The sequence below is a fragment of the Cellulophaga sp. RHA_52 genome (assembly GCF_007827205.1).
In the GTDB taxonomy this organism is placed as follows: Bacteria; Bacteroidota; Bacteroidia; order Flavobacteriales; family Flavobacteriaceae; genus Cellulophaga; species Cellulophaga lytica.
Window position 1 is genome coordinate 922,742 of sequence record NZ_VIRZ01000001.1, and the last position, 57,671, is coordinate 980,412.

General features: G+C 32.0%; 51 protein-coding genes (2 of these 51 running past the window's edge). 34 read left to right on the top strand and 17 right to left on the bottom strand.

Annotated elements, in window-relative coordinates:
- A protein-coding gene (locus tag JM80_RS04030; protein WP_089118722.1) for a sulfite exporter TauE/SafE family protein crosses the window boundary here: on the bottom strand, positions 1–20 show its 5' portion. The gene continues 736 nt to the left of window position 1, outside the view; 20 of the gene's 756 nt are visible here — the first part of the coding sequence; its start codon is at positions 18–20; the stop codon falls past the left edge of the window.
- A gap of 74 nt (positions 21–94) precedes the next feature.
- On the opposite strand from JM80_RS04030, the gene JM80_RS04035 reads away from it, so the two are divergent.
- Positions 95–1,906, top strand: coding sequence for a sodium:solute symporter family protein (locus JM80_RS04035; protein WP_144709292.1), 1,812 nt, complete (start codon positions 95–97; stop codon positions 1,904–1,906).
- Positions 1,907–2,992 (top strand): acyltransferase family protein, encoded by a 1,086-nt coding sequence (locus JM80_RS04040; RefSeq protein WP_144709293.1) that lies wholly within the window; start codon positions 1,907–1,909, stop codon positions 2,990–2,992. It begins immediately after the preceding gene.
- Between the two features lies 1 nt (position 2,993).
- Here the strand turns inward: JM80_RS04040 and JM80_RS04045 are convergent, their stop codons facing one another.
- Positions 2,994–3,578, bottom strand: coding sequence for a riboflavin synthase (locus JM80_RS04045; RefSeq protein WP_034645796.1), 585 nt, complete (start codon positions 3,576–3,578; stop codon positions 2,994–2,996).
- Between the two features lie 55 nt (positions 3,579–3,633).
- On the opposite strand from JM80_RS04045, the gene pdxA reads away from it, so the two are divergent.
- From pdxA to JM80_RS04105, 12 genes are all read left to right on the top strand, one after another.
- Positions 3,634–4,686, top strand: coding sequence for a 4-hydroxythreonine-4-phosphate dehydrogenase PdxA (gene pdxA / locus JM80_RS04050; RefSeq protein WP_013620846.1), 1,053 nt, complete (start codon positions 3,634–3,636; stop codon positions 4,684–4,686).
- A 167-nt stretch (positions 4,687–4,853) separates the two neighbouring features.
- A complete protein-coding gene (locus tag JM80_RS04055; RefSeq protein WP_034645794.1) occupies positions 4,854–5,387 on the top strand; it encodes a DUF177 domain-containing protein in 534 nt (177 codons plus the stop codon).
- Positions 5,388–5,396: 9 nt separating this feature from the next.
- Complete coding sequence (gene rpmF, locus JM80_RS04060; RefSeq protein ID WP_013620844.1) at positions 5,397–5,594, top strand: 50S ribosomal protein L32; 198 nt, start codon at positions 5,397–5,399, stop codon at positions 5,592–5,594.
- Between the two features lie 172 nt (positions 5,595–5,766).
- Complete coding sequence (locus JM80_RS04065) at positions 5,767–6,762, top strand: beta-ketoacyl-ACP synthase III (RefSeq protein WP_034645792.1); 996 nt, start codon at positions 5,767–5,769, stop codon at positions 6,760–6,762.
- A 40-nt stretch (positions 6,763–6,802) separates the two neighbouring features.
- Complete coding sequence (accB, locus tag JM80_RS04070) at positions 6,803–7,288, top strand: acetyl-CoA carboxylase biotin carboxyl carrier protein (protein ID WP_013620842.1); 486 nt, start codon at positions 6,803–6,805, stop codon at positions 7,286–7,288.
- A gap of 66 nt (positions 7,289–7,354) precedes the next feature.
- A complete protein-coding gene (gene accC, locus JM80_RS04075) occupies positions 7,355–8,710 on the top strand; it encodes an acetyl-CoA carboxylase biotin carboxylase subunit (RefSeq protein ID WP_013620841.1) in 1,356 nt (451 codons plus the stop codon).
- Between the two features lie 142 nt (positions 8,711–8,852).
- A complete protein-coding gene (locus tag JM80_RS04080) occupies positions 8,853–9,611 on the top strand; it encodes a DUF2314 domain-containing protein (protein WP_144709294.1) in 759 nt (252 codons plus the stop codon).
- A 105-nt stretch (positions 9,612–9,716) separates the two neighbouring features.
- Entirely contained in the window at positions 9,717–10,406 is a 690-nt protein-coding gene (locus JM80_RS04085; protein WP_034645788.1) for a hypothetical protein, read from the top strand.
- Between the two features lie 4 nt (positions 10,407–10,410).
- Positions 10,411–12,351, top strand: a complete 1,941-nt coding sequence (locus JM80_RS04090) for a PRKR-interacting protein 1 (RefSeq protein WP_144709295.1) — start codon at positions 10,411–10,413, stop codon at positions 12,349–12,351.
- Between the two features lie 12 nt (positions 12,352–12,363).
- Entirely contained in the window at positions 12,364–13,761 is a 1,398-nt protein-coding gene (locus tag JM80_RS04095) for a hypothetical protein (protein ID WP_144709296.1), read from the top strand.
- 45 nt (positions 13,762–13,806) lie between these two features.
- Positions 13,807–14,925 carry an FAD-binding oxidoreductase gene (locus JM80_RS04100; protein WP_144709297.1) on the top strand — a complete coding sequence of 373 codons (1,119 nt, stop codon included), beginning with the start codon at positions 13,807–13,809 and terminating at the stop codon, positions 14,923–14,925.
- Positions 14,919–15,368, top strand: a complete 450-nt coding sequence (locus tag JM80_RS04105; RefSeq protein ID WP_144709298.1) for a GreA/GreB family elongation factor — start codon at positions 14,919–14,921, stop codon at positions 15,366–15,368. The genes JM80_RS04100 and JM80_RS04105 overlap by 7 nt, the downstream gene beginning before the upstream one ends.
- Before the next feature lie 67 nt (positions 15,369–15,435).
- Here JM80_RS04105 and JM80_RS04110 read toward each other — a convergent pair whose 3' ends face one another.
- The 9 genes from JM80_RS04110 to JM80_RS04145 all read right to left on the bottom strand — a co-directional run bounded on the left by JM80_RS04110 (position 15,436) and on the right by JM80_RS04145 (position 22,049).
- Entirely contained in the window at positions 15,436–15,822 is a 387-nt protein-coding gene (locus JM80_RS04110) for a plastocyanin/azurin family copper-binding protein (protein ID WP_144709299.1), read from the bottom strand.
- A gap of 35 nt (positions 15,823–15,857) precedes the next feature.
- Positions 15,858–16,391, bottom strand: a complete 534-nt coding sequence (locus JM80_RS04115; protein WP_013620833.1) for a carboxymuconolactone decarboxylase family protein — start codon at positions 16,389–16,391, stop codon at positions 15,858–15,860.
- A 54-nt stretch (positions 16,392–16,445) separates the two neighbouring features.
- Positions 16,446–16,607, bottom strand: coding sequence for a hypothetical protein (locus JM80_RS16410; protein WP_186439752.1), 162 nt, complete (start codon positions 16,605–16,607; stop codon positions 16,446–16,448).
- A gap of 97 nt (positions 16,608–16,704) precedes the next feature.
- Positions 16,705–17,547 (bottom strand): AraC family transcriptional regulator, encoded by an 843-nt coding sequence (locus JM80_RS04120; RefSeq protein WP_144709300.1) that lies wholly within the window; start codon positions 17,545–17,547, stop codon positions 16,705–16,707.
- Between the two features lie 132 nt (positions 17,548–17,679).
- Positions 17,680–19,128 (bottom strand): pyruvate kinase, encoded by a 1,449-nt coding sequence (gene pyk / locus JM80_RS04125; protein WP_013620831.1) that lies wholly within the window; start codon positions 19,126–19,128, stop codon positions 17,680–17,682.
- A gap of 2 nt (positions 19,129–19,130) precedes the next feature.
- Entirely contained in the window at positions 19,131–19,595 is a 465-nt protein-coding gene (locus JM80_RS04130; RefSeq protein WP_144709301.1) for an IPExxxVDY family protein, read from the bottom strand.
- A 110-nt stretch (positions 19,596–19,705) separates the two neighbouring features.
- A complete protein-coding gene (gene rnc, locus JM80_RS04135; protein WP_013620829.1) occupies positions 19,706–20,446 on the bottom strand; it encodes a ribonuclease III in 741 nt (246 codons plus the stop codon).
- A gap of 4 nt (positions 20,447–20,450) precedes the next feature.
- Positions 20,451–21,701 carry a beta-ketoacyl-ACP synthase II gene (fabF, locus tag JM80_RS04140; protein WP_013620828.1) on the bottom strand — a complete coding sequence of 417 codons (1,251 nt, stop codon included), beginning with the start codon at positions 21,699–21,701 and terminating at the stop codon, positions 20,451–20,453.
- A 114-nt stretch (positions 21,702–21,815) separates the two neighbouring features.
- The gene (locus tag JM80_RS04145; protein ID WP_008269813.1) at positions 21,816–22,049 is read right to left on the bottom strand and encodes an acyl carrier protein; all 234 of its coding nucleotides are present in this window, start codon (positions 22,047–22,049) and stop codon (positions 21,816–21,818) included.
- A gap of 162 nt (positions 22,050–22,211) precedes the next feature.
- Here JM80_RS04145 and JM80_RS04150 point away from each other — a divergent pair, with 162 nt between their 5' ends.
- The 5 genes from JM80_RS04150 to JM80_RS04170 all read left to right on the top strand — a co-directional run bounded on the left by JM80_RS04150 (position 22,212) and on the right by JM80_RS04170 (position 28,022).
- The gene (locus JM80_RS04150; RefSeq protein ID WP_144709302.1) at positions 22,212–22,778 is read left to right on the top strand and encodes a phosphoribosylglycinamide formyltransferase; all 567 of its coding nucleotides are present in this window, start codon (positions 22,212–22,214) and stop codon (positions 22,776–22,778) included.
- Entirely contained in the window at positions 22,778–23,410 is a 633-nt protein-coding gene (locus JM80_RS04155; protein WP_144709303.1) for a viroplasmin family protein, read from the top strand. The genes JM80_RS04150 and JM80_RS04155 overlap by 1 nt, the downstream gene beginning before the upstream one ends.
- A gap of 86 nt (positions 23,411–23,496) precedes the next feature.
- Positions 23,497–24,423, top strand: a complete 927-nt coding sequence (locus tag JM80_RS04160; RefSeq protein ID WP_144709304.1) for a PfkB family carbohydrate kinase — start codon at positions 23,497–23,499, stop codon at positions 24,421–24,423.
- A 48-nt stretch (positions 24,424–24,471) separates the two neighbouring features.
- A complete protein-coding gene (locus JM80_RS04165; RefSeq protein WP_013620824.1) occupies positions 24,472–26,370 on the top strand; it encodes an amidophosphoribosyltransferase in 1,899 nt (632 codons plus the stop codon).
- A 755-nt stretch (positions 26,371–27,125) separates the two neighbouring features.
- The gene (locus JM80_RS04170) at positions 27,126–28,022 is read left to right on the top strand and encodes a metalloprotease (protein WP_089118542.1); all 897 of its coding nucleotides are present in this window, start codon (positions 27,126–27,128) and stop codon (positions 28,020–28,022) included.
- Positions 28,023–28,429: 407 nt separating this feature from the next.
- Here JM80_RS04170 and JM80_RS04175 read toward each other — a convergent pair whose 3' ends face one another.
- Complete coding sequence (locus JM80_RS04175; protein WP_034645819.1) at positions 28,430–29,038, bottom strand: superoxide dismutase; 609 nt, start codon at positions 29,036–29,038, stop codon at positions 28,430–28,432.
- 122 nt (positions 29,039–29,160) lie between these two features.
- On the opposite strand from JM80_RS04175, the gene JM80_RS04180 reads away from it, so the two are divergent.
- From JM80_RS04180 to JM80_RS04230, 11 genes are all read left to right on the top strand, one after another.
- Positions 29,161–32,280: an exodeoxyribonuclease V subunit beta gene (locus tag JM80_RS04180; RefSeq protein ID WP_144709305.1), complete on the top strand. Its 3,120-nt coding sequence runs from the start codon at positions 29,161–29,163 to the stop codon at positions 32,278–32,280.
- A gap of 4 nt (positions 32,281–32,284) precedes the next feature.
- On the top strand, positions 32,285–33,478 hold the full coding sequence (kbl, locus tag JM80_RS04185; protein ID WP_034645759.1) for a glycine C-acetyltransferase: 1,194 nt from the start codon (positions 32,285–32,287) through the stop codon (positions 33,476–33,478).
- A gap of 114 nt (positions 33,479–33,592) precedes the next feature.
- Positions 33,593–34,951 (top strand): OmpA family protein, encoded by a 1,359-nt coding sequence (locus tag JM80_RS04190; RefSeq protein WP_144709306.1) that lies wholly within the window; start codon positions 33,593–33,595, stop codon positions 34,949–34,951.
- A gap of 68 nt (positions 34,952–35,019) precedes the next feature.
- Positions 35,020–37,752, top strand: a complete 2,733-nt coding sequence (locus tag JM80_RS04195) for a PD-(D/E)XK nuclease family protein (RefSeq protein WP_144709307.1) — start codon at positions 35,020–35,022, stop codon at positions 37,750–37,752.
- Positions 37,753–37,934: 182 nt separating this feature from the next.
- Positions 37,935–38,336, top strand: coding sequence for a response regulator (locus tag JM80_RS04200; RefSeq protein WP_013620817.1), 402 nt, complete (start codon positions 37,935–37,937; stop codon positions 38,334–38,336).
- A 78-nt stretch (positions 38,337–38,414) separates the two neighbouring features.
- Positions 38,415–38,957: a heme NO-binding domain-containing protein gene (locus JM80_RS04205; protein WP_013620816.1), complete on the top strand. Its 543-nt coding sequence runs from the start codon at positions 38,415–38,417 to the stop codon at positions 38,955–38,957.
- The gene (locus JM80_RS04210; protein WP_013620815.1) at positions 38,950–40,932 is read left to right on the top strand and encodes a PAS domain-containing sensor histidine kinase; all 1,983 of its coding nucleotides are present in this window, start codon (positions 38,950–38,952) and stop codon (positions 40,930–40,932) included. Before JM80_RS04205 ends, JM80_RS04210 begins: the two co-directional genes overlap by 8 nt.
- An 8-nt stretch (positions 40,933–40,940) precedes the next feature.
- The gene (locus JM80_RS04215) at positions 40,941–42,074 is read left to right on the top strand and encodes an FIST signal transduction protein (RefSeq protein WP_144709308.1); all 1,134 of its coding nucleotides are present in this window, start codon (positions 40,941–40,943) and stop codon (positions 42,072–42,074) included.
- Entirely contained in the window at positions 42,074–43,135 is a 1,062-nt protein-coding gene (locus tag JM80_RS04220; protein ID WP_144709309.1) for an ATP-binding protein, read from the top strand. The genes JM80_RS04215 and JM80_RS04220 overlap by 1 nt, the downstream gene beginning before the upstream one ends.
- Before the next feature lies 1 nt (position 43,136).
- The gene (locus JM80_RS04225) at positions 43,137–43,454 is read left to right on the top strand and encodes a histidine kinase (protein ID WP_089118546.1); all 318 of its coding nucleotides are present in this window, start codon (positions 43,137–43,139) and stop codon (positions 43,452–43,454) included.
- A 3-nt stretch (positions 43,455–43,457) separates the two neighbouring features.
- Complete coding sequence (locus JM80_RS04230; RefSeq protein ID WP_013620811.1) at positions 43,458–44,180, top strand: LytTR family DNA-binding domain-containing protein; 723 nt, start codon at positions 43,458–43,460, stop codon at positions 44,178–44,180.
- A gap of 44 nt (positions 44,181–44,224) precedes the next feature.
- Here JM80_RS04230 and JM80_RS04235 read toward each other — a convergent pair whose 3' ends face one another.
- Positions 44,225–46,297, bottom strand: a complete 2,073-nt coding sequence (locus JM80_RS04235) for a lipopolysaccharide assembly protein LapB (protein WP_144709310.1) — start codon at positions 46,295–46,297, stop codon at positions 44,225–44,227.
- Positions 46,298–46,523: 226 nt separating this feature from the next.
- On the opposite strand from JM80_RS04235, the gene JM80_RS04240 reads away from it, so the two are divergent.
- The 3 genes from JM80_RS04240 to JM80_RS04250 all read left to right on the top strand — a co-directional run bounded on the left by JM80_RS04240 (position 46,524) and on the right by JM80_RS04250 (position 49,625).
- Positions 46,524–46,826, top strand: coding sequence for an STAS domain-containing protein (locus JM80_RS04240; protein WP_013620809.1), 303 nt, complete (start codon positions 46,524–46,526; stop codon positions 46,824–46,826).
- Positions 46,813–48,048 carry an oligosaccharide flippase family protein gene (locus tag JM80_RS04245; protein ID WP_144709311.1) on the top strand — a complete coding sequence of 412 codons (1,236 nt, stop codon included), beginning with the start codon at positions 46,813–46,815 and terminating at the stop codon, positions 48,046–48,048. Before JM80_RS04240 ends, JM80_RS04245 begins: the two co-directional genes overlap by 14 nt.
- 305 nt (positions 48,049–48,353) lie before the next feature.
- Entirely contained in the window at positions 48,354–49,625 is a 1,272-nt protein-coding gene (locus JM80_RS04250; protein ID WP_034645746.1) for a glycosyltransferase, read from the top strand.
- 55 nt (positions 49,626–49,680) lie between these two features.
- On the opposite strand, the gene JM80_RS04255 is transcribed toward JM80_RS04250, so the two are convergent.
- Genes JM80_RS04255 through JM80_RS04265 form a run of 3 tightly spaced genes read right to left on the bottom strand, consistent with a single transcriptional unit; the run spans position 49,681 to position 55,520 of the window.
- A complete protein-coding gene (locus JM80_RS04255) occupies positions 49,681–51,204 on the bottom strand; it encodes a glycoside hydrolase family 2 TIM barrel-domain containing protein (protein WP_144709312.1) in 1,524 nt (507 codons plus the stop codon).
- Positions 51,201–52,430, bottom strand: coding sequence for an Ig-like domain-containing protein (locus JM80_RS04260; protein ID WP_144709313.1), 1,230 nt, complete (start codon positions 52,428–52,430; stop codon positions 51,201–51,203). The genes JM80_RS04255 and JM80_RS04260 overlap by 4 nt, the downstream gene beginning before the upstream one ends.
- Before the next feature lie 3 nt (positions 52,431–52,433).
- Positions 52,434–55,520 (bottom strand): hypothetical protein, encoded by a 3,087-nt coding sequence (locus JM80_RS04265; RefSeq protein WP_144709314.1) that lies wholly within the window; start codon positions 55,518–55,520, stop codon positions 52,434–52,436.
- A 215-nt stretch (positions 55,521–55,735) separates the two neighbouring features.
- Between JM80_RS04265 and JM80_RS04270 the strand changes: the two genes are divergently transcribed.
- Positions 55,736–56,887, top strand: coding sequence for a response regulator (locus JM80_RS04270; RefSeq protein WP_144709315.1), 1,152 nt, complete (start codon positions 55,736–55,738; stop codon positions 56,885–56,887).
- Between the two features lie 77 nt (positions 56,888–56,964).
- On the opposite strand, the gene JM80_RS04275 is transcribed toward JM80_RS04270, so the two are convergent.
- On the bottom strand, positions 56,965–57,671 hold the final stretch of the coding sequence (locus JM80_RS04275) for a sodium:solute symporter (protein WP_013620802.1). 931 nt of this gene lie beyond the right edge of the window; 707 of the gene's 1,638 nt are visible here — the last part of the coding sequence; its start codon lies beyond the right edge, outside the window; it ends in the stop codon at positions 56,965–56,967.

Sequence of the window (57,671 nt, forward strand, 5' to 3'; positions counted from 1 at the left end):
GCTGTTATTAATAGACCCATAATTGGCGTTTAGCTAAAAAAGACAAAAGTATTGTAAAAAATAATATCTTTACTAATTAACCAACTACTAAAAAATGGAATTAAGTGCACTAGATTATACGCTAATCATTGTTTTTTTTACAATTGTTTTAGGTATTGGAGTTGTGGTTTCTAAAAAATCAGGAAAAAGCTCATCAGAATATTTTTTATCTGGAAGAACAATGCCTTGGTGGTTGCTAGGTCTTTCTATGGTTGCAACAACATTTTCTACAGATACCCCAAACTTGGTTACAGATATTGTTAGAACAGATGGTGTTTCTGGTAACTGGGTATGGTGGGCATTTTTAATTACTGGTATGCTAACCGTTTTTGTTTATGCAAAATTATGGCGTAAGTCTAATGTTAGTACAGATTTAGAGTTTTATGAATTACGTTATGGTGGAAAACCAGCCAGTTTTTTAAGAAAATTTAGGTCTATATATTTAGGTGTTATTTTTAATGTAATTACAATGTCTGCTGTAACATTAGCAGCAATAAAAATTGGAGGTATAATGTTAGGTTTAGAGCCTTGGCAAACCGTTGTAAGTGCAGGTTTAATAACCGTTACTTTTAGTGCTTTAGGTGGTTTTAAAGGTGTGGTTTATACAGACTTTTTATTATTTTTTGTAGCAATGGGTGGTGCAATAGGCGCTGCTTACTATTTGGTTAATTTACCAGAAGTAGGCGGAGTAACAAGCTTACTAACACATGAAGATGTGAAAGGGAAATTATCTATTTTGCCAGATTTTAGCAATACAAATGCTGTAATTACCTTATTAGTTATTCCTTTAGCTGTACAATGGTGGAGTTCTTGGTATCCAGGAGCAGAACCTGGTGGCGGTGGTTACATTGCACAACGTATGTTGGCTGCAAAAGATGAAAACCATGCTATTGGTGCAACTTTCTTTTTTAATATTATGCATTACGCATTACGCCCTTGGCCTTGGATTTTAGTTGCTTTAGCATCTATAGTTGTTTACCCAGATGTTGCTAGTATAGCAGAAGCTTTTCCTAATATAGCAGCAGATAAATTAGGACATGATTTGGCTTACCCTGCTATGCTAACAAAATTACCAAGCGGATTATTAGGCTTGGTGTTAGCGTCATTAATAGCTGCTTATATGAGTACAATTTCTACTCAGCTTAACTGGGGATCATCTTATATAGTATATGATTTTTACAAGCAACAAGTAAATCCTAATGCATCAGAAAAACAATTGGTAGCTGTTGGTAGACTTTCTACTGTTGTGTTAATGGTATTAAGTGCTTGTTTGGCCTTGTTAATGCAAAATGCTATGGAGGTTTTTGATATGTTATTGTTGTTTGGAGCCGGTACCGGACTAATTTTTATTTTACGTTGGTTTTGGTGGCGAATTAATGCCTGGACAGAGATTGCAGCAATGTTTGCATCAGGAGTCTTATCTATCTTACTAAAAGTTACTCCGCTAGGAAACTATCTTTTTGCAGTAGATACAGGAGTTTTTCCAGATTGGTTTCAGATTCCGTTTGTAATGTTGGTAACAACTATAATTTGGGTAGCGGCTACATTTATGACTAAGCCAGAGTCTAATGAGGTATTAAACAGTTTTTACAAAAAAATACAACCTGGAGGACCGGGTTGGAAAAAAGTGGTAGATAATGCTAAAGCAGATAAAATAGATATTGTAAACCCTAATGAAAAATGGAGTGTTCCTTCTGGCATAGGAGCTATGGTATTAGGCTGTGTACTTATATACACATGTATGTTTGCAACCGGATATTGGATTTATGGTGAAACAATAAAAGCATTAATATTTACGGGAATTGCCTTGGTGGCTGGTTTATTGTTAATAAAAGCTTGGAATAAAATGAAAAGTAGCATTCTGTAAATGAAAAATAGGGTTGTATCTGTAGACATTTTTAGGGGAATTACCATTGTTTTAATGATTTTGGTAAATAACCCAGGAACTTGGTCTAGCGTTTATGCTCCTTTTTTACATGCACATTGGCACGGTTATACACCAACAGATTTAGTGTTTCCTTTCTTTTTGTTTATTGTAGGTATTTCTATAGTTTATGCATATCATACCAAAGAAGTAACAGGAAAAACATATCGTAAAATTGTTATAAGGTCTTTAAAGTTAATTGGTCTTGGATTGTTTTTAGGCGCATTTACGCTTTCATTTCCTTTTTTTAAAGATTTTAATGATATACGTTTTCCTGGAGTATTGCAACGTATTGGTTTAGTATTCTTTTTTACAGCAATTTTGTTTATAAAATTAAATTGGAAAGCGCTAGTGGCCGTTTGCGCTGCTATTTTAATAATGTATTGGTTATGGATGGGTTTTGTACCTATTAATGGTACTGCTCCTACCTTTGATAGAGCGCCAAACAATTGGGCTAATTTTATAGATTTAAAAGTTTTGGGATCTCATATGTGGAAAACAGATTATGACCCAGAAGGTGTTTTAAGTACTTTGCCTGCAATAGCTACCTCTTTATTAGGGGTATTTGTTGGTTTGCTCTTAAAATCTGCCTACAAAAAGAAAACACAAATACTTTTACTTTTAGGTGTAAGCTTATTAACTGCAGGTCATATTTGGGATTTCTTTTTTCCTATAAATAAGGCTTTGTGGAGCAGTAGTTTTGTTTTAGTAACAGCCGGGTGGGCAACTATTATTTTGGCTGTTATTTATTATTTTTCTGATGTAAAAAACAAAAAGTTTGGAGGTGTTTTTAAATACGCAGGAGCCAACGCCATTACCGTTTTTTTCTTATCTAGTTTTATAGCTAAGCTATTTGCACTTATAAAAGTAGGAAATACATCTGTTCATGGTTGGTTATTTAAAAACCTCTATGTACATCAGTTTATATCTTTAAAAACTTCGTCAATAGTATACGCATTAACCGTAGTTACATTTTACGTAGTATTAGCTTATGTGCTTTATAGAAAAAAGATTTTTATAAAAGTGTAATTTATTTGGCAATTAGTTTAGCAACATATTTTCCAATTACATCAAACTCTAGGTTTACAACTGTGCCTACTTTATAGGTGTTAAAAACAGTGTTTTCAAAAGTATAAGGTATAATAGCTACGCTAAATGTGTTTTTTCCGGAGTTAAAAACAGTTAAGCTAGTACCATCTATTGTAATAGAACCTTTTTCTATAGTTACATTATTATAATCTGCATTGTATTCAAAACTAAAAACAGCACTACCATCTTTTTCTTCAATAGCAGTACAAACTCCAGTTTGGTCTACGTGCCCTTGTACAATATGGCCATCTAACCTTGTACCTAAAATCATAGCACGTTCTAAATTTACGTAAGAGTTTACTTTTAAAGCACCAATACTTGTTTTTTGTAACGTTTCATCAATAGCAGTAACAGTGTAGGTGTCATCTTTTATAGCAATAACGGTAAGGCAAACACCATTGTGAGCAACACTCTGATCTATTTTAAGCTCTGGTGTTAAAGTAGATTTTATAGTAATGTGTAGGTTACTATCTTCTTTGCGTAATGCGGTTACTTTCCCTAAAGTTTCTATAATGCCAGTAAACATATCGTTTTAATTAAGTAGTTTTGCGGTGTAAATTTAGACATTATACAGTTGAATTATGCAAGAAGATAAAAAAATTAAGGTAGGAATTTCTATAGGCGATTTAAACGGAATTGGCTGTGAAGTTGTTTTAAAGACTTTTGAAGACAACCGAATGTTAGATTTTTGTACCCCTGTTATTTTTGCATCAAACAAAACCATTTCTTTTCAAAAAAAAGAGCTAAATATAAATATTAATTACAATGGTGTGCCTGATGCAGATAAAGCTGTAGATAACAAAATTAATGTAGTTAATGTTTGGAAAGAAATACCAAAGACACAGTTTGGAACACCTACTGAAGAAAGTGGTAAATACGCTCTAAAATCTTTGCAAGCGGCAACAAAAGCTTTAAAAGAAGATAAAATAGATGTATTAGTTACAGCGCCAATAAATAAAAATAATATACAGTCTGATGAATTTAACTTTCCTGGACATACAGATTATTTAGCAAAAGAATTAGGTGGTAATAGTTTAATGTTTATGGTAACAAGTACTTTAAAAGTAGGCTTGTTAACAGACCATATTGCAGTTAAAGATGTAGCAAAAGCAATTACACCTAAACTTGTAAAAGAAAAAATAGCAACTATAGAGCACTCTTTAAAAGCAGATTTTGCCATACAAAAGCCAAAAATTGCATTGTTAGGCATAAATCCGCATAGTGGAGATAATGGTGTTATTGGTAAAGAGGACGATACAGTACTAAAGCCAACAATAACCGAATTAAAAAATCAGGGTAAAATGGTTTTTGGACCCTATTCTGCAGATAGCTTTTTTGGGTCTGATGCTTATAGTAATTTTGATGCAATACTTGCAGCTTATCATGACCAAGGTTTAATACCTTTTAAAACGCTGTCATTTGGTAAAGGTGTAAACTACACTGCCGGATTGCAAAAAGTACGTACATCACCAGATCATGGCACTGCTTATGAAATTGCAGGCAAAGGTAAAGCAGACCACAGTTCATTTAAAGAAGCTGTTTTTACAGCGCTAAAAATCTTTAAAAACAGGCAAGAATATGCAGAGCTAACCCAAAATCCGTTAAAAAAACAACGTTTAAAGAGAAAAGAGTAAGATTTTTTTTCTAGATTTAAACAAAATTAAGCCCTAAAACAGGGCAAAACAATACCTAAACTATTAAGTAATAATATATTTACAATTTTTTAGTTGGGTTTTATTAAAATAATAATATCTTTGCACCCGCCTTTAACGAGGCTGGTACTTTAAAATATAGTGTTGTTATGATGAAGCTAAAGGAGTATTCCATTCCTTTTTCTGGATTAAAGCAGGGAAAGCACAGTTTTGAGTATAATATAGACAATAAGTTCTTTGAATCTTTTGAGTACAATGAGTTTAATGATGCCAATATACATATAGAGGTACAATTAAACAAAATGAGTACAATGTTAGAGCTAGAGATGAAAGCAGAAGGAACAGTAAATGTTTTTTGTGACGTATCTAGTGAAGCTTATGACCAACCTATAAACTCTACATTAGAGTTAGTAGTTAAGTTTGGCGAAGAGTATAATGATGAGAATGAAGAAATACTGATAATTCCTCACGGAGAACATCAGGTTAATATTTCGCAATATTTATACGAAATGCTGGTATTGGCCGTTCCATCTAAAAGAATACATCCAGGAGTTTTGGATGGTACTTTAAGATCTAAAGCCGTAGATAAGCTACAAGAGCTACAACCAAAAGAAGAGAAGGAAAATAAAGAAGATATTGATCCCAGATGGGACGCATTAAAAAAGTTAATAACGGATAAATAAAGTTTCATAATGGCACATCCAAAGAGAAAAATTTCAAAAACCAGAAGAGACAAGAGAAGAACGCACTATAAAGCGGTAGCTCCAACAATTGCAAAAGATGCAACAACAGGAGAAATGCACTTGTATCACAGAGCTCACTGGCACGAAGGTAAATTATACTACCGTGGACAAATTTTAATTGACAAAGCAGAAGAAGCAGTAGCTTAATTCTACTTTTGTACAGTATTTAAAACTCTCACCGTAAAAGTGAGGGTTTTTTTATTTTTCATCAATTTTTGTCAAAAAAAAGCCAGTTTTGGTAAAAAGTCGTAAAAATTGACTAATTTTCCATGATTTTTAGACTTTTTTAAAATTTTTGATTAAAAAATCAAACTTATATATGGGTAAGATATCAGCGGCAATAACTGCAGTGGGTAAGTATGTTCCTGACTATGTTTTAACTAACAAGGAGTTAGAAACAATGGTAGATACAAATGATGAGTGGATTACCACCAGAACAGGTATCAAAGAAAGGCGAATTTTAAAAGAAGAAGGTAAAGGAACTTCTTTTATGGCAATTAAAGCAGCTGAAGATTTACTGCAAAAAAGAGGTATTAAACCAACAGAAATTGATTTAATTATAGTTGGTACTGCAACACCAGATTTACAAGTAGCGGCAACTGCTGCATATGTAGCTTCAGAAATTGGTGCAACCAATGCTTTTGCTTTTGATTTAGAAGCAGCGTGTTCTAGTTTTTTATACGGTATGTCTACGGCTACTAGTTATGTAGAGTCTGGCAGGTATAAAAAAGTGTTATTAATAGGTGCAGATAAAATGTCATCTATATTGGATTATACAGACAGAACAACGTGTATAATTTTTGGAGATGGTGCAGGTGCAGCACTTTTTGAGCCTAATGAAGAAGGTTTAGGTTTTCAAGATGAATACTTAAGGTCTGATGGTATTGGGCGTAACTTCTTAAAAATTGATGCGGGCGGATCTATATTGCCAGCATCTGAAGAAACAGTTAAAAATAAACAACATTACGTTTTTCAAGACGGTAAAACCGTATTTAAATATGCAGTTTCTAATATGGCAGAAGTATCTGCCAAAATTATGGAACGTAACAATTTAGAAGAGAAAGATGTAGATTGGCTAGTTCCACACCAAGCTAATAAACGTATTATAGATGCTACAGCTAACAGAATGGGCTTAGACGCATCTAAAGTAATGATGAATATTCAAAAATACGGAAACACAACTTCTGCTACATTACCACTTTTATTAGCAGATTACGAAAATCAACTTAAAAAAGGAGACAACTTAGTATTTGCTGCATTTGGCGGTGGTTTTACTTGGGGTTCTATTTTCTTAAAATGGGCCTATAACTCTTAAATCAAAATAAAAACTTACAACTAAACAAAATCTAATTTTTATGGATATTAAAGAAATTCAGAGTTTAATTAAGTTCGTTGCAAAATCTGGCGCTAGCGAAGTTAAATTAGAAATGGAAGACATTAAAATTACCATTAGAACAGGAGCTTTAAACTCTGGTGGGGAGACTACTATTTTACAGCAAATACCTATGGGGCAAGCACCAATGGCACCAGCCGCTGCTGCACCTGCACCTGCTGCTGCAACAGATGCTGCACCAGCAAAAGAAGCTAGTAAAGAAGATAAATACATAACAATAAAGTCGCCAATTATTGGTACTTTTTACAGAAAACCATCTCCAGACAAACCAGTATTTGTAGAGGTAGGTGATACTATTGGGCAAGGAGATGTTCTTTGTGTTATAGAAGCAATGAAACTTTTTAACGATATAGAATCTGAAGTTTCAGGTAAAATAGTTAAAGTATTGGTAGATGATTCTTCTCCAGTAGAATTTGATCAACCTTTATTTTTAGTAGATCCATCATAAGAAATTTTAGACACTAAATACTTTTAGTTTTTTAGAATTTAGAATTAAAATTTAAAATTTCATAAGATGTTTAAAAAAATACTTATTGCAAATAGGGGAGAGATAGCGCTTCGTATTATTAGGACCTGTAAAGAAATGGGAATTAAAACGGTAGCGGTATACTCTAAGGCAGACGAAGAGAGTTTGCATGTTAGGTTTGCAGATGAGGCCGTATGTATTGGCCCTGCTCCTAGTAACGAGTCTTATTTAAAAATACCAAATATTATAGCGGCTGCAGAAATTACTAATGCAGATGCTATACACCCAGGTTATGGGTTTTTATCAGAAAACTCTAAGTTTTCTAAAATATGTGCAGAGCATGACATTAAGTTCATAGGTGCATCTGGCGAGCATATAGACCGTATGGGTGATAAAGCTAGTGCTAGGGAAACTATGAAAAAAGCTGGTGTACCTACAATACCTGGCTCAGACGGTTTACTTAAAGATGTTGCTGAAGCTAAAAAAGTTGCTAAAAAAATGGGATATCCTGTTATGATAAAAGCAACTGCTGGTGGTGGTGGTAAAGGTATGCGTGCTGTTTGGTCTGAAGATAAAATGGAAGCTCTTTATGAAAGTGCCGTACAAGAAGCTACAGCTGCTTTTGGAAACGGTGCTATGTATATGGAAAAACTTATTGAAGAACCTAGACATATAGAAATACAAGTTGTAGGTGACCAATACGGTAAAGCGTGTCATTTATCAGAAAGAGATTGTTCTATACAAAGACGTCACCAAAAATTAACAGAAGAAACTCCTTCGCCATTTATGACAGATAAATTGCGTGACGATATGGGAGCGGCAGCTGTTAAGGCAGCAGAATACATTAAGTATGAAGGTGCTGGTACTATAGAGTTTCTTGTAGATAAACACCGTAACTTTTACTTTATGGAGATGAATACCAGAATACAGGTAGAGCATCCTATAACAGAGCAAGTAGTAGATTACGATTTAATACGTGAGCAAATTTTAGTGGCTGGTGGTGTGCCAATTTCTGGTAAAAATTACTACCCTAAATTGCACTCTATAGAATGTAGAATTAATGCAGAAGATCCTAGAAATGACTTTAGACCTTCTCCAGGAAAAATTACTACATTGCATACACCAGGCGGACACGGTGTACGTTTAGATACTAACGTATATAGTGGTTACACAATTCCTCCTTATTATGATTCTATGGTAGCTAAGCTAATTACAACGGCGCAAACCAGAGAAGAGGCTATTAATAAAATGAAACGTGCTTTAGATGAATTTGTAATTGAAGGCGTAAAAACTACAATTCCTTTTCATAGGCAATTAATGGATCATCCAGATTATTTGGCAGGTAATTATACCACAGCCTTTATGGAAGATTTTGTTATGGAACCTAGCAAAGACGATGAATAAATTAAAAAGCTCCGATATTTTATCGGAGCTTTTTTTTTGGTGGTAACTAGCTCATCCCTTTTCACGGTTTACAGGGTATTTGCTATTGTGTAATGCCTATATCTTTGCTGCATATAACTTTACACAAAAATTTAAACTACTTATGAGTAATTCAGATAATAATATATTTTTTGTAAAACAAGATGATGAAATGTCATTAGCCTTTAAAAAAGCACAGGAAACATTTAAGTATTTTTGGAGAGAAATGTACTGGGAGTACAGAAGAGTTATACCTGGGCTAGACTTGGCTATTGTAAAGTTTCCTTTTGAACAAACTTTTAAAGGAGAAAGTGAACCAACTATAGAGCATATGTGGGTGCGCAATATAAGTTTTGACGGAGAAAATATAACTGGCGTTTTAGCTAACAACCCAATGCAATTAACAAATGTGGCAGAAGGTGATACTGTTAGCTGCAGTAGGTCTAAAATAAGCGATTGGATGTTTGCAACATCAGGTAAAACATACGGTGGTTTTACAATACATACCTTAAGGTCTGGTATGAGCGATGAAAAAAGAAAACAACATGATAACGCTTGGGGTTTAGATTTTGGCGATTTTAATAAAATTATGTTGGTTAATGGTCAAGTAGAAAACCCAGAAAATCTTGTAGAGCATCCAATGTGTGTAAATACTGCAGATAAATTTTTAGAATTCTTTAAAGAAAATCCAGATGAAATTTTAATTAAAGATGAAGCTGGGTATACAGTTTTACATAGGCAAGCTATAGCTGGTAATAAAACCACTATAGATATTTTATTGAGTCTTGGAGCAGATAAAAATGTTACAGATAGTAACGGTTTAACAGCTTTAGACTATGCTCAAAAATTAAACTGGTCTCATATTATTTCTGTTTTGGCGTAACATATAATGCTATTGGTAGTCTAACTAATTAATTTAGGTTAACGGCAATTTTAGTGTTAAAACGCAGTTTACTATTATAATTTATATCAATTTATATCAATTTATATGTTAAAAAGACTATTTACCTACACTCTTTTATTTGCATCATTATTGCTTTGTACAAGTTGTTTTGAAATTTTAGAAGAAATAAGCTTTAATAAAGACGGTAGCGGGCGTATAACGGTAACTGCAAACCTAAGTAAAAGTAAATCTAAGTTGGCTTCTGTAATGCTCTTAGACAGTGTTAATGGACATAAGGTGCCTTCTAGGGATGATATAGAATTGGCAATTAAAAATGCAGTAGATCACTTAAAAAAAACAGAAGGCATATCTAACATAGAAAAAAGTGTAGATTATGATAATTATATATTTTCTATAGCATGCGATTTTAAATCTGTAGCAAATGTTAATTCAATTTTTAAAGAAATGATTAACAACCAAAATAGAAGAGAAAAAACCAGTTTTAGCACAACTAATTTTTCATACAATAAAGTTAATCATCAGTTTAAGAGACACTTTAAGTATGATGCTAGTATAAAAAGAAAATTCAATTCGCTTAAGTCAGAAGACAAGAAAGTTTTTAATGATGCCAGTTACACAACAATTTATAGGTTTAATTCATCTGTAAAAAGTGTTTCTAATTCAGGTGCTAAAATAGCTCCAAACAAAAAGGCCGTATTTATGCGTGTGCCTGCATTGTCTTTAATAACAGGCCAACAAACCTTAGAAAATACCATACAATTAATCAACAATTAAAAGAATGAAAAAATTACTATTAAGCCTAACCATTTGTTGTGCTGCATATACAGCGCAAGCACAAGATTTAATACAAAACATACCTGCCAATTCTAGTGCGGTTGTTACTATAAAAGGAAGTAATGTTACAGACTTATTTTCTATTAAAGAGTTTGAAAACTCTAAAATAGGACAGGAAATGGTTAAAGAGTTAGCCAGAGAATCAGACGGTGACCTAACAAGTCTTAATGATTTAGGTATAGATTTTAATGCAAGTGCATATTATTTTTTGCAAGCAGAAAAAGGTGTTTTTTCTAACTACTTTGCTATACCATTACGTTCTAAAAATGGGTTTGATAACCTAATTAAAAAGAATAACAGTAGTACCGAAAAGATAAAAACTGACGGTGATATAACTTATATGCAAGATAATTATGACGGCATTACTGTAGCCTGGAATGATAGAATGCTTGTTGTGGTTATTTCTGAAGATACAAACGAAGATGATGATTATAATTACTACAGTTATGATGATGTTACAGAAATAGAAGAAGCAGTAGAAGTTGCTGTTGATGTCGCAGGAGATGCTGTTGAAGCAGTAGAAGTTGAGGAAGTTGAAGAGGCTGAAGAAGTTATTGAAATTGTAGAAGTAGAAATTGAAGATGTTGAAGAGGCGGTAATTGAATCTACCGAAGATGCAACATACTCTAATGATGATTACTATAAAAAAAGAGAAGAGCGTTACAAAAGAGAACGCCAAGAAAGAGAAGCAAAAAGAATAGCTAAAACTCAAAAAGCAAAAGTGCGTAATTTACAAAAGGCAAAAGCTTTTATAAATGGTGACCATTCATCTAACAATATTTTGCGTAACAAAAGTTATGTTGCTAGTTTAGGAAAGCAAAACTTTGAGGCACACGCTTGGGCAGGAGATTTTATGAATCTTTACCAAGAGTTAGTAGAAACTCAAGGTTTTAGTAATGCTTTTGGTATGTATAATGTAGAGGAATTGTACAGAAACTCTTCTGTATCTTCTACCTTAGATTTTACCAATACTAGTGCTGTTTTAAATATAGATTATACTATGAGTAATGCTATGGCTAAACACGCTAAAGCAATGTATAATGGTAAAATGAATAAAGATTTTTTTAAGTATTTTAATCAAGATAAAATGCTAGGTTATATGTCTGTTAACGCAAGTACAGAGGGTTTGCTTACAGAGTATCCAAAACTTATGAAGTCTATGTTTGCTAACTCTACAAATAACGAAATGGCAACTGTAATACCACTTGGAACAGACTTATTATCTGTATTTTTAGATGAAGAGGCTGTTGGTGAATTGGTTAGAGGAGATATGTTATTTGTAGTTAATGATATTGCTAAAAAACAAGTAACCTATACTACGTATGATTATGATGAAAACTATAATAGAATTCCAATAGAGAAAACAAAAGAAGAAACGGTACCAGATTTTATTTTTATGGCCACTTCTAACGGAGAAAGTATTTTTAACAAGCTTATGAATATTGCTGTTAAAGAAAACGAAATGACGGTAGATAACGGTATTTATAAGTTTAACACACCAAGAAGTGTACCTGTAAATGTATACGCAATGCACGCTAAAGGAGTGTTGTTTTTTGCAACGTCTAAAGACCAGTTGTTAGCCATTAGAAATGGTAGTTTTAAAGGTAGTGTAAGTGGTGATCACAAAAAAAATATTAGCAAAAATACTTCTGCGGCATATGTTAACGGTAAAAATATAATTTCTCAAATACCAGTTAATGAGTTGCCAAGAGAGTTTAAAAGAAAAATTAACTTTTTAACTAGTAATACAGAAGATCTTTTAATTACTACAGGTAAATTAAAGGGGAATAAGTCTAGCACTAAAGTTATTTTAAATACTCCAGAAGAAGGACATAAAAATGGCTTAGCATACTTTATTAATTTTATAGATGCATTTATAGACTAAGTTTTAAGCAATATGCGTTTAAAAAAAATAGTAAAAATAGTAGTCCCAATAATTATACTTTTAGGTATAGTTTATTGGGGCTATAAGTTTATAAACAACACATCATCCTTATTGGGAGTTGTGCACAAAAATGCAGATGCTGTTGTTAAAATAGATTTGCACGGTATACAAGAAACTATAGTTTTAGATGCGCTATCTTCACCTAAGTTTTATTATAATAATATATCATTTTCAAGTAGTAAAAAAGAGAAAGATTCTACCTTAGATAAGGGCATTAACTTAAAGCCATATACAGTAGTTTTATATACACTTAAAAATGTAGAAAACACAGTTTTTTCTACATTTCCAATAGATAATTTTACAGGTTTTAATGCATATGTAAAAGAGTACATAAAAAATAAAAAAGGTAAAATACAGAATGCAGAAGGTTATAAATACGCAGTATTAGAAAAATCTAAAGTTTGTATAGCTTGGAGCTCTAAAAACCTTGCAATTGCGGCTACACCAAGTAAAATAGATATTACAAAGGTTTCTGCCGTTTTTACAGATGTTTTGGTAGATGAAAAGTTGATTACAGATAAAAACAATAACTTAATTGAGCAATTAAAAAATGCCAAAGACCATATTGTATACCTAAAAGGAACAAGTGTAATTGGTTTAAATTTTGAAGATGGAAAACTAGCTGTATCCGGACAATTAGAAGTTGATAAATCTTCAGTTTTTTCAAAAGAAATTACAGTAAATAGTGTGCCAAATGCTTCTTTACAACTGTATTTAGATTATAGTTTTACTGATGAAAATCACAAGAAAGACTTTATATCAACCTTTAAAAATAGCTCTTTTTTACAAAAAAGTAATTTACAGATAGATAGTATTGCAAAGTACAGTAATGGTTTTTTTAGCTTGGTAGTAAGTGGTAAAACCAAACAGCAAGACACTATTATTACATATGATTATGATAATAATTTTAATAAAGTAGAAAAGAAAACGATACAAGAAAAAGAGGTGCCAAAAATGTATGTAAATTTAGGTGTAAATAAAAATGGTTTACCAGCTTATTTACAAGAACAAGGCGCTATAGAACAAGGTGTATTTACTGCGTTACCTATTTATAATTTTTATGTGTCATCAGCAACAAAAACAAGCTTGTTTACTACTGCTAAAAATATCCCTAAAACAGCGGTTTTTAAAAGCGCTAACTTTTTAGATATTACAGCAGATTTCTCTAAATTAAAGAACGATATAAGCTTTCCTAAGTCTGACTTACTATTTGGACTTTTAAACAGGTTAGACATAAAAGCAAACCAGGTTAAACCGGGAGTTGTTGGTCTAAAGGGTACATTATCTGCAAAAAGAGACGATGTAAATATTATAACTCAACTCTTTTTTGGCTTAGAAAACGCTAAATAACATTTTTGCACGCAGTTACTTAGTTTTAGTTCTTATTTTAGTAAGATGAATTTTAGTTATTGGGAGCATAAAACGTGGTTATCTGCAATAGATTTTACTATTGTTGGTAGTGGTATTGTGGGGTTAAATTGTGCTTTGTATTTAAAAGAGCGTTTTCCTAATTCTAAAATTTTAATTTTAGAAAAGGGAATGTTGCCGCAGGGAGCTAGTACTAAAAATGCTGGTTTTGCTTGTTTTGGTAGTATTTCAGAAATAGTATCAGATTTAAACTCGCATACAGAAGAAGAGGTTGTGGAGCTTGTACAAAAAAGATTAGATGGTATAAATTTATTGCGATCTAATTTAGGTGACACTGCTATTGGGTATAAAAATTATGGCGGACATGAATTGTTTTTAACTGCTAATAAAGATTTATATGAGCATTGTTTAGATAAAATTAATGATGTAAACAGTTTGTTAAAGCCAGTTTTTAAAGCAGATGCGTTTGTGGCTACACAGAATAAATTCAACTTTAAAAAAATAAAAGAAAACTATATAACTCATATTTTTGAAGGGCAAATTAATACTGGTGCAATGATGCAGTCTTTGTTGGCTAAAGCTCATCAAAAAGGTATTTTAATTTTAAATAATACAAATGTAAAAGCCTTTACAACAACGGCAAATAGTGTAGCAGTAGAAACTAGTAATTTTACTTTACAGACTAAAAAGCTAATAGTTACAACCAATGGTTTTGCAGCAGAATTACTACAAGAAAAGGTTAAGCCAGCAAGAGCACAAGTTTTAGTAACAGCGCCTATACCTAATTTGCATATTAAAGGGACTTTTCATTTAGACGAAGGGTATTATTATTTTAGAAATATTGATGATAGAGTTTTATTTGGTGGAGGACGAAATTTAGACTTTAAAGCAGAAGAAACTACAGTATTTGGACAAACCAAAATAGTGCAACAAAAGCTTGAAGATATATTAAGAGAAACAATTTTACCCAACACACCTTTTAAAATAGATAAAAAATGGAGTGGTATAATGGGTGTTGGGAGCCAAAAAAAGCCAATAATAAAGGAAGTTAAACCTAACGTGTATTGTGGTGTGCGTTTAGGCGGAATGGGAATTGCTATTGGTAGTTTGGTGGGTAAAGAATTAGCAGATTTAGTAAAATGGTAAAGAAAGAAGATCTTTTAGAGTTTTGCAGAAATTTTATAAATAATAGGGTTTCTAGAATACAAAGCAATATTACTGGTATTCAAGATTCGCTTGCATCAGAAACTAAAAGCAGTGCTGGAGATAAGCATGAAACAGGAAGGGCAATGCTACAGCTAGAAAGAGAAAAACTTGGAGCACAACTACTAGAAGCAGAAAAAATGCAACAGTTATTGTCTAAAGTGAATATTGCAAAAAGTACTACTTTGGTTGGTTTAGGAAGTGTAGTATACACAGAAAAAAGTAATTACTTTATAGCTATATCAGCAGGGGAATTTGTGCAAAATAAAAATAAGTTTTATTGCATATCTGCAAATACGCCAATTGGTAAGTTACTGTTAGGTAAAAGTGAAGGTGATAGTTTTGTTTTTAACGGAGCTACAATAAAAATAACACAGGTTATTTAAAGCAAAAATCCTTGAGTAGCTTACAATAGCTAATCAAGGATTTTATCACACAAAAAAAGATTAAACTTTATTTTACTGTAATTGTGTTGTCTGTTGCTGTTGGGTTTAATGGGCAAAAATATACATATTCACCTTTTTCTAAAACAGTAGCGTTAGACTTTTCCGTTTTACCGTTTGCAACTGCTTTTGTAACGTATGCAGTTTTAATGTGGTTTTCTGGTTTACTAACATCTTGTCCTTTTTTTACAAGAACAAAACCTACATCATGACCAACGTTATTGTTTGCAATCTCAAAAACATAAGTACCAGGCGCCACAGTTAAATTTTTCTGTGTAAACTCGCCTTTAGTTTGTTCTAAAGAAATTACTTTACTCATTTTATCTTGAGCGTTACTTGTAAATACTACACCTACTAATAGGGCTACTAATGCTATTGCGTTTTTTAAATTTTTCATCTTTTATTGTTTAAAGTTTACTATTGATTAATTTGTTATAAAGCCTGTGCTACCGGAAAATCTACAGGAACTTTTGTTGTGCTATGTATATAGTTAGAAATGGTTTTATCGCCAACTAAAACAATTGTGTCTATTAAATTTTCCTTAGTATACCCAGCGTTTAAAAAGTTTTCTACTACATTTTTATCTGTAGCACCTCTTTTTTCGGTAATGTTTTTAGCTAACGCCGCTAATGCATCTAATTTAGAGTCAAAAGAAGCTTTACCAGCTCTTAATTCCAATATTTCTTCATCAGAAAAACCATTCATTTTTCCTATTGCTGTATGTGCAGATAAACAGTAAATACAATTATTAACTTCACTTACTGCTAAGTTTACAGTTTCTTTTTCTTTAGCGGTTAATGATGTTTTTGCTCCGCTTAAATTAAGGTAGTTTTCTAAGGCATTGTTAGAGTATGCGTAAGTTGCATATAAGTTGGGTACAAAGCCTACTTTTTTCTCTAATGAATCAAAAATTCCTTGATTTTTTTCGCTTACTTCTGCTCTTGTTGGTACGTTAAATGTGCTCATAATTCTTCTTTTTTAGGTGGCCACTTTACAATGGCTATTGTTATTATTTTTTAGTTATTGAAAATTTTGGATTAAAGGTTTTTCTGCATCACAATAGAAATCATGATGGTATTTTTTTTCACAATGGTCTGTAGCTAATACAGTCTGTTGTTTGCTTTTTTTCTCTGACCTAAATATTTCTATTAGGTTAAAAATAGAGGTATGTATGAAGTTCATAATTGCGTTGTTTTATAATTACAATGCAAAGATGCAACCTATTAAGAGCTATTTGTTAATAGCAATTTCCCGACGGCTTGTAGAAATTTCCCGACGGTTAATTTTTGTATAATTCTCGGTATTTTGTAGGCGAGTAATTGGTCATTTTTTTAAAAAATGAACTAAAGTGTGCAGGATCATTAAAACCTAAATCATACGCAATTTCCTGGTTTTGCTTGTCTGTATAATTTATTAGTCGTTTTGCTTCAAGTGCAATTCTACTTAATATTATTTGCTGTGGTGAACTTTGGTTGTATAAAGCAAAAATGTTAGAAAGTGTTTTGGGACTCTTAAATAACAGGTCTGCATAGTCACTAACTTTACGTTTGGTTTTAAAATGCTCGTCAACCAAAACGTTAAATCTACGTACAAGATCTATTTGCTCATTATTTAACTTTTTTAAAGTAAGTTGTTCTTTGGCTAAACGTGTGCATATTATTATAAGCCTTTTTAAGAGCATTTGAAGCATATCTCCTTGGATTTTGTCAGATGTACTAAACTCGTCTATAAAAATCTCATAGAGCGTACTAAATTTTCTTTTTTGGTCTTCCGGTATAGTTACAATTGGTAGTTCTTGTGTTCCAAAAAATAGAATTCCGTTACATGATACCTCACTGTCATGATCTCTTATGCAGTAAAAAGGCCTGTTAAACATAAAAACGGTTAAAGGTTTTTCTGTTTTTTGATAAGATACGTAGTGTAAGTAAGTAGTTGTAATTAGTTGATTAGGTTGTAGTTCTATAATAGTATTATCTATTTCTAGAGTAACGGGCGTATTATTTTGGTTCCATAATATACTTATGGTGTCTTTATTGGTATTAAAATAGGTTAAATTTTTTTTAATATCATCTGTCATTCCAAAAACAGAATCTACTTTAGTGTCAGTAAATTGAAACTTCATAAATACGGTTGTTGTTGCTACATTTTAATAGTCTTAAAAACTAAGGTTTACTTACAGCAACTATATTGGTGTAAAACAAAAAAAATCCTGAGTAAACACTCAGGACTCTTTTTTATAAAACTTAAAAAGTTTTTATTTTTTTACGTTACAAGATTCTATTTCTGTAACACGTAGTGTATTAACCATACCTTTATTTGCTATTGGCATTGCGGCAAGACTAATAAGCATATCACCAACATCTAAAAATCCTTTTTGGCAGGCAATTGCATTTACGTCTTCTATAGTTTCATCTGTAGTTACATACTTGTCATAATAAAAAGCTTTAACACCCCATAAAAGGTTTAATTGTGTTAATATTCTTTTGTTAGAAGTAAAAACTAAAATGTGAGCACTTGGTCTCCATGCAGAAATTTGAAAAGCAGTATAACCACTATTTGTTAAAGTAGATATTGCTTTAGCTTTAATTTCGTTAGCCATTATAGCTGCGTGGTAACATACAGATTTTGTAATGTATCTGTTAGTTTTAACATGAGGAGGGTTGTGAGGTACAGAAATTAAATCTGAGTTCTCTACGCTCATTAAAATGCTAGACATTTTTTCTATTACCTGTACAGGATAGTTACCAACAGAAGTTTCTCCAGAAAGCATAACAGCATCTGCACCATCCATAACAGAGTTTGCAACATCGTTAACCTCTGCACGTGTTGGTGTAAGGCTAGTAATCATTGTTTCCATCATTTGTGTAGCAATAATTACAGGAATACGTGCTTTTTTAGCAGTAAGTACCAATTGTTTCTGAATTAATGGTACCTCATGTGCAGGAACTTCTACCCCTAAATCTCCACGAGCAACCATTAAACCGTCACAATAAGCAACAATTTTATCTATATTTTCTACAGCTTCAGGTTTTTCAATCTTAGCTATAATAGGAATTTTATGGTCTGTGTGTTTTTTTATTAATGCTTGTAGGTCAATTAAGTCTTGACTAAAACGAACAAAAGAAAGTGCAATCCAATCTACATCTTGAGAAATTGCAAAAATTGCATCTTTAATATCTTTTTCTGTAAGTGCAGGTAAAGAAATGTTTGTGTTTGGTAAGTTTACTCCTTTTTTAGATTTTAATGGTCCACCTTGTATAACCTCTGCTTTTACTTCATCTTTTTTGTTTGTAGAGATTACTTTAAACATTAATTTACCATCATCTAAAAGAACCAATTCTCCTGGCTTAACATCTTTAGGGAAAGATGCATAGTTCATATATACCTTTTCTGCAGTACCTTCAAAAGGTTTTCCTGTTACAAAAGATATTTTATCTCCTGGAGCAACAACAACTTCACCAGCCATAACCCCAACTCTTAGTTTAGGTCCTTGTAAATCTGCTAAAATAGAAGTGTTAGAGCCTAGCTCATCACTTAACTCACGTATCATTTTAACACGCTCTGTAACATCTGAATAATCTGCGTGAGAAAAATTAATTCTGAAGACATTTACTCCAGCATTAATCATATCTCTTAAAATTTCTTTTTTACTTGTTGCAGGCCCTAGGGTTGCTACTATTTTTGTTTTTTTGTTAGTTGGCATTGTTAAAAAATTAAGTTGTTTTTAGATTTTAGGTTATCAACATCTATACTGTAAGCAGTAACAATTTTTGGTATGCTTACAATTTGTTTTAAAATTGAAGCTACAATTTCTTTGTCTTCTTGCTCTATTTTTAAAAAGTAATCTACACCCTTATATTCAGGAATAAGATAATGTGTTGTGTATGATAGTTCACTACCAAACAGACCTCCTTGTTCTTCTTGCTCTTCTATTTTACTATGGTTGCTAATTAAAGTCCAGTAATTGTGGTTGTCTACATCTTCCCATTCAAAAAAAGGAAAAGAAATGCGTTTGTTTACATCCAAATCTATTTTAGCTCTTCTAAAATTAGATTTTAAAAATAAATTAAGATTATAGCCAATTGCGTAATCTTCTAGACTGCTGTGTAGGGCAATTAATGAAAAAGAATCTTCAAAAAAATCTTCAGAAATTTTATGTATAGCTCCCATATTCTTTATGTCTGAAAGAGTAAATATAGGATTAAAACTTATACTAGCCTAGTATGTTTTAAGGTTTAAGCAAGGTATTTAAAACGAAAACGTTTTAGTTAACAATTATTTTACTTAGACTTCTTAATTTTGTCTTGTAAAGCAAAAAATGCACGTTTAGAAGCAGCTTCTTCTGCCTTCTTTTTTGATGTTGCTCTTGCTTTTGCAATTACATTATTGTCTATAGAAAGTTTAACGGCAAAGTGTTTTAAGGTGTCATTGCCTGTATCTTCATAAACATTGTAATTAAATTGCTTTTTTTGTTTTTGGCACCATTCTATAACCAAACTTTTATAGCTAATTACTCTGCCTTCTAATTGTTCTATATCTACGTATGGGCCAATTACTCTTTCGTTTATAAATTTTTCACAATATTGGTAGCCTCTATCTAGGTAAATAGCACCAACTAGTGCTTCAAAAACATTGCCGTGTATATTGTCTCCAAAGTGCGATTTAGAAATTCTACTTTCTACGTATTTTATTAGTTCTAAATCTTTCCCTAATTCATTTAAATGTTCTCTACTAACAATTTTAGAGCGCATTTTGGTTAAGTATCCTTCGTCTCCTAGCGGTACTTCGTTATATAGGTATTTAGAAATAATAGTGCCTAGCATAGAATCGCCTAAAAACTCCAAGCGTTCATAATTTAAAGGGTTACCGTCTTTATCTTTTTTGTTTGCAGATCTGTGCAAAAAAGCTTTGCGGTATATGCTTATATTTTTAGGTTTAAAACCTAAAATGTGTGTTATTCCTAAAAAAAAATCCCCATCTTTTTCTGGATGGGAATTAAATATTTTGGAGATAAAACTCATTATCTTAGTTTAATTTTTTGAAAATTACACAAGCATTGTGCCCACCAAAACCAAACGTATTGCTTAATGCAACGTTTACGTCTCTTTTTTGAGCCTTATTAAGTGTAAGGTTTAACTTAGGATCTATGTTTTCATCTACAGTTTCATGGTTAATTGTAGGCGGTACAACACCGTGCTCCATTGCAAGTATAGATGCAATTGCTTCTATTGCTCCGGCAGCTCCTAACAAGTGGCCCGTCATAGACTTAGTAGAGTTTATGTTAATATTATGTGCGTGTTCACCAAAAACTTTGCTAATAGCTTTTAACTCTGCTACATCTCCTAAAGGTGTAGATGTACCGTGTGTATTAATAGCGTCTACATCTTCTGGTTTTAAACCAGCGTCTCTTAAACAGTTTTCCATTACACGTACAACGCCAATACCTTCTGGGTGCGGTGCGGTCATATGGTAAGCATCACTAGATAAACCACCACCAGCTACTTCTGCATATATTTTTGCTCCTCTGGCAACAGCGTGCTCATATTCTTCTAACACTAAAGCGCCAGCTCCTTCACCTAAAACAAAACCATCTCTGGTAGCGTCAAAAGGTCTAGATGCTGTTTGCGGACTATCATTTCTGGTAGATAACGCGTGCATAGCGCCAAAACCACCCATACCTGCAATAGTAACAGCAGCCTCACTACCACCTGTAACAACAACGTCACAATGGCCAAGGCGTATAGTGTTTAACGCATCTATAATTGCATTTGCAGAAGATGCACATGCAGATACAGTAGTATAGTTAGGCCCCATAAAACCGTGTTTAATAGATATGTTACCTGGTGCTATATCAGCAATCATTTTTGGTATAAAGAAAGGGTTAAACCTTGGTGTACCATCTCCTTCAGCAAAGTTTAATACTTCGTTCTGGAAAGTTTCTAAGCCACCAATACCTGCTCCCCAAATTACGCCAACTCTAAATTTGTCTAGAGCGTCTAAATCTAATTTAGAATCTGCTATTGCTTCATCTGCAGAAACCATAGCGTATTGAGCAAACTTATCTAGTTTACGTGCTTCTTTTCTATCGAAAAAATCTGCAGGATTATAGTTTTTTAATTCGCAGGCAAATTTTGTTTTAAATTTTTCTGCATCATAATGGGTAATAGGGGCAGATCCGCTTTTTCCGTTTACTAACCCATCCCAGTATTCTTCTATGTTATTGCCTATAGGCGTTAAAGCTCCTAGACCTGTAACTACAACTCGCTTTAATTGCATGAACTCAAATTTTGTTAAATCTATTAATTAGATATGTGTAAATTAAAAAAAAAAATCCATGCAGCAAGACTACCACATGGATATTTTTTTAAATCTTGTTCAAGATATAATAAATTACTTTGCTTCTTCTATATAACTTATTGCTTGACCAACTGTTGCAATGTTTTCTGCTTGATCATCTGGAATCTGAATATCGAATTCTTTTTCGAACTCCATAATTAACTCAACAGTATCTAAAGAATCTGCTCCTAAGTCGTTAGTAAAGCTCGCTTCTGTAACAACTTCGTTCTCATCAACTCCTAATTTGTCAACGATTATAGCTTTTACTCTTGATGCAATGTCTGACATAATAATTTTGTTTTAATAATTTTAATTGAAGGCAAAAATAAAAAACTTTGGTTTAAATACACCATTTGTCGTTAAAATGTGTCAATTTTTAATTTAATTTAATATTGATGTGTTAATTTTACACCTCATTTTTTATTCAATAATTACCTTATTTGGCGCTCTATGAAACGTATTGTTCTACTTGCTTCTGGTTCTGGTTCTAATGTAGAGAACATAGCAAATTATTTTAAAGACAACCCTTTGGTTACTATTACCTGTGTACTTACTAACAAAAGAGATGCCAAAGTTACAGATAGATGTAACAGACTGAATATAAGCTCTTTATGCTTCAATAAAGAGGCTTTTTCTAAGTCAGACTGCTTATTAGACATAATTAAGGGTATGCAACCAGATTTAATTATTTTGGCGGGTTTTTTACTAAAAATACCCCAAAAGTTTGTTGATGCTTTCCCTAATAAGATTGTAAATATACACCCTGCATTACTGCCAAATTATGGAGGAAAAGGAATGTACGGCATGCACGTGCACAATGCAGTAAAAAATAATAATGAGTCAAAAACTGGCATAACAATTCATTATGTAAATGAAAATTATGATGAAGGAGCTATAATTTATCAGGCAGAAACAGCAGTTAATAGTAACGATTCTGTAGATGACATTGCAAAAAAGGTACACATGTTAGAGTATGAGCACTTTCCAAAGGTAATAGATCAACTTTTATCAAAATAATGGGTAAAAAAGGAAAATTTTATACAGTTTGGAAAGGTAAAAAACCCGGAATTTACGATTCTTGGGCTGCTTGCAAGGCTGCCATTAATAGAGAGAAAGGCGCCCAGTATAAGTCTTTTCCAACTTTTGAAGCTGCAAAAAAAGCTTTTAATGGTAGTTATGATGATTATAGAGGTAAAAAAATTACTACAAGCTTGTCTAAAGCAGAGCTAGATAAAATAGGGCAACCAAATTACAACTCTATTGCTGTAGATGCAGCATCTAGTGGCAATCCAGGTATTATGGAATACCGTGGTGTAGACACCCAAACCGCCAAAGAGCTTTTTAAACAAGGGCCTTTTAAACAAGGTACTAATAATATAGGAGAGTTTTTAGCTTTGGTACATGGCTTGGCATATCTTAAAAAAAATAATAGTAACCGTATAATTTATACAGACTCTAGAACAGCTATGAGTTGGGTACGCAAAAAAAAGTGCAATAGTAAATTAAAGGAATCTAAAAAAAATGAAGATGTTTTTGAGTTAATACGTAGAGCAGAAGATTGGTTAAAAACAAATACATACACTACAACAATTGTAAAATGGGAAACTAAAGCTTGGGGAGAAATTCCTGCAGACTTTGGGCGTAAATAGTACTTTTTCTTGTTTTTATAAATTGATGTTCTAATGAATCGGAATTGCTATTTCAAAAATGTATCTTTGCACCAAAATTAACTTATATGAGCAAATTGTTAATTGTGGGTACAGTAGCTTTTGATGCTATAGAAACCCCTTTTGGTAAAACAGATGTTATTCTTGGTGGTGCAGCAACGTACATAGCTTTAGCTGCGTCACAATTTAAAGTAAACTCTGCAATAGTATCTGTTGTTGGTGAAGATTTCCCTAAAGAACACCTAGACTTATTAAAGAGTAAAAATGTAGATTTATCTGCCTTAGAAATTGTAAAAGGAGGTAAAACATTTTATTGGAAAGGTAAATATCATAACGATTTAAACTCTAGAGATACTTTAGCTACAGAGTTAAACGTATTGGCAGATTTTAAACCAGTAGTTCCAGAAAGTTATAAAGAAGCAGATGTTGTTATGTTAGGAAACCTACACCCTAGCGTACAAATGAGTGTTATTGAACAAATGACAAAAAAACCAAAGCTTATTGTTTTAGATACAATGAACTTTTGGATGGATAATTCATTAGATGAATTGTTAAACGTAATTAAGCATATAGATGTTATTACAATTAATGATGAAGAGGCAAGACAATTAACAGGAGAATACTCTTTAGTTAAGGCAGCTGCCAAAATACAAACAATGGGACCAAAATTTGTTGTTATTAAAAAAGGAGAACACGGAGCATTATTGTTTAAAGATGATAATGTGTTTTTTGCACCAGCATTACCGTTAGAAGAGGTTTTTGACCCTACAGGTGCAGGAGACACTTTTGCAGGTGGCTTCTCTGGTTATTTAGCAGCTTCAGGTAACGTTTCTTTTGACAATTTAAAAAGCGCAATAATTCACGGTTCTAATTTGGCTTCTTTTTGTGTAGAACGCTTTGGAACAGAGCGTATGGAGAAATTAGAAAAAACAGAAGTAGACAAGAGGCTGCGTCAGTTTGCAGAATTAACCCAGTTTAACATAGAATTACAATAATAATTACAAGCCCATTTATGGGCTTTTTTTAATATCAATTTATAAGAAATGAGTGACGCCATTAAACACGAATGTGGAATTTCTATGATTAGGCTGTTAAAGCCCTTAGAGTATTACAAAGAAAAGTACGGTACAGCTTTTTACGGAGTAAATAAAATGTACTTAATGATGGAAAAGCAACACAACCGTGGACAAGACGGTGCAGGTTTTGCCAGCATTAAATTAGATATGAAGCAAGGAGAGCGTTATATGAGTAGAGTGCGTTCTGCTCAAAGTCAGCCAATACAAGATATTTTTGCTCAAATAAATGACCGTATAAACACTGCTTTACAAGAAAACCCAGAGTATGTAGACAATGTAGCTTTACAAAAAAAACACATTCCTTATATAGGAGAGGTGTTGCTAGGGCACGTACGCTACGGTACTTTTGGTAAAAATAGTATAGAGAGTGTGCACCCTTTTTTAAGACAAAACAATTGGATGCATAGAAACCTAATTGTGGCAGGTAATTTTAACATGACCAATGTTAATGAACTTTTTGACAATTTGGTGCAAATTGGTCAGCACCCAAAAGAAATGGCAGATACAGTAACTGTTATGGAAAAAATAGGTCATTTTTTAGATGACGCTGTAGCAAAACTGTACAAGCAAATAAAAAAGGAAGGGTTTACTAAATTAGAAGCTTCACCAATTATAGCAGAGCGTTTAAACGTTGCTAAAATTCTTAAAAAGGCAGCTAAAAACTGGGATGGTGGTTATGCTATGTCTGGTTTATTAGGTCATGGAGATAGTTTTGTGCTTAGAGATCCTGCAGGTATTAGACCCGTTTACTATTATAAAGATGATGAGGTTGTTGTTGTAGCATCGGAAAGACCAGCAATACAAACAGTATTTAACGTACCTTTTGATGAAATAAAAGAACTAGAACCTGGACACGCTCTTATAGTAAAGAAAAGTGGTAAAGCTAATATTAAACAAATTCTAGAGCCAGTAGAGCGTAAAGCATGTTCTTTTGAGCGTATTTATTTTTCTAGAGGTAGTGATAAAGAAATTTATAAAGAGCGTAAAGAGCTTGGTAAGTTACTTTTTCCGCAAATATTAGAGTCTATAGATGGTGATATTAAAAACACTGTTTTTTCATACATACCAAATACAGCAGAAACTTCTTTTTATGGTATGGTTAAAGAGGCGCAAAACCACTTAAACCGTAAAAAGGAACAGCAAATTTTATCTATAGGAAGAAAAATTACATCAGAGGAGTTACACGAAATACTAGAGGTTAGACCTCGTATAGAAAAAGTAGCAATTAAAGATGCTAAACTTAGAACATTTATTACACAAGACAGTAGTAGAGATGATCTAGTAGCGCATGTATATGATATATCTTACGGTTCTGTAAAAAAGGGAGACAACCTTGTTATTATAGATGATAGTATAGTACGTGGTACAACGCTTAAAAAGAGTATTTTAAAAATACTAGATAGGTTATTACCAAAGAAAATAGTAGTAGTTTCATCTGCTCCACAAATTAGATATCCAGATTGTTATGGTATTGATATGGCTAAACTAGAAGACTTTATTGCTTTTAGGGCTGCCTTAGCACTACATAAAGAAAATGACTCTATGGATATTGTAAAAGGTATTTATGAGAAATGTTTAACACAAGTAAACAGACCAGACAAAGAGGTTGTTAATTATGTGAAAGAGTTTTACAAGCCTTTTACGGCAAAGCAAATTTCTAAAAAAATAGGAGAATTACTTAGCTCATCAGAAATTAAAGCAGAGGTAGAAATTATATATCAAACTGTAGAAAGTTTACATGAGGCTTGTCCTAAAAATTTAGGAGATTGGTACTTTACCGGAGATTACCCTACTCCAGGAGGTAACAGAGTGGTTAACAGAGCATTTATTAACTTTTATGAAGGTAAAAGTGAACGAGCGTATTAAAATGCATCGATGAAATGCATTAAATAGTGTATTTTGTCGGTAATATATGCGTTTTAGCTTTTTTATGCAGCCAAAGGGTAGTTACATAGCTAATTTTGTGATTACCATAGCATAAGTAGGTTAAGTTCATGGTAAAATTTGGGGAAAAGGTGGAGGAAACTCCGCCTTTTTATTTTTTATACTATACCATTCATCGGATAATATGTAGTTGGACTGATGAAATGGGCGTTAATCCGATACTTTAGGAACAAAATATAAACTTAAGTTATCTTTGCTGTACCATAGCATAAGTAGGTTAAGTTCATGGTAAGATTTGGGGAAAAAGGTGGAGGAGACTCTACCTTTTTATTTTTTACTACTTTCCTGAAATTCAATTCCTTTTAAAAAAAATATATAAAAATCACTTAGTCTAGTAAACTCTTTAGTTTAACTAATATTGTTTATTGCACTATATAATTAGTATACATTTGTTATCACCATAGCATAAGTAGGTTAAGTTCATGGTAAGATTTGGGGAAAAAGGCGAAGGAAACTTCGCCTTTTTATTTTTACCCAAATTTGTAAAGTCTTCATTTTTATTTAGCTGTAACTATCATAGTACTAGTCGTTTTCATTTTTTCAATCCTTATTTGAGTTCTAATACTCTAGTTATCCGATAGTTATATTTGTATTGTTAATTTTTTTAACTTATTTCATAAATAGTAGGAAAATATTTACTAATATTGTGTTAACTAATAATCAATACAATATTAATTATGAAAAACTTAAATTTTAAAAGAACCTACCTACTAGGGTTAACTTTTGTAGCAGTTTTACAATCTTGTTCTAAAGATACAGACTCTTTGGAACAGCAAACCGAAGTTGCAGAAGCACAAGAGTTGGCAATTTCTGAAGCTTTTGAAAACGAATTACATGAATGTGGTTATGTAGACGGTAACTGGAGTAGTACAGCATATTTAAGCAGTTCTATAGGAACGTCTTCTGAGACTAATTTTATGCAAACACAAAACTCTAGAATTGCAGCAGTATGGGGAAGACCAGCTGTGCCACTTAGTTTTGTAAAAGACAACTCTAACCCTAACTCTACTTACAATGCTATATCTTATGGTAGTGGTAAAATTTATTACGGAGAAGCCATTTATAATGCTGCAAAGGCACAAGGGCAAATAGCAAATGTTATGATATTAGCACATGAGTTTGCTCATCAATTACAATTTACATACGGTTACCCATCTAAAAATGAATCTACTGCCAGAGCAGCAGAATTAGAGGCAGATGGTATGGCAGGTTACTATTTAAGAAGACCTAATGGCTATAACAAAACTAGTTTTTCTCAGATAGCTACTGCTTATGAATTTGCAGCTTCTATTGGAGATAATAACACAACCAGTCCTGGTCACCACGGGCGTAGTTACCAAAGACGCTCTGCAGTAAGATTAGGGTTTTTATTAGGTGCTTATGATTTAAATGCGGCTAGTTTTGACTACAACTTTTTTTACTACTATAACGGAGTTTTAAATGGATCTTACAAGCAAGAAAAACCTGAATATTTCAATGCAGAATTAGATAAGTATATACGTTCTTACGCAAAAGAATTGCAAAAAATTAGCAACGGAGAAATGTCTGATGAAGAGTATTTTAATCTAGATTAAAAATTTATGAACACCTACTTTAGTATAATTTTTTAATTAGCGCTAAAATTTTAACAAAACTATGGGATTTTTGAGTTGAATTTCTAGTTGGTTTTTGGAGAAAAGACGAAGGAAACTTCGTCTTTTTGTTTGCTTGTAATCAAGCTATTAGGGTGCATTTCATCGATATTATTTGCAATATTCTATGTTATTGTGTTAATTTTTTTGCAGATTTTTTTTTTTATTAGACACAATACCAGTAATTTAGCAGAGCCATAGCATAAGTAGGTTAAGTTTATGGTAAGATTTGGGACGAAAAGGGTAGAGACTTCTCTGCCCTTTTCTATTTTATAGAATTAAGTAGAAATTTTATATAAAAAAAGCCACTCTAATTTTAGAGTGGCTTTTGTATTTTTAAGTGTAATTTTTTATTTGTTACTAGCGTAAAGTTCAGATACTTTTTCCCAGTTAATTACATTAAAAAATCCACCAATATAGTCAGGTCTTCTGTTTTGGTAATTTAAGTAATAAGCATGTTCCCAAACGTCTAATCCTAAAATAGGAAAACCACCACAACCAACACCAGGCATTAATGGGTTATCTTGGTTAGGAGAAGAACAAACCTCTACTTTACCACCTTTATGTACACATAACCAAGCCCAACCAGAACCAAATCTAGTTGCTGCTGCAGTAGAAAAAGCTTCTTTAAAAGCATCAAAAGAACCATAAGCATCATTAATAGCTGTTGCTAACTCGCCAGTTGGTTCTCCGCCACCGTTTGGAGACATTACTTCCCAAAAAAGTGAGTGATTGTAAAAACCACCACCGTTGTTACGTACTGCACCATTACTCATATCTAAATTAGTTAAGATATCTTCTATAGATTTCCCAGCTAAATCAGTACCTTCAATAGCACCGTTAAGTTTAGTTGTGTATCCGTTGTGATGTTTAGTATGGTGAATCTCCATAGTTCTTGCATCAATATGTGGTTCTAACGCATCATATGCGTAAGGTAATTTTGGTAATTCAAAAGCCATAATTATATCTATTTTTAAGTTAAAAAAATGTCGTAGCTCAAATTTACAATATTCTAAGGCATTTTCCATAACGTTTCTGTTAAGAACATTGTAATATTATGTAATTTGCAGCTAAAAACTAGTTGGAAACTTCGCCTTACAAAATATACAGTGCATCTGCAGGTTCTGGTAAAACGTATACCTTGGCCAAGGAATACCTTAAAATAATTTTATCTTCTGCAACAGCAAAAAGTTACAGACAAATATTAGCCATTACATTTACCAATAAGGCTGTTAATGAAATGAAACAGCGAATTTTAGATAATTTGTATGCTTTTAGTAAAGTAGATGAAGAGAATAAGCCATCAGACTTATTTTTAGATGTTGCTAAAGAGCTAAATGTTTCTACTGAAGAGTTACAAAAAAGAGCTAAACAAGTACATAAAAGTATACTACACAATTACGCTTTTTTTGATATTTCTACCATAGATAAGTTTACACACAGGCTTATTAGAACCTTTGCTAAGGATTTAAAAATACCTCAGAATTTTGAGGTTGTTTTAGATATAGAATTGTTGTTGTCTGAAGCTGTAGAAAGATTGCTAGCAAAAGCTGGTACAGATAAGCTTTTAACAAGCACGTTATTAGAATTTACTTTTGAGAAAATTGATGATGACAAAAGCTGGGATATTTCTTTTGATTTAAACAAAGTGGGTAAAATGTTGTTTAATGAAAACAACATAGAACACTTAAAAAGTTTTAAAACTAAAAGCATTACCAATTTTTTAGAACTTAAAAAAACGCTTTCCTCTACCATTAAAAATTTAGAAGATGTAGCTATACAAAAAGCAAAAACTGTAGATGTTTTAATACAAACAGAAGGTATAGATGTTGCAGATTTCCCTAGGCAAACATTGCCAAATCATTTTAAAAAAATAGTAGAAGGTGAGTTTAGTTTACTTAAATTATATAAAAATAAACTAGGTGAAAATTTAGAACAGGGTAAAATATTTAAAGCTACCGTAAAAAATGCACCAGACCACATAGCTCCTATGTTGTTAGAAATTTATAACAGTGTAAAAAATACCATTTACCAAAGGGCAATGTATAAAAATGTGTACGCTAATCTTGTGCCATTAACTGTTTTAAATGAAATACAAAAAGAAATTAATGCTATTTGCAAAGAAAGAGATCAGTTAACTTTAGCATCTTTTAATGCAATAATTTCTAAAGAAATAAAAAACCAGCCAGCACCATTTATTTATGAGAGGCTTGGTGAAAAATACAGACACTATTTTGTAGATGAGTTTCAAGATACCTCAGAGCTTCAGTGGCAAAACTTAATACCATTAATAGGTAATGCTCTAGAAAGTTTAGATGATTATGGTAAAAAAGGATCACTTTTATTGGTTGGTGATGCCAAACAGGCTATTTACAGATGGCGTGGTGGTAAGGCAGAACAATTTATAAAGTTAACTAATAAAGAAGAATTGCCTTATGTTTTAGAACCAAAAACCACAGAACTACCAAGAAACTACAGGAGTTATTCAGAAATTATTAATTTCAACAATAACTTTTTTACCATTACAAGTAACTTGCTAAACAATACTGCTTATGCAGATTTGTATGTGTCTGGAAATAAGCAAGAAATAAACACAAAAACGGGTGGTTTGGTAACGTTGTCTTTTATTCCTAATGAAAAAGAGGAGCAAGATAACGACTTGTACTGTGAGTCGGTTTTAGAAACAATAACAGCGCTAACATCAGAAAAAAAATACAATTATAAAGATATTTGCATTTTAGTACGCTCTAACAACCACAGTTATGTGTTGGCAGATTTTTTAACATCTAAAGAAATTCCTGTAATATCATCAGAATCTCTGTTGCTAAAGAGTAGTGAAAAAGTAAGTTTTTTATTAAACCTTTTAACTTATAGTACGCAGCCTAAAGACAAAGACACAGCTTATGAAATTTTATATTTTTTGGCAGAGAAAGGTGAAGATACGCACCAATTTATACAAAAGCATTTAAACAATTTAGAAGAGTTTTTATTACAGCAATATGGTTTTGCAATAGATAAATTAAAACAATTATCTGTTTTTGATGCTTTTGAAAAGGCTATTCATCAATTTAAACTAGCAGAAACATCAGATGCTTACCTTATTAGTTTAATGGATGAGGTTTTAGATGTAGAACAAAAAGACGGTGTTAGTGCCCAAACCTTTTTAACTTATTGGGACAAGAAAAAAGACAAATTATCATTAAAAGCACCAGACAATATTAATGCTGTGCAAATAATGACCGTGCATAAATCTAAAGGGTTAGAGTTTCCTATTGTAATTTTTCCGTTTGCCAATTCCTTTATATATGGTAAAGATGAAAAAATATGGCTGCCTGTAGATCCAGAGCAGTTTAATGGTTTTTCAGAAGTATTAGTTACCAAAAAGCAAGAAATGGAACAATATGGAGACTTAGCGGCAAAACTATTTTTAGACGAACATAGTAAACAAGAGCTAGATGCCTTTAATGTATTGTATGTGGCATTAACCAGAGCAGTAAAAGCACTATATATAATAAGCAAAAAAGAGCTAAATACTAAAGGAGAACCTAGTGTTAACAAATATTCTGGTTTATTTATTAAATATTTGCAACAACTGGGCTTGTGGTCAGACACACAATTAACCTATAGCTTTGGTAATTTGCAAATAGCAGAAGAAAGCACTGCTAAAGTAGAAAAGTTAAACCACATAAATTATCAATACTCTACTAAAGATAGGCCTAGTTTTAAAATTTTAACCAAATCTGGTATGTTGTGGGAAACAGGCAGAGACGTAGCGTTAGAAAAAGGAAACTTAATACACCTACTATTAAGTTATGTAAAAACTAAAAAAGATGTAGATAATGCCATATCAATAGTAATAAGAGACGGACATTTAACTCCTTTAGATGTAGCAGTAACAAAACAAAAAGTACTTACTATAATAGAACACCCAGATTTAGCTAAATATTATAAAGAAGGAAATATTGTTAAGAATGAAAAGGATATAATTACAGCAGAAGGATTACTTTTGCGCCCAGATAGAGTTGTAATTAACACAAATAATGAGGCAACTGTTATAGATTACAAAACAGGTGCACCAAATAATAGTTACCATCAACAAGTAAATAGTTATGCTTATGCACTAGAGACTATGAATTATAAAGTAGTATCTAAGATAATAGTATATATAAATGATAATATAACTCCAGAATTTATAATTTAAAATTATGTACGGAAAAATTAAAGAACACTTACAAGAAGAACTAGACGCAATAAAAGAAGCAGGTCTATACAAAACAGAGCGTATTATAACGTCTCCACAAGATGCTGTTATAAAAATATCTACAGGAGAAGAAGTTATAAATTTTTGTGCAAACAACTATTTAGGGTTGTCTTCTCATCCAGATGTTGTGCAAGCAGCAAAAGACGCTATGGATACACACGGTTTTGGAATGTCATCTGTACGTTTTATTTGTGGCACACAAGATATACATAAAGAGTTAGAGCAAAAAGTAGCTAATTTTTATGGTACAGAAGATACCATATTATACGCAGCAGCTTTTGATGCTAATGGTGGTGTTTTTGAACCTTTATTAACTGCAGAAGACGCTATAATATCAGATTCATTAAATCATGCTTCAATTATAGATGGTGTACGTTTATGTAAAGCAAAGCGATATAGATATGCTAATAATGATATGGCAGATTTAGAAAAGCAACTTAAACAAGCTAATGAAGACGGATCTAGATTTAAAATAATAGTTACAGATGGAGTTTTCTCTATGGATGGTTTATTGGCGCCATTAGATAAAATATGTGATTTAGCAGATAAGTATGATGCATTGGTAATGATTGATGAATGCCATTCTGCCGGATTTATAGGAGAAACAGGTCGCGGAACACTAGAAGAAAAAGGAGTTTTAGACCGTATAGATATTATTACAGGTACTTTAGGAAAAGCACTAGGTGGTGCAATGGGAGGCTATACTACGGGTAAAAAAGAAATTATAGAAATTTTAAGACAACGCTCTAGACCATATTTATTTTCTAATTCCTTAGCTCCTGCAATTGTAGGTGCATCTATTAAGGTTTTTGATATGCTAGATAAAGACACCACCTTAAGAGATAAGTTGGCAGAAAATACGGCATATTTTAAAAAAGGAATGAAAGCAGCTGGATTAGATATTATAGACGGAGATTCTGCCATAGTGCCAGTAATGCTGTATGATGCCAAGCTTTCTCAAAAAATGGCTGATATGCTTTTGGATAGAGGTATTTACGTAATAGGATTTTTCTTTCCTGTAGTGCCAAAAGGTAAAGCAAGAATAAGAGTTCAGTTATCTGCAGCGCATAAAAAAGAGCATTTAGACCAAGCAATTGCAGCTTTTACCGAGGTTGGAAAAGAACTTGGAATCATTTAATTAAGTTAATTTTTTTACTAATTGTGTTAAAAAAAAGGGTTATTTGATTTTGTTAATAAATCCTAACAACTTACATTTGCAGCTTACAAACACTTAAAACTTAAATTTTAAAGCATGAAAAATCTTAGCAAATTAATGCTTGTTGCCTTACTACTAGTAGGGGTAAACAACATACAAGCGCAAGACGAAAATAATCCTTGGCAGATTAGCTTTGGTGTAAACGCAGTTGATATGTGGCCAACTAATGATGAGGATGCCGCTTACCCTACAGGAGAATTGTTTGATGAGTACTTTAACGCTACTGATCACTGGAACATTCTTCCTTCTATCTCTTATATTGGAGTTTCTAGATCTGTAGGTAATGGTTTCTCTGTAGGAGTTAGAGGTTCTTTAAATAGAATTGAAAACTTAGGAGACTGGTCAGCTGATGATCTATCTTACTACGGTTTAGATGGTGCAATTAAATATGCATTCTTAAAAAATACAACAATTGATCCTTTCGTTGAAATCGGTGGTGGTTACACGTGGGTTGATGAAATTGGATCTGGTACTGTAAATGGTGGTATTGGTGTTAACGTATGGTTCTCTGAGAACATAGGTTTAACATTACAAACTGGTTACAAGCACGGATTTGAAGATTACAGCGTTAAACATTTCCAACACTTAGCTGGTCTTGCTATCAAATTTGGTGGTGCTGATACAGATGGTGACGGTGTTTATGACAAAGATGATGCTTGTCCAGAAGTTGCTGGTTTAGAAGCTTTCAACGGTTGTCCTGATGCTGACGGTGATGGTATCGAAGACAGCAAAGATGCTTGTCCTAACGAAGCTGGATCTAAAGAAATGAACGGTTGTCCTGATGCTGACGGTGATGGTATTGCTGATAAAGATGATGCTTGTCCTAATGAAGCTGGTACTGCTGCATTAAACGGTTGTCCTGATGCTGATGGTGACGGTGTTGCTGATAAAGATGACAAATGTCCTTCTGAAGCTGGTCCTGCTGCAAACAACGGATGTCCTTGGGAAGATAAAGATAAAGATGGTGTTTTAGATAAGGATGATAAATGTCCAGAGGTTGCTGGTACTGTTGCTAACAACGGTTGTCCTGAAGTAACTGAAGAAGTTCAGAAAAAATTAAATGATTACGCTAGAACTATCTTATTTGATACAGGTAAATCTTCTATCAAAGCTGAGTCTACTGCTGTTATGGTAGATATCATTACTATCTTAAAAGAGTACCCTAACGCTAAGTTTACTGTTGAAGGTCATACTGATAGTGTAGGTTCTGCTACTTTAAACCAGAAGTTATCTGAGTCTAGAGCTCTTTCTGTAAAAGAATTTTTAGTAGAAAAAGGAATTGGAGAATTTAGATTATCTGCTGTAGGTTACGGTGAAGATAAGCCAATTGCTACTAACAAAACTAGAGCTGGTAGAAAGCAAAACAGAAGAGTTGAAATCAACTTAGTAAAATAATAAGAGTTTAAAACTCTAATTTTATAGAAAAGGCTCCGCAATTGCGGAGCTTTTTTTATTTTTAACCCATGCAAAGCTTTTTAGAAGAAACACTACTTACAATTATTAAAAAAGAAGGTTCATTAGAGAACCTTATTTTTGTTTTACCAAGTAAACGTGCAGGTACGTTTCTTAAAAATGCAATTTCTAAACATACCAGCAGCACAATATTTGCTCCAGAAATACAGAGTATTGAAGATTTTGTAGAAAACATTTCTGGCTTAGCTTATGCGTCTAGTACACAGCAACTTTTTGAGCTTTATAAAGCTTACACAACTACAGTAAAAGGAGAACAAGACACTTTTTATGCGTTTTCTAAATGGGGAACTACGCTACTACAAGATTTTAATGAAATTGATAGGTATTTGGTTGATACCAAAAAAATATTTTCACACTTAAATGCAGTACAAGAAATTAATCATTGGACTGTAGAAAAGGATAAGAGTACCATTATTACCAATTATATGGCTTTTTGGAACTCATTAGAGGAGCTGTATACAGCTTTTAACACATCATTAAAGCAAGATGGTCTGGGCCACCAAGGATTAGTATACAGAGAGGCTTGTGCTAATTTAAATGCTTATATACAAAGCACCAGTAAACAAAAACATCTTTTTATTGGTTTTAATGCTCTAAATACTGCTGAAGAATTAATTATACAAACCATACTAGAAAATACAAACGCAGAAATTTATTGGGATTTAGACGAGTATTTTTATAGTGACCCTGTACACGATGCTGGCTTTTTTATTCGCCAGTTTAGCAAACAATGGCACTACTTTAAAGACAAGCCCTTACAAGTTACTAATGGCAATTATTTAACACCAAAAAATATAACTATTACAGGTGTTCCTAAAAATGTATCTCAGGCAAAATATATAGGTAGTGTTTTAGGTAAATTGTATAATGATAAAAAAAGTATGTTAACCAATACAGCAGTTGTATTAGGAGATGAAACACTTTTAAATCCATTAATAAATGCCATACCAGAAGAAATAAATGGCATTAACATAACAATGGGTTTTCCGTTACATAAATCGCCTTTAGAGAGTTTATTTTCACAGTTGTTTGACCTTTATATACGTAAAGATGAAAAAGGTTGGTACTACCAGCATGTAACAACTGTACTAAACCACCCATATATACAATTATTGTTTGCAACAGAAGACAATACAATAAATGCTGCAGATGCAATATGCAACCAAATTAAGAGTAGAAACTGGATTTATGTAGACGTAGCCAAACTGCAATTAATTAGTAGTACAAGTAATTTAAACTTACTTTTTTATGAGTCAAACTTAACTGTTCCTGTTTTTATTAAAAAATGCTTAGCACTTATTATAGCTGTAAAAGAAAAAATAAACGCAGAGGGTAACGGATTAGAGTTAGAGTATTTATACAGATTTCATCAATTGTTTAACCAACTAAATAATTTAGTGGTTAAATACCCTTTTTTAAATGATTTGCAGTCGCTCTTTGGTTTATATAAAGAGTTATTATCTAGTGAAACTTTAGACTTTAAAGGAGAGCCTTTAAAAGGTTTGCAAATTATGGGAATGCTAGAAAGTAGAAATCTAGATTTTGAAACCGTATTATTAACATCTGTAAATGAGGGCATTTTGCCTTCAGGTAAATCTAACAATTCTTTTATTCCTTTTGATATTAAAAAGATGTATGGTTTACCTACCTATAAAGAAAAAGATGCCGTTTATACGTATCATTTCTACAGACTTCTTCAACGTGCCAAAAACATACATTTGGTGTACAATACAGAGCCAGATGTTTTAGAGGGAGGCGAGGTTAGTAGGCTTATTAGGCAATTGTTAGCAGATAGTAATATATCAAACTATATTACAGAAACTATTGCTTTTCCTGAAATAAAATCATCCAAAAAGAAAGTTGTTTCTATACAAAAAGATGCTCATTTAATGGAACTAATTAAAGGCATTGCTGCTTATGGTTTTTCTCCAACATCACTATCAAACTATATTAGAAACCCTTTAGATTTTTATAAAAAAAACATTTTAAAAATTAATGAGCTAGAAGAGGTTGAAGAAACAGTTGCTGCTAATACCTTTGGTACAATTGTACATGAAACTTTAGACGAGCTATACCAGCCGTTTGTAAATACTTTTTTAGAAGCTGAACAATTAAAAGCGTTACTGCCAAAAATAAATAGCACAGTACGTAAACATTTTGCTATACATTATAAAAATGTAAGTTTAGAAGAAGGTAAAAATTTAATAGCCTTTAACGTAGTTTTAAAATATGTAGAAAACTTTATTAAATTAGAAATTGAAAGTGCTAAAAAACATAAAATTAAAATTATAGGCTTAGAACTGTCTTTAAAAACAGCTATTAATGTACCTGGAGTAAATTTTCCTGTTCATATAAAAGGTAAATTAGACAGAATTGATGAGATAGATGGTGTTTTGCGTGTTATAGATTATAAAACAGGTAAAGTAGAGCAAAGAAACCTTAATTTAAGCAACTGGGAAGACATTGTAGAAGAGTATGATAAAAGCAAAGCTTTTCAATTATTGTGTTATGCTTATATGTATAATCATTTGGTTCCTGTAGATAAAGTAGAAGCAGGAATTTTTTCTTTTAAAAATATTAAGGCAGGTATATTAAAGTTTTCAGAGAATAAAAATTCTATAATTACACAGGACACTTTACTTAAATTTACAAAAGAATTGCATAAATTAGTAGGTGCAATTTGTGATCCAGACCAGCCATTTGTAGCTAAAGAGATAAAATAAACTAACAGTGCATTTCGTCGGGTTTACCTGCATTTTAAAGGGGTTTTAAGACGTTGGTTAAATGTGCAAATTTATCCATCTACAGTAAACTACCATTCGTCTACACTAATTTACTGTTCAACTTTATAGTAAAAATTAATTAGAAATGGGATATTACATTTGCAGATATAAAAATTAGAGCTATGAATATTTTATTTATTGAAGACGACATGATCGAGACAATGAAGCTGAAGAGAACGATCTCTAAACTTCAATTAAAACACAACATTACCGAAGCAAAAAACGGTGAGGAAGCTCTAGATATACTACAATCTGGAAATACATTACCAGACATAATTTTGTTAGATTTAAATATGCCAAGAATGAGTGGCACTGAGTTTTTAAGTGTTTTAAAGGCAGATGAAAAGCTTAAATTTTTACCAACAATAGTATTAACTACATCAGAAAATAGAGCAGATTTATTAGAATGTTATAGAATAGGAATTGCAGGTTATGTAATAAAGCCTCTAAAATATGAGGATTATGAAACCAAATTACAAAGTGTTTTAAACTACTGGGACAACAATGAACTAGTAAAAGGCTAGTAATTTTAACACCTTTCACAACAAAAATTACACCCTAGGTATCCTTTTTCTTACTTTTACAGCTCTAAATGTCTAATTATGAAGGGAGTTGTATTTACAGAGTTTTTAGAAATGGTAGAATCTAAGTTTGGATTAGAAACTGTAGACACCATAATAGAAAACTCTAATTTGCCATCAGAAGGAATTTACACATCTGTTGGAACGTATAATTTTAATGAAATGGTAAGTCTTATTACCAGTTTAAGCTCTGAGGTAAAAACACCAGTAGGAGATTTAATTTATGCTTTTGGTTTATTTTTGTTTGACGGTTTGGCTAAAGCACACCCAGATGTTATTAAAAGCTATAACTCACCGTTAAGCCTCATCTATTCTATTGAAGACCACATACACGTACACGTTAAAAAATTATATCCAGACGCAGAATTACCTACGTTTAAAATTTTAGAAAAGACAGACACATCTATTTCTATGGTATACTCATCTAGCAGAGGATTGTACCAATTAGCGCACGGCTTAATAGAAAAATCTTTTGAGCATTTTAATAGCAGTGCAACTGTAACGTACAAACTTTTAAATGAAAACGGTACCGAAGTAAAATTTGACATTACCCAGAATGGATAGTAACAAAGAAATTTTATTACTTAAAAAGGCGTTAGAAAGACAGAAAAAAGCAAGGCTACAAGCAGAAAAAATTTTAGAAGTAAAATCTAAAGAGCTTTTTGATACTACCTTACACCTTAAACAAGCTAATAATAAATTAGAGAATTTATTAACCGAAACTACCTCTAAATTAGATGGTGGTTTTGTTAATATTATAGACCCATACGTAGTAATGGATCTTAGCTTTAATGTTGTTAATATGAACAGTTCTGCTAGAGAATTTTTAGGGTATGACAACACTAAAGAAACTATTAACCTGCCAAAATTAGTGCACAAAGATTTTATGCAATACACCATAGAATCTTTTAAAACTCTAATGCAAATAGGTACGTTAAAAAACTACAGATCTAAAATTATCACAAAAAATGGCACACATAAATGGGTGCAAATAAATACTAGTGTAATTTATGATAAAGAACAAAAACCAATAGGTGCACAAGGTATTATAAGAGACATTAGTAAAGAAACTGAAATTAAGGAAATGCTAAGCGAGCAAAAAAGACAATTAGACATAATTGTAGAAAACTCTCCGCTTGGTATTGTACTAACAGTTAATGATGAAATAATAAAGAGTAACGCTACATTTGCGGCGCTTTTAGGATACCCAGAAAATGTTGCCAGAAAATTAAAATTATCAGACATATCTGAATCCGAGGATGAAGAAATGACAAAAAAATTAGAGTCTGACTTAAATGCTGGTTTAATAGATAATTTTTCTATTGTAAAAAGATTTTTTAAAAAAAATGGAGCTCAGATTTTAGCAAAAGCTAGTATTAGTGCCGTTAAAAATAACGAAGGCAAAGTAGAGTACCAGGTTTGCGTAATAGAAGACATCACAAAAGAGCGCCAAGCAGAAGAAAAAATAAAAGCAGAAAAAGAAAAGTACAGGGGTATTATTGCTAATATGAATTTAGGTATGGTAGAAGTTACCATAGATAATGAAGTACAGCTTGTTAACCAGAGTTTTTGTAAAATGAGCGGATACTCTAAAGATGAACTTTTAGGGGAAGATGCTGTAAAAATATTGAAGATAGAGAACTCTGAAAGAATAGAGAAAAAGTCTGAAAATAGATTAAAAGGAATCTCTGACTCTTATGAAATAAAAATAAAAAATAAAAAAGGAGAAACAAGACACTGGCTAGTAAGTGGTGCTCCAAATTATAATGAAGAAGGCAAGGTTGTAGGTTCTATAGGTATACATTTAGATATTACAGAGCAAAAAGAATTAGAGTTACAAAAGGAGCAATTATTAAAAGAGCTTAAAATTAGTAATGATGGTTTACAAGAATATGCCCATATAGTTTCTCATGACCTTAAATCTCCATTACGTAGTATTAGTGCTTTGGCTACTTGGACTTATGAAGATTATAAAGACGTTTTAGATGAAGCAGGTGTGCAAAACCTAACGTTAATGCAAGAGAAAGTTGCATTCATGGACAAGCTAATTCACGGAATTTTAGAGTATTCTACAGCTGGTAGCGCACAAATGTCTACCAGTAAAGTAGATTTAAATACTGTAATAACAGACATTACAGAGAGTATTTATATTCCAGATCATGTACAGGTAGTTGTTCCAAAAAAACTACCGCTTTTAAACGCAGATAGTACAAAAATGCATCAGCTTTTCCAAAATATTATTGGAAATGCAGTTGTTCATATTGAAGCAGAAAAAGGATTAGTACAAGTACTTTATAAAGAAGAACCACAGCATTGGCAATTTTGTATAGAAGATAATGGTGTTGGTATCCCAGAAAAGTTTCATAAAAAGATATTCGAAATTTTTCAATCAATAGGAGATAATGAGCGCTCTACGGGTATAGGCCTATCAATAGTTAAAAAAATTGTAGACCGTTATGAAGGTAATGTTTGGGTAGAGAGTGAGTTAGGTAAAGGGACAAAATTCTTTTTTACTTTAAAAAAAGATCTTAATAATTAATTTTAGTTATGAAAATAGTACAAGCAAAAAAAGAAAAAGGAGCTAATTTTATTTTTATAACAGATAAAATTACTTTAAAAGACCCTTTGGTTTTAGTTTTTGGTAATAGATTTTTATTAGAAGAAGAAAATCTATATCAAGAAATTAAAGAGATGTTTCCTAACGGAAATGTTGTTTTTGGGAGTACTTCAGGAGAAATAATTGAAGATAAAGTATCAGAAAATACAATTGTTTTAACTGCTATAGAGTTTGAAAAATCTACCTATATAGTAAAAAGTAAAAATGTAAAAGAGTTTGGTTATAACGATTTGGATTTAGGAGCTAAGTTAATTGAAGAGTTTCCTAAAAAAGATCTGAAACACATTTATATAATTTCTGAAGGAAGCACGGTAAATGGTAGTGCTTTAATAGAAGGAATTGAAAAAGAAAAACACATATCTATTGGGTTGTCTGGCGGTTTATGTGGAGATGATGCTAGGTTTGAAAAAACACTAGTGTCTAATAATGCTACACCTAAAGAAGGAGAAATTGTAGCGATAGGTTTTTATGGCAAAACATTAGAAATTACAAGTGCAAATTATGGTGGTTGGACCGGCTTTGGGCCAGAACGTATTATAACAAAGTCTAAAGGTAATGTTTTGTATGAGTTAGATGGGAAACCTGCATTAGACTTGTATAAAAAATACTTGGGAGATAAGGCAAAAGAATTACCAAAGTCAGCATTACTGTACCCATTAAATGTAAAAATTACTGAAGATTCACAACCAATTGTGCGCACCATTATAAATATTGACGAAGATACAAATACGATGACATTAGCCGGTGATGTTCCGCAAGGATCTACTGTACAATTAATGATGTCTACTGTAGATGACATAGCTGAAGGTGCAAGTGTAGCTGCTAAATATGCTATTAGAAATAGAGAAAATCTTCCGCAATTAGCATTACTTGTTAGTTGTGTTGGCCGTAAGTTAGTTATGGACCAAAGAACAGAAGAAGAGGTAGAAGAAGTTTTAGATGTAATTGGCAACCAGTCTAAAATTATGGGGTATTATTCTTACGGAGAAATGGCTCCTTTTGAAGGTAACAATGCGTGTATGTTGCACAACCAAACAATGACATTAACTTTAATAAGCGAGTAATGCATTCACTTTTAAGAAGACAAATACGCAAAAATTTGCCAGAGGAGCTAAAAGGTAATCCAGATTTAGACAAATTTTTTAATGCAATAGAAAAATCTTATGAAGATTACGATGATAAAATTGCAATGATACAACGTGCAACTACTATTAGTGCACAAGAATTAAAAGCAGCAAATATAGAGTTAGCACAAGAGGCGCAAGAACAGAAGAAGACACTGCAAGCCTTAGAGCAAGCAGTTAATAGTCTTAATTTAAATTTAGATAATACAGAAGATATAGTGCACTCTAAACAAAATATAGTTAGTGCGCAAAAACTAGCCAAACATATTAGTAAGCAAGCAGAACATATTGCTTTGGTTACTAAAGAAAAAGATAACTTAGTTAAAGATTTAGAGGAGCAAAATAAATCTTTAAACAACTACGCCCACGTAGTATCTCATGATCTAAAATCTCCTATGCGTAATATTAATACGCTAATGAGTTGGATTGTTGAAGAAGAAAAACACAAGTTTACACAAGATAGTATTAATAATTGCGATTTAATATCTCAAAACTTGGTAAAAATGGACAAGCTAGTTAGTGGCATTTTAAAACACGCTACTATAGGCAATAATGAAGAAGCTAAAAGCAATGTAAATATTTCATTACTTTTAAAAGACATAAAAAGTACTATTTACATACCTAAAAACGTTATAATAAAAGTAGCAGACAATTTACCAACCTTATTTTTAGACAAATATAGGTTAGAGCAACTTTTTATGAACTTATTAACTAATGCTGTAAAAGCAACAGAGCATTTAGAAAATGGTATTGTAAATGTAGATGTTTTAGAAAAGCCTAACTATTGGCAATTTAGTATTAAAGACAATGGCAAGGGAATACCACAAAAATATTTGAATAAAATATTTGAAATGTTTAAAAAGCTAGATAATGATGTAGAATCTAATGGAATAGGGCTAGCATTAGTAGAAAAAATTGTAACTTTCTATGGAGGTAAAATTTGGGTAGATTCTAAGGAAGATGAAGGAACGGTATTTTATTTTACCATTAAAAAAAATTAGTATGGAACAGCCCAACCTAAATTACGTACACAAACTAGCAGATGGTAATACAGAGTTTCTAAATCAATTTATAAGTATTATTAAAAGTGAGTTTCCTGAAGAAAACGAAACATATATTAACGCTGTTAACGCTAAGGATAATAAAGCCTCTGCAGAAATAGTACATAAGCTAAAACACAAATTTAATATTCTAGGGTTAGAAAAAGCATATGGTTTGGCAGTAACGTATGAAGAACAACTGTTAAAGGGAACATATGACTTGCATGCAGAATTTAAATTAATTTTAGAAAAAATAACAACCTACCTAAAAACCATTTAAACTATGAATTGTATTATAGTAGACGACGAGGCAACAGCTAGGTTAATAGTTGCACAACTTTGCTCTAACGTTGAAGAGTTAGAGGTTATAGATGCCTTTGGAAGCGCAATGGAGGCTATAAAGTTTTTAAATCAGAATACAGTAGATGTTATTTTTTTAGATATACATATGCCTGGTTTTAGTGGTTTTGACTTTGTACAAACATTAAAAAATCCGCCAAAAATTGTTTTAACAACCTCAGATACCAACTTCGCTATTGAGGCTTATGAGTATGAGTCAATTGTAGATTATTTAGTAAAACCAGTTACACAAGATCGTTTTAATAAATCTATACAAAAAGTAAAAGCAGCACTTGCTAAGGCTCCAGAACCAGAAACTGTTTCTGAGGACACTACAAAAAGTAACACAGCATTGGGCCAAGAACTATATATTAATATAGATAGACGTCTTATAAAAATTAACTTTAATGATATACAACTTATTGAAGCTAAAGGAGATTATATAGAGGTTAAAACAACAAAAGAAAACTACAGAGTACGCAATACTCTGAAAAAAATTAAAGACAAGTTACCAGAAAAGTTGTTTTTGCAAATACATAGGTCTTATATAATTAATTTCACAAAAATTATAGATATAGAAGACAATAGTGTACTTATTGAGAAAAATGTAGTGCCTATTAGTAGGTCTAACAGGCCAGAATTAATGAGAAGGTTAAACCTATTATAATTTTTATATCAGTTAAAAAAAGCCCCAAATTGTATTGGGGTTTTTTATTTTATTTGATATTTTTTCTTCAGCTTATCTAAAAATAATGGTTTTTTTGTTAGGTAGTATTTTAGTTTAATACCAACTTCTGTAAACTCAAAACCAGCAGCAGTTGCAGAGGCAATGTTACTATATTTGCCATACACATCACCAATAAGTCTTTCAGAAAACTGGTGTGTTAAGCCAGCTTCGGCTCTAAAGAGTGAACTAGCATCTTGCTCCTCTACATATTGTAAGCCTGTAGCTGCACTAGCAAAATAATTTGTTTTTTCGTTTATTTTACCTCTTACATCACCAAAAAGTTCAAAGGCTTTATAGGTTTCTGGACTAAAGTAAATTACTGGTAATTGGTCTTTAAAAGTTATGTATTGGTAGTTTAGTCCAAATTTTAAAGCTGGTTTTCTTAACACATTGTAATACAAAGAGGTAAAAAGTAAATTTCTCTCGTTATCATCTGTCTGTTTAGTATGTATAAGTTGTGTGTACCAACCTAAGTTAAAATTAGTGCTTAAATTGTAAATTAAGCTATAGTGGTTCATTACTATTTCTCTTTCTATAAGTTCTGCATTAAAACTTTGTACTTCTCTTTGGTAGCCCAAATCTAAGTTTAAAAAAGACAAAGGTTTAGTTTGTAACTTGGCTTGTAGTATAGGTTGTGTGTATGACGTGTTAGAAAACCTAGAGTTGTTAAAACCTGCAGAAGCTAATAAATTAGTTTGTGGCATTAACTTATACTCGACATCTGCTTGTACTAAATGTGCTGTTGCTTTATTGTTTGTTGTAGTGTTTTCTGTGGTTCTGTATTGGTATGTTACAGTTGTTTTAAATTTGGTAGATAAAGGTACCATAGCTGCTGTTTTTAAAGAAAGAGCAGTGTTGTCTCCATTATCAAACGTGTAGCTAACTTGTTGTTCTGCAAACGGAGTGTAGTTTTTATTTAATTTTTTTATAACCCCAGTAGCATCTTTCTGTTTCGGAAAAATTTCTAATGTTTTATATGTTGTAACGTATGCAGGTACAATTTTATCTGAAGCAAATAAAGCATTTGCTTTACCTAAATTACCGTCAAAAGACAAACTATCATTAGCCAATATAGTATTGTAATTACTAATACTGGTTTTAAATTTAGAAGTATACATACCTAAAGTTGCTTTTAAAGACATCACCCAATTACGTTTTGGATATTTTTCTTCTAATACCTCTATTTCTTTTTTTGCAGAAACAAATTTGCGGTTCCAAATTAAAGCCTGTACGTAACGTTCGTTACTTTTTTCAATAAGTTCAAAATCTTCAATTTTTTCTGCCTTTTGTTTGGCATTAATGGCTGTTTCTAAGGCTATTTTGTCTTTTTCTCCAATATGCTCTGCTAGTGCAATTCCAATTAATGCGGTTACAGTATCTTTAGGTGTTTTAGCATATTGGTAATATGTATTTTTAGCTTTGTTTACATCTTTGGTAATTAAATAAATATTGGCCAAATTTAGGAGTGCATCTTTATCGTCCTTAAAATCTTCAAGTATTTCTTTTAATAAACTTTCTCCTTTTTTATAGTTTTGGTTATTAACGTAATAATTAGCGTAACCAAGCTTAATATACTTTTTAGATACTTTGGCACTATTATTATCAGGATCTACCTCTATAGCTTTGTTAACCCACTTTAAAGCCTCTTTATACTCTTTTAAGTTACTTAATGTGTTGGCATAACCTAATATGGCAGCAAAGTTTTTAGGGTTGTTTGCAACTAGGTCTGCGTATAATGGTTTGGCTTCTTTAAATTGATTGGCCCATAAAAAGGACTCGTAATAGTTTATTTGAACCTCAAAATCATTTGGGTGCTTTTCTAATAAACCTTTAAATATGGTATTAGCAACTTTAGGTTCTCCACTTAAGCCTACTGCTCTACCGTAACATATTAATATTGTTTTATTGGTAGGGTAAGCTTGTGCCAATGGTTTAAAAAAAGTTTTAGCCTCTTTAAAATTGCCTTTTTCTAGCATTTTAAAACCAGGAGTTAAGTCTTCCTGTGCATAAACTGTTACAGTTGCAATAAGTAATAAATAGAATACAATTTTCTTCATTATAAAAACGGTAGGGTTAGTACTACAGTACTATAACGTACACATTCTGTATTTATTAGGCTTTTATGATTTAATTATGAGTTAGTTAAATTTTTAATTTAAAGATTAAAACTTACCATTCGTCTACAGTAAACGGCCAATCATCTACAGGCGGCAATTTTTCCTTTATTAAAAAAAGATATTTGCTGTAACAAATAATACAAACTTAACCTAAAACACAATTATTATGGCATTACGTATAGATCACATTAACAATTTTATGGAAGTTAAAGGAAACCTTAACTCTCAGAATATGAAAGCACTTAAAAGCCATATAGACTATTACTTAAAAGGTAATGAAAAGCTAATTTTATCTCTAGACAATGTAAATAACATAATGTATTCTAGCGCAAAGCAGTTAGAGCAATTATACATTAAAGTAGCAAAAAACAATAAGGTTTTAGCTATTGTTGGTCAGGAGAATAAACAAATTGCTTCTATTATGGAAATGTCTAACACTTCTTATATCTTTAGCAATGACCGCGTTTAGTTTTGTAAATAAAAAAATAACTCCAGAACAAATATTTATGACAAGTGTACTTGTTGTAAATGGAGGCAACTACCTGTATAACTTAATACTAGGGCGTATGTTAGGGCCTGCTGCCTTTGCAGATGCAGCTTTACTAATAACATTATTGTTGGTGCTTTCTTTTGTAGGAATGACTTTTCAGTTGGTAACTACCAAGTTTAATATTTTGTTTTCTGGTAACCAATGGAAAGCTTTTGAAAACTATATGCACAAATACGCCATTATTTTTGGTGTTGCTATAGGGGCTTTATTATTTTTATTTGCAAACAATTTACAGCAGTTATTTAATACAGAATCTGTAACAATGTTTAGAGTCTTTGCTGTAGGTATTCCGCTTTACTTTATAATGTCTATTAAAAGAGGAAAATACCAAGGCAAACAAAATTATACTAACTTATCTGTAACCTACCAATCAGAAATGTGGAGCAGATTGTTAGTAACACTAGCTTTATTGTTATTAGTACCAATGAACTCTGCTTTTTTAGTAGCTGTAGGTATAGTAATATCTTTTGTTTTTGGATTAATGCCAATAAAATTTAAGAAAATATCTTTTGCTGCATCTAATATTTTAACTGTAGAAAATAAAAAGAAAGTTACCACATTTATACTATTAACATCCGGTTATGAGCTTACGCAAATTATTATAAACAATAGCGATGTACTTTTAGTAAAACATTATTTTAATTCTTTAGATGCCGGGCTTTATGCTTCTTTAGCATTAATAGGTAGAGTAGTTTATTTTGTAGCTTGGATGTTTGTAATGTTATTATTACCAGCAGTAATAGAAAAAAGAAAAGAAGGTAAACGTACAGCACCAATTTTATTTAAGTATGTTGGTTATATAAGTTTACTATCTGTAACTATAGTTGCTGGTTGCTACCTTTTTCCAGAAACAATTATATCATTAATGTTCGGTGATGCCTATTTAGAAATGTCATCTTTATTATGGCAGTATGCATTAGCAACGTCACTCTTTGCTATATCTAACATATTTGCATATTATTTTTTATCGCTAGACTATTATGTTCCGGTAATATTATCTGGTATACTAGGATTATCACAAATAGGATTAATCGTATTTTTTCATAGCAGTTTAGCTATGGTTGTACAACTACAAATTATAGTAATGTTGGCATTACTTTTTGCACAACTACTTTACTTTTCATCAAAACGAAACATATAAACCTACTTTTAATTTGGTTAGCATTCCCCCAATTAATTGCCTAAAACTTTTTAAGTTTTAGGCTTTTTTACTTTTATACATACCTGTAATATTATGTAAGATTTTAACTTCTTTTTTAAATTCATTTTATAACTACTTCTTCATTGAAATTCTGTTTGAGTTTTGTTAAAAAAACGTTAACCGCAGGGTGCTTTCCATTCGTCTACAGTAAATGGTATTTGGTCTCTTAACCCCTATTAAATAAGGCTTTAAGATGGATATTTGTATAACAATTTATCCCAAATAAATTATTAAAACTTAACCTTATGAAATTAGCAATTGTAACAGCGTACCCACCAAGTAAAGTAACTTTAACAGAGTACGGATACCACTTGGTAAAACATTTTAGACTACAAAAAGAAGTAACTGAAATAGTCTTAATTACAGACAAAACCAAAGAAGCAAAAGACCTTTCTTTTACAGAAGAAGGCTGTAAAATTACAGTAAAAGAATGCTGGAGTTTTAATAGCTATAAAAACGTTTTTGGTATTATGGGCGCAATTGCAGACACTAAACCAGACGCAGTTTTATTTAACCTTCAGTTTTTAAAATTTGGAGACAAAAAAGTACCTGCTGCGTTAGGTTTAATGTTGCCTTTAATATGTAAATTAAAAGGAATACCAACAATATCTTTACTGCACAATATATTAGAGCAGGTAGATTTAGAAAATGCAGGTATAACTAAAAGTAGTTTTCTTAAAAAAGCATACAATTTTATTGGAGCTTCATTAACTAAAGTAATTTTATCTTCAGATATTTTAGCCGTAACAATAAGCAAATACAAAGGTATTTTAGAAAGCAAATACAAGTCTAGAAACGTTGCTTTAATTCCTCATGGTGCTTTTGAAACTCCGCCAGAACCAACTTATCAATTACCAAAAGGTCCTAAGCAAGTAATGGCTTTTGGAAAGTTTGGAACATACAAAAAAGTAGAAATTTTAATTGATGCTGTAGAAATTATTCGTCAGCGTACAAAACAAGATATAGAAATAGTAATAGCAGGTACAGATAGCCCAAACACACCAGGTTATTTAAATGAAGTGAGCAAAAAATATAAGCACGTAGATCAATTAAGGTTTACTGGTTATGTTGCAGAAGAAGATGTACCTGTTATTTTTAATGATAGTGCAGTGGTAGTTTTTCCTTACACATCTACAACAGGTAGCTCTGGAGTTTTACACCAAGCAGGTAGCTACGGAAAAGCAGTTGCGTTACCAGATTTAGGAGATTTAAGCATACTAGTTAAGGAAGAAGGTTATAAAGGTGAATTTTTTGAGCCAGAAAGTGCAGAATCTTTAGCAGATGCAATAGAAAACATTATTACATATGATGATTACCGCGAAGAATTAAGTAAAATAAATTATAAAGCAGCGTGCTCTTTACCAATGTCTGATATTACACAGATGTATGTAGATTATTTTGCAGCAATACAAATGGCTAAAGCCGGAAACATAAGTATTGATACTATTATAGCAGAAAGAGAAAAAGAAAGGGAGATGGAGAAAGAAAGAGAAGCAGTAGAGCTTTTAGTAAAATAAATTATGGTGAGGTTAAGCCACAAAAAGGGAAACAGTATGGTTAGCTGTTTCCCTTTTACTTTTTAGGTTTAATATATTGTAATGCATCCTTTGGCTGTCCGTCTACAGTAAATAAGCCAAAATACTTTTGCTGATTTTTACGCCAAGGTAACCTACCAACAACGGCTGTTGGTATTGTTTCAAAATCATACAATGTCCATAATACAAAAGGAATATTCTCTTGTTCTATATACAATTGCATTTCTTTGTAATAAGCAGCTTGGTCATCTATAGAACCTGTGAATAGGTTCCAAAAGCCACTGTAAGACGAGTAGCCGTACTCTTGTAAAACCAAATCTTTACCCTTAGCTTTGTTTTTTAATACAGCAAAGGATTTTAAAAAATCTTTAGGCTCTTTGTAATAATGAAAAGATACAATATCTACTTCTTCAACTAGGTTTTCTGCAGCTTCTGTACTAGACCATCCAATAGTAATATTGGTTTTAGAATCCCACTTTCTTATATTTTTAATCATTTCTTTAAGCCAAGCAATTACTTTTAGTTTTCCTCTAGACTCAAAGTCTAAATCGGGTTCATTTTTAATATCCCAAGCAACCAAAGCAGGATGATTTTTAAGAGCATTTACAATTTGCTCTGCGTGTCTGTGGTTTAATGTCCAGTCTTGTACATCATAATTACCATAAAAGTCAAAAAGAGTAACTATTACATTAAGTTTGTGCCTTTCTGCAATATCTAAAGTTTGCTTTAATTGCATTAACTTTTTAGGGTCTACATTAGCTTTTCCAAAAGCTTCATAAGGAACAAAAATACGAATTGTATTTAGCTGTAACTCTTGTATTAATGCAAAGTCTTTTTCTATTACACTACTGTTGTATGTTTTGCCAAACATATTCCAAGGAGTGTTTTTTGGGTAATAGTTTATACCAGATGTTATGGTTTTGCTTTGCTGTTTTTTTTGTGGTATTAATGTATTGGCAGTGTTTTTTTTATTTATTTCTACCAGGTGTCTAATACGCCAAAAACCATCTTCTAAAAGCATCATTACCTTATAACTGGGTGTGCTGTAAAAATTGCTTACCAAAGTATTATTGCTGTAAACCTCATTGTATTGTTCTGCATTATTATCTGTAAACACTACAAGTTTACCATCTGTACTGTAAAAGTCTACAGTTGGGTTATGTTGTATAGATGTGGTAACTAGCGTAATTCCGTTTTTAGCATTTAGTTTAATAATGCTATCTAATTTAGCTCTGGCACTAGTTGTAAAAAAATCATCTACACCATACATATTGTTACTTGCTAAAGCAATGTTGCGCACATTCCAAGCATTTTTATAATCTTCTTCTATAGATTGTAAAGTTTGATCTTCAATTTCTCTGCCTTCATTAGTAGTGTTATGCCAAACTATTTTAGGAGAATATGTTTCTTCAAAATTTTGCTCAATATGTAAAATAGAAGTTCTTTCTGCTCCCGTATTTAAGTAAGATAGCATAGCACTTATGCCAATTAACACCAAACCATTTAAGGCTACAAAAGACAGTAGTAAAAGTGCACGATATATAATTTTATTTATCTTCATTTTAGCATTATTACTTTGTTTTTAATAATTCCGGCAGCTTCAATTTTAATAGTATAACTTCCTTTTTTATAAAAGTTTTCATCAAAATTAAACCTAGCAACACCTTTTAAAGTTGTAGTTTTAATGGTGTTTAATAAAGCACCTTCTTTAGTGTAAATAAATACAGTTACGGTTAATCCGTCTGGTACAAATTGCTGCATAAAACTTTCTATTGGCCCAATAGTAATTGTTCTGTTGTTTGCAGATAAGTGCACTTTATAATCTTTTACTGCAGAGCTAAAATCTACCTTAATAGAGTCGCTTTTTGCCGCTCCTGTAACATAGGCAGTAACAGTCCAAGATTCTTTTTTAGATGGGTGCAATAGTTTTGCTATAGCTACACCGTTTATGGTTGTACCATTTGTTTGTAGCAAGTTGCCTTGGTTATCTTTTACAGTAAAAAGTACCAAAGTACCATCACTAACTACATTACCGTGGTTGTCTTTTATTGTAGATGTTGTAAATGTTATAATTTGGTTACCATCTGCGTACTTATGGTTTCTGCTGTAATTTATTGTAAAGTTAGATGCGTTATCTGGCAATATTACCGAGGTTAATTCTTTAGATTTTGTACTGTCTACCAAAGATGTAATTAATATGCGTCCCGTTTTTTGTGGAGAAAAAATATTGGTCCAAGCCACCAAATTTTTAACCTTTAAAGTGTCTGTTGTAACCTCTTTTTTAAATTGATGTTTTATAGCCACTTTAGTGCCTGCTGCCAAAGGATTATCAAACCTATCTGTAGGCGCATTTACAAGCATAGAAAAGTCGTTACCGCCAGCAACAATACTTCTTGGTCCTAAATAGGTTTCTAGTCTTGGGTAGTTGTTAGCTTCAGGCATTATCACAACGGTATCTTGCAATTTTATATGGTTGTTTAAAACCAGTAGCCAATGTAAATTACCAACAATTTTAGTGAAATTTTCTGGTACTTTATAGGTTAACTTGTTGTTGCTTTTTATTGGTTTAATTGCGGTTATACCATAAGCATTTTTTAAAACCAAAACCGCATTACTTTGTTTGCTGGCAGTAAACTCTAAAGTAATAGAATCTGCAACGGTATAATTTTTTTTAGCTGTTAATGTAGTAAAAGTTACGTTACTGGTATTTTGTTTTTTGGGTGTTTCTTTTTTGCTGCAGCTAGTGCAGAAAAGAAATAATAATATTATGTATAAGTAATTTTTCAAGCTTTATTTTGGATTACCAATGTAACTATTAACCTCTAGTCTTATAAAATTAAAACCATCTCCTTTTTGTTCTTGTAGCTGCTCTAACATATGGTTGTGGTTCCTGTCCGGAAACATTTTTTTAGCTATTTCTATGTTAGGAGAGCCATTTACAAAACAATTTGTCATATCATCACTAATAATTTTTAAATTGCCAAGGTTTAATAGGTTGTAGTTAAAATGTTGTTTTCTTTGTATACGTACACCTTCAGATAAAAAATTATGATCTACCCAAACTAGTTTTTTATCATTGTCATAATAAGAAATTAATAGCTGAGGTATAGTAACCTCCTGTACACCAGAGTTAAAAAGGGAGCCGCTCATTGTATTGTTAGTAAAGTTTAACTCTTGCAAAGACAATTTTTTATACAAATCTGTATTGGCAACATTGCCAGCGCACTGTAAATTAAATTTGGTTGGTATTTCTTCTAAATTAATTGGTGTAAACTCATCCGGATTAAATGTTGGTGGCAAAGTATCTTTGGTAGAAGACCAAGCAATACCCTCAAAATTAATTTTAAATGCGGTAATCTCCTTAGGCATTAGCTTGTGTTTTATGTTGTCTTTAGCATTATAGTTAGCCAACTCTTTATTTTTATCATTGTAAAGGGTGCCTTTAATAACAACATCAGACGGTACGTTGTCTACATTTTGTATTTGCCCAATTATACTATACCTGCCATTGTATTTTATTAATTTTGCAGTTAAAATTTCTAAAACGGGTTGTTTTAAAACATCTTCATGGTGAGTTTGCTCTGTGGTTATTTTTCTTCTGCCATGGTTAAAAAATGTAGTAGAATTATCTGTAAACAACTGGTCTGGTGGTAAGTCATTATCTAACTTAGAAACGCTTAAGTACCATTTATTTTTTTTCTTTTTTACAGTGTGATAAAACGTTTTTTCTACTGCATCTAAAGGTGTAATCCACCTTGTGTCTACTTTAACCTTTGCACTGTTTTTTGTTTTGTTTACAAATGAAATGCCAATGGAGTCTAACTTTGCGTATGAACTTAAAATACCATCTGTAACAGAAATTTCTAACATGTACTGAGAAAGGCTAACACCGTCATCTGGATTAATGTATGAAAAAGCCCTTTCAAACTCTTTAAAATCTACAGCATCATAATAAGCAGTTACTACATTTTTAGCAGACAGTTGTGTGCTGTTTTCTACATAAAATAAATATCCGCCGTAGGCTAAACAAACCATAACAATTCCTGCCCAAATATGATTAACGGTTACTAAGCCTCTAGAAAATTTTGTGTACTCTATTCTGTATTTTAAGTAAGATGGTAACGCTAGTTTTTTAGATTTTAGCGTTCTGTACCACACCATTTGAATATTAATAATAAAGGCCAGTAAAATGGTTAAAACAGGAATAGTACTCCACATTATTTTTAAAAATGTAGGTACGTCTTCTTTTGGTATAATTGCAGGTATTGGAGGTACATTTAGTTTCTCCCAAACCATTATGCCGTTTTCTAACTGTTGCAAACGTTGCCAGCCAGAGAAATACAATATGGGGTCATAAAACTTATCGTTAGAAAAAATATACTTTAAATTGTATTTTTCTGGTACCGTTAAAAATTGTTGTAAGGATCCAATACCTTCTACGCCTCTAAATTTTGAATTTTCTAAGCGTTCTATAGCTCTAGTGGTAAGCTCTGGTAACCTTCGAGCAGAATGGTAATTGCCATCTACAGTCATTGCTTTTGTTTGCGCAGATAGCCAAGCCATTTGGTCTCCAAAACCAAGAGTTAAGTAACGCCAATGATCATGCTGATCCTGATTTAAAAAGTTTACAATAGGCAGCATTTTAATTTTTGCTGGCTGTGACGGTCTAAAATAGCCCAAGCTCATTGTAAAAATTACCATAAATAATATGCCAACCATAAAAAAACCACCCACAATTCTGTGATATACAGCTCCAAACCTTTTTTGAATGTTGTTTTTTAAATCGCCTTCTATCATCCTATATGCAAACTCACCAAATATTGGTAAGGCCATAATTGTAGCCCAAAGAGTAAAACGGTCTAAGGTTAAAATATTAAAAGCGGTTTCTCCTAATAGTTTTAAAGGAATAGGTGTTGTGCCACCTGTTCCTAAAATAGTTAGCATAGAAAAAGATAGTCCAAAAAATAAGTAGCGCTTGCTGTAAAACCTATAAAAAATATAAGGTAGTATAAATAGTAATATTCCCCACGGAATCATAAAAAAGACCAAGCCAGAAGATAAAACCTCTAAAAAGTTGTCTCTAGAACCATGCGGAATAGGAACCTGAGTTATTGGATTTTTTTTAGAGTTTACCCAGTACGGAAGAATACAAAATATAATGAGCAGTAGTGATGAAAAACCAAAAGTTACAATACGCCAAAATAGCTTTTTAAATGCCCAAATAAATGTTTTTAAATGTATTGCTTTAGTGTCTTTTACTTTGTCTTTAGCTGTATCCATTATCACCATACCAATTAACGGAAATATAAAGAATACCATACCAAAAATTGGTGTAACATGATGAGACGTTACTGTTACAGCAATTAAAGATAAGCTTGTAACCAAGTACCTAATTTTACCTTCTTTTATCCACAAATATATTTCTGGTATACTATGCAGTAATATAGATAAGCCCATAATGCTGGGCAGTTGCCCAAATATGTGTAGGGTTTCTATAAATGTTGAAGAAAAAACAGCTAGTAATGCAGTATAACCAGCAACGCGCCTATTAGCGGTTATAAGCAACCCAAATCTATACGCACCAGTTATAAATAATACTATAGCTAAAAGAGCAACGGTAAACATACCAAATTTTAAACCGCCTATGTAAGATAAAAGACCTATTAGTTGGTGTACTAAAGGCGGGTACGCTTGTACTGTAAAACCAGTATACCACCTATAATCCCAAGGCTCAAACCAACTATTAGCGTAATGGTCTGCAAAAAACAGGTGAATTAATGCATCATAAGTATTCTCTAACGTAAAGAAAATACTAGACCCATGGAAAGCAATACCAACAATAAGAGCTAATATTAATAAAATATTGGTTCTCTTCATAAATTTTAACCTGTAAGAATATAAAACAAGATAAAGATAAACATATTGTGGTATTATAAATAATGTATGTTAACTTGCTTACAAAACCACTCGTCTACAGAAAACGGTTATTGACCTTGCTGCTAACTTTTTAGTTATATAACCGTAGTACCTTTGTACCAGAAAGTTATGGTAAAAACTATAACCTTTTCCCCAAAACAAAAAAACCTTAACCTATGAAAATTTTAGCTATTGATGATCAGCAATTAATTTTACTCTCCGTAGAAAAAAAATTAACTGATTTAGGATACCAAGTACAAACAGCAAGTTCTGGGGCAACCGGAATAGAAACTTTTAACTCTTTTAAGCCAGATCTTGTAATAGTAGATGTTAATATGCCAGATATGAGCGGTTTAGATGTGGTAAAGCACATTAAAAACAATTCTAGTACGGCAATAATGGTAATGTCTGGTAATACAGATGAAGATATAATTTTAGACGGATTTAATCTTGGTATAGATGACTATATGAAGAAGCCTGTAAGTTTAGAAGAAGTAGCAGCACGTGTTAAGCGTATTGTTGGTGCTCCTACAGAGGCTAAAACCGCTACAAAGGTTGATGGTGCACAAATGCTACAAAAAAATTGTGTAGGTGTTGTTATACCTTGTTATAATGAAGCAGATAGGCTATCTAGTGCAGAGTTTAAAGATTTTGCCCAAAAAAATCTGGGCTACCACTTGTGTTTTGTAAATGATGGTAGTACAGATAATACTTTAGAAGTTTTAGAAGAATTAAGAAAAGAAAGTGAAAATACCATTAGTGTTTACAATTGTAAAAAAAATGGAGGTAAAGCAGAAGCGGTTCGTCAAGGAGTATTGCATTTAGCAAAAGATTCTCAGTTTGACTATATAGGCTATTTAGATGCAGATTTATCTACAGATTTTAGAGATTTTGATGAATTAGTTAAAACCATAGAAAACTCTGAGTATAAAATTGTAAGTGGTTCTAGAATTAGCAGAATGGGAGCAGATATTACTAAAGAATCTGCCCGAAAAATAATAAGTAAAACCATAAATCTTATTATACAAAATATATTAAAAATGCCATTTAAAGATACCCAATGTGGAGCTAAAATAATGGACAGAGAAATAGCAACTACAATGTTTAATAAAAAGTTTATTACACGTTGGTTGTTTGATGTAGAGATCTTTATGCGTATGAAAAAGAAATACGGAAAAGATAATGTGCAGCAGTTAATTTGCGAGCAACCATTAAAAAGGTGGATACACGCAGATGGCTCTAAATTATCTATGAAAGATTCTATTAAAATTGTTGGTCAGTTAGCGCAGATTAAAATGCACTACGGAAATAAAAGTTATGAAGTTTAGGTTAAGGTTCTCTTCTAACTAAAAAAATCCCACATTGTAATGATGTGGGATTTTTAATTAACTAAACTTAGACTTTTTTAATAAAATAAGCCATACATAACAAAGCAAGCTATAACTAACAAAATAGCTTGTACTCTAAAGTTTTTATACCAAACAATACCTTTAAGTTCTTTAGTTTCATCTATCCAAATTTGTTTGGTCCAAGTGTTTTCTGCAACCTTATCTGCTGGTGGTGGTGCAGTAGCTAAACTCACAATTATAGATACTACCAAGCTTATAATTAGCAGAACAGGTGCTAATAGTAAAAAGTGAATATTTATTTCTACGTTTAGCACATACTTTAATGTCATAATTAAGGCAGCAACAGCTAAACCTGCCATTAAGCCGCTAAAAGCGCCTTTAGCATTGGCTCTTTTCCAAAATAAACCTATAAAAAATGTACCTACAATTGGTGGTGCCAAATAAGAAACTATTTCTTGGTAATAGGCTATAAGCGAATCAAAAGTCTGAATATAAGGAGCCCAAATAACAGCAATTACTAATGTTACAACAGCTGTAATTTTACCAACTTTTACCTTTTTAGCGCTACTGGCATTTTTATCTATTTTACTATAAAAATCCATAGTAAATAAAGTAGATACAGAGCTTAATGTGGCACTTAAGGTAGATGTTAAAGCAGATATCATTGCAGATAAAATAATACCAATAAGGCCAACAGGTAATAACTTAACAATAAGCCTTGGATATACTTGGTCTGTATTTATACCGTATTTTTCTTTTAAAT

What these genes read in the sequence shown, in the direction of transcription:
- JM80_RS04035 (WP_144709292.1), top strand. Translation starts at nt 95, where the DNA reads ATGGAATTAAGTGCACTAGATTATACGCTAATCATTGTTTTTTTTACA.
- JM80_RS04040 (WP_144709293.1), top strand. Translation starts at nt 1,907, where the DNA reads ATGAAAAATAGGGTTGTATCTGTAGACATTTTTAGGGGAATTACCATT.
- JM80_RS04045 (WP_034645796.1), bottom strand. Translation starts at nt 3,578, where the DNA reads ATGTTTACTGGCATTATAGAAACTTTAGGGAAAGTAACCGCATTACGC.
- pdxA (WP_013620846.1), top strand. Translation starts at nt 3,634, where the DNA reads ATGCAAGAAGATAAAAAAATTAAGGTAGGAATTTCTATAGGCGATTTA.
- JM80_RS04055 (WP_034645794.1), top strand. Translation starts at nt 4,854, where the DNA reads ATGATGAAGCTAAAGGAGTATTCCATTCCTTTTTCTGGATTAAAGCAG.
- rpmF (WP_013620844.1), top strand. Translation starts at nt 5,397, where the DNA reads ATGGCACATCCAAAGAGAAAAATTTCAAAAACCAGAAGAGACAAGAGA.
- JM80_RS04065 (WP_034645792.1), top strand. Translation starts at nt 5,767, where the DNA reads ATGGGTAAGATATCAGCGGCAATAACTGCAGTGGGTAAGTATGTTCCT.
- accB (WP_013620842.1), top strand. Translation starts at nt 6,803, where the DNA reads ATGGATATTAAAGAAATTCAGAGTTTAATTAAGTTCGTTGCAAAATCT.
- accC (WP_013620841.1), top strand. Translation starts at nt 7,355, where the DNA reads ATGTTTAAAAAAATACTTATTGCAAATAGGGGAGAGATAGCGCTTCGT.
- JM80_RS04080 (WP_144709294.1), top strand. Translation starts at nt 8,853, where the DNA reads ATGAGTAATTCAGATAATAATATATTTTTTGTAAAACAAGATGATGAA.
- JM80_RS04085 (WP_034645788.1), top strand. Translation starts at nt 9,717, where the DNA reads ATGTTAAAAAGACTATTTACCTACACTCTTTTATTTGCATCATTATTG.
- JM80_RS04090 (WP_144709295.1), top strand. Translation starts at nt 10,411, where the DNA reads ATGAAAAAATTACTATTAAGCCTAACCATTTGTTGTGCTGCATATACA.
- JM80_RS04095 (WP_144709296.1), top strand. Translation starts at nt 12,364, where the DNA reads ATGCGTTTAAAAAAAATAGTAAAAATAGTAGTCCCAATAATTATACTT.
- JM80_RS04100 (WP_144709297.1), top strand. Translation starts at nt 13,807, where the DNA reads ATGAATTTTAGTTATTGGGAGCATAAAACGTGGTTATCTGCAATAGAT.
- JM80_RS04105 (WP_144709298.1), top strand. Translation starts at nt 14,919, where the DNA reads ATGGTAAAGAAAGAAGATCTTTTAGAGTTTTGCAGAAATTTTATAAAT.
- JM80_RS04110 (WP_144709299.1), bottom strand. Translation starts at nt 15,822, where the DNA reads ATGAAAAATTTAAAAAACGCAATAGCATTAGTAGCCCTATTAGTAGGT.
- JM80_RS04115 (WP_013620833.1), bottom strand. Translation starts at nt 16,391, where the DNA reads ATGAGCACATTTAACGTACCAACAAGAGCAGAAGTAAGCGAAAAAAAT.
- JM80_RS16410 (WP_186439752.1), bottom strand. Translation starts at nt 16,607, where the DNA reads ATGAACTTCATACATACCTCTATTTTTAACCTAATAGAAATATTTAGG.
- JM80_RS04120 (WP_144709300.1), bottom strand. Translation starts at nt 17,547, where the DNA reads ATGAAGTTTCAATTTACTGACACTAAAGTAGATTCTGTTTTTGGAATG.
- pyk (WP_013620831.1), bottom strand. Translation starts at nt 19,128, where the DNA reads ATGCCAACTAACAAAAAAACAAAAATAGTAGCAACCCTAGGGCCTGCA.
- JM80_RS04130 (WP_144709301.1), bottom strand. Translation starts at nt 19,595, where the DNA reads ATGGGAGCTATACATAAAATTTCTGAAGATTTTTTTGAAGATTCTTTT.
- rnc (WP_013620829.1), bottom strand. Translation starts at nt 20,446, where the DNA reads ATGAGTTTTATCTCCAAAATATTTAATTCCCATCCAGAAAAAGATGGG.
- fabF (WP_013620828.1), bottom strand. Translation starts at nt 21,701, where the DNA reads ATGCAATTAAAGCGAGTTGTAGTTACAGGTCTAGGAGCTTTAACGCCT.
- JM80_RS04145 (WP_008269813.1), bottom strand. Translation starts at nt 22,049, where the DNA reads ATGTCAGACATTGCATCAAGAGTAAAAGCTATAATCGTTGACAAATTA.
- JM80_RS04150 (WP_144709302.1), top strand. Translation starts at nt 22,212, where the DNA reads ATGAAACGTATTGTTCTACTTGCTTCTGGTTCTGGTTCTAATGTAGAG.
- JM80_RS04155 (WP_144709303.1), top strand. Translation starts at nt 22,778, where the DNA reads ATGGGTAAAAAAGGAAAATTTTATACAGTTTGGAAAGGTAAAAAACCC.
- JM80_RS04160 (WP_144709304.1), top strand. Translation starts at nt 23,497, where the DNA reads ATGAGCAAATTGTTAATTGTGGGTACAGTAGCTTTTGATGCTATAGAA.
- JM80_RS04165 (WP_013620824.1), top strand. Translation starts at nt 24,472, where the DNA reads ATGAGTGACGCCATTAAACACGAATGTGGAATTTCTATGATTAGGCTG.
- JM80_RS04170 (WP_089118542.1), top strand. Translation starts at nt 27,126, where the DNA reads ATGAAAAACTTAAATTTTAAAAGAACCTACCTACTAGGGTTAACTTTT.
- JM80_RS04175 (WP_034645819.1), bottom strand. Translation starts at nt 29,038, where the DNA reads ATGGCTTTTGAATTACCAAAATTACCTTACGCATATGATGCGTTAGAA.
- kbl (WP_034645759.1), top strand. Translation starts at nt 32,285, where the DNA reads ATGTACGGAAAAATTAAAGAACACTTACAAGAAGAACTAGACGCAATA.
- JM80_RS04190 (WP_144709306.1), top strand. Translation starts at nt 33,593, where the DNA reads ATGAAAAATCTTAGCAAATTAATGCTTGTTGCCTTACTACTAGTAGGG.
- JM80_RS04195 (WP_144709307.1), top strand. Translation starts at nt 35,020, where the DNA reads ATGCAAAGCTTTTTAGAAGAAACACTACTTACAATTATTAAAAAAGAA.
- JM80_RS04200 (WP_013620817.1), top strand. Translation starts at nt 37,935, where the DNA reads ATGAATATTTTATTTATTGAAGACGACATGATCGAGACAATGAAGCTG.
- JM80_RS04205 (WP_013620816.1), top strand. Translation starts at nt 38,415, where the DNA reads ATGAAGGGAGTTGTATTTACAGAGTTTTTAGAAATGGTAGAATCTAAG.
- JM80_RS04210 (WP_013620815.1), top strand. Translation starts at nt 38,950, where the DNA reads ATGGATAGTAACAAAGAAATTTTATTACTTAAAAAGGCGTTAGAAAGA.
- JM80_RS04215 (WP_144709308.1), top strand. Translation starts at nt 40,941, where the DNA reads ATGAAAATAGTACAAGCAAAAAAAGAAAAAGGAGCTAATTTTATTTTT.
- JM80_RS04220 (WP_144709309.1), top strand. Translation starts at nt 42,074, where the DNA reads ATGCATTCACTTTTAAGAAGACAAATACGCAAAAATTTGCCAGAGGAG.
- JM80_RS04225 (WP_089118546.1), top strand. Translation starts at nt 43,137, where the DNA reads ATGGAACAGCCCAACCTAAATTACGTACACAAACTAGCAGATGGTAAT.
- JM80_RS04230 (WP_013620811.1), top strand. Translation starts at nt 43,458, where the DNA reads ATGAATTGTATTATAGTAGACGACGAGGCAACAGCTAGGTTAATAGTT.
- JM80_RS04235 (WP_144709310.1), bottom strand. Translation starts at nt 46,297, where the DNA reads ATGAAGAAAATTGTATTCTATTTATTACTTATTGCAACTGTAACAGTT.
- JM80_RS04240 (WP_013620809.1), top strand. Translation starts at nt 46,524, where the DNA reads ATGGCATTACGTATAGATCACATTAACAATTTTATGGAAGTTAAAGGA.
- JM80_RS04245 (WP_144709311.1), top strand. Translation starts at nt 46,813, where the DNA reads ATGACCGCGTTTAGTTTTGTAAATAAAAAAATAACTCCAGAACAAATA.
- JM80_RS04250 (WP_034645746.1), top strand. Translation starts at nt 48,354, where the DNA reads ATGAAATTAGCAATTGTAACAGCGTACCCACCAAGTAAAGTAACTTTA.
- JM80_RS04255 (WP_144709312.1), bottom strand. Translation starts at nt 51,204, where the DNA reads ATGAAGATAAATAAAATTATATATCGTGCACTTTTACTACTGTCTTTT.
- JM80_RS04265 (WP_144709314.1), bottom strand. Translation starts at nt 55,520, where the DNA reads ATGAAGAGAACCAATATTTTATTAATATTAGCTCTTATTGTTGGTATT.
- JM80_RS04270 (WP_144709315.1), top strand. Translation starts at nt 55,736, where the DNA reads ATGAAAATTTTAGCTATTGATGATCAGCAATTAATTTTACTCTCCGTA.